We start from the raw sequence: 54,732 nt of genomic DNA on the forward strand, positions 1-54,732 counted from the left end.
CGGCAAGATCCCCGTCTACACCCACGACGAGGAAGGCCTCCAAGGCGTCGGCGTCGACCCGGACTTCAAGAACAACCGGGCGATCTACCTCTACTACGCCCCGCCGCTGGACACCCCCGCGGGCGACGCCCCGGAGACCGGCACCGCCGAGGACTTCAAGAAGTTCGACGGCGTCAACCGCCTCTCCCGCTTCACGCTGAACGCCAACGGCACCCTGAACCAGGCCAGCGAGAAGAAGGTCATCGACGTCGCGGCCTCCCGCGGCACCTGCTGCCACGTCGGCGGCGACATCGACTTCGACGCCGAGGGCAACCTCTATCTGTCGACCGGCGACGACACCAACCCCTTCGCCTCCGACGGCTACACGCCCATCGACGACCGGCCGAACCGCAACCCGGCCTTCGACGCCCGCCGCAGCTCCGGCAACACCAACGACCTGCGCGGCAAGATCCTGCGCATCAAGGTCGCCGAGGACGGCTCCTACACGATCCCCGAGGGCAACCTCTTCGCCCCGGGCACCGACAAGACCCGTCCCGAGATCTACGCGATGGGCTTCCGCAACCCGTTCCGGATGAGCGTCGACGACAAGACGGGCATCGTCTACGTCGGCGACTACGGCCCCGACGCCGGCGCCGCCGACCCCAAGCGCGGCCCGGCCGGACAGGTCGAGTTCGCCAAGGTGACCAAGGCGGCCAACTTCGGCTGGCCGTTCTGCACCGGGAACAACGACGCCTACGTCGACTACGACTTCGCCACCAAGGAGTCCGGCGAGAAGTTCGACTGCGCCGCCCCGAAGAACACCTCCCCGCACAACACGGGCCTGACGGACCTGCCGCCCGCGCAGGCCGCCTGGATCCCGTACGACGGCGGCTCCGTGCCGGAGTTCGGCACCGGCTCCGAGTCCCCGATGGCCGGCCCGGTCTACCGCTACGACCCCGACCTCGACTCCAGCGTGAAGTTCCCCGAGGCCTACGACGGCGACTTCTTCGCCGGTGAGTTCGGCCGGCGCTGGATCAAGCGGATCGAGCAGAACGAGGACGGCACGGTCGCGAAGATCAACGACTTCCCGTGGACCGGCACCCAGATCATGGACATGGAGTTCGGCCCCGACGGCGCCCTCTACGTCCTCGACTACGGTGTCTCCTGGTTCCAGGGCGACGAGAACTCCGCCCTCTACCGCATCGAGAACGCCGAGGACGGCTTCTCCCCGATCGCCGAGGTGAGCGCCGACAAGACGTCCGGAGCGGCCGGCCTGAAGGTCACCTTCACCGGCTCCGCCAAGGACGCCGACTCCACCGACCTCACCTACAGCTGGGACTTCGGCGACGGCACCAAGGGCGAGGGTCTCAACCCCACCCACCGGTACAAGAAGGTCGGCACCTACAGCGCCACCTTCACCGCCAAGGACCCCGAGGGCAACACCGGCAACGCCAGCGTCCGCATCGTGGTCGGCAACACCGAGCCCAAGGTGCGCATCGACGTCCCCGCCAACGGCACCCTCGCCGCCTTCGGCCAGCCCGTCCCGTTCAAGGTGACCGTCACCGACCCCGAGGAGACCGTCGACTGCTCCAAGGTCAAGGTCGCCTACAGCCTCGGCCACGACTCCCACGCCCACGAGCTCACCAGCGAGATGGGCTGCGAGGGCACCCTGAAGCCGCCGCCCGGTGACGGCGGCCACGACCCCAACGCCAACATCTACGGCGTCGTCGGCGCCAGCTACACCGACGGCGGCGCCAACGGCCAGGAGGAGCTGACCGGCACGGCCCGCACCGTCCTGCAGCCGCTGCACCGCCAGGGCGAGCACTTCACCACCCAGTCGGGCGTGTCCGTCATCGACAAGACCGGCGCCAACGGCGGCAAGACCGTCGGCGACATCAACGACGGCGACTGGATCTCCTTCACCCCCTACCGGTTCGACGGCCAGAAGAAGATGACCGTGCGGGCCTCCTCCGGCGGCGCGGGCGGCTTCGTCGAACTGCGCACCGGATCCCCCGAGGGGCCGCTGCACGGCTCGGCCCACATCCCGCCGACCGGCGGCTGGGAGACGTTCCAGAACGTCGACGTGCCGCTGCGGTCACTGCCGAAGAAGACCACCGACATCTACCTGGTCTTCAAGGGCGGCGAGGGCGCGCTGTTCGACGTGGACGACTTCGAGTTCTCCAAGGAGCCCTTCAAGGGCGGCAAGAAGGTCCTGGTCTTCTCCAAGACCGCCGGCTTCCGCCACGACTCCATCCCGGCCGGCATCGCCGCGCTGAAGGAACTCGGCGGCCCCGCCGGCATCACGGTCGACGCCACCGAGGAAGCCCGGCAGTTCACCACCACCAACCTCGCCAAGTACGACGCGGTCGCCTTCCTGTCCACCACCGGCGACGTGCTCAACGCCGAGCAGCAGAAGGCGTTCGAGAACTACGTGGCGGGCGGCGGCGGATACATGGGCATCCACGCGGCGGCCGACACCGAGTACGACTGGGAGTTCTACGGCGGCCTCGTCGGCGCCTACTTCCACTCGCACCCGGCCATCCAGAAGGCCACCGTCCGCGTCGAGGACCACGACCACCCGTCGACCGCGCACCTGGGCGACGCCTGGGAGCGCACCGACGAGTGGTACAACTACCGCACCAACCCGCGCGAGCAGGCCAAGGTCCTCGCCACCCTGGACGAGACCACCTACCAGGGCGGCACCATGAAGGGCGACCACCCGATCGCCTGGTGCCAGAGCTACGGCGGCGGCCGCTCCTTCTACACCGGCGGCGGCCACACCAAGGAGTCCTACGCCGACGAGGCCTTCCGCGCCCACCTGCTCGGCGGCCTGCAGTACGCCACCGGCCAGGTGAAGGCGGACTGCAAGCCGAGCAAGGACTACCGGAAGATCTTCAACGGCCAGACCCTGGACGGCTGGAAGCAGGCCGGCCCCGGCAAGTTCGTCGTCAAGGACGGCGTGATGGAGACCGAGGGCGGCATGGGCCTGCTCTGGTACCAGGCCAAGGAGCTGAAGTCGTACTCGCTCAAGCTCGACTGGAAGATGCAGGGCGACGACAACTCCGGGATCTTCGTGGGCTTCCCGGCCTCCGACGACCCCTGGTCCGCGGTGAACAAGGGTTACGAGATCCAGATCGACGCCACGGACGCGCCCGACCGCACCACCGGCTCCGTGTACTCCTTCAAGTCGGCCAACATCAAGGCCCGTGACCAGGTTCTGCGGCCGCCCGGCCAGTGGAACTCCTACGAGATCAAGGTCCAGGGCGAACGCCTCCAGGTGTTCCTCAACGGAGTCAAGATCAACGACTTCACCAACAAGGACCCCGAGCGGAGCCTGACCGACGGCTACATCGGCCTGCAGAACCACGGCGCCGACGACCAGGTCTCCTTCCGCAACATCCAGCTCAAGGAACTGCCCGTCCAGGGCCAGTGAACGGCGGCGGGCGGGGGACGCCGGACCCCCGCCCGCCGTCTCCCCCCCTCCCCCCGGGTTCGCGCACGACCAGGAGGCTGCCCATGTCCGCGTCCCTTCCCCGACCTCGTGTGGGGGTGTGGCTGATCGGAGCCCGAGGCTCCGTCGCCACCACCGTCGTCACGGGGTGCGCCGCCGTCACCGCGGGACTGCACCCGCCCACCGGCATGGTGACCGAGACCCCCGCCTTCACCGACAGCCGGCTTCCCGCCCTGTCCGACCTCGTCTTCGGCGGCCACGACACCCTCGACTGCCCCCTGCCCAAACGCGCCGAGACCCTGACCGCCGGCGGCGTCCTGCCCCCGGGCATCGCCACCGCCGTCGCCGCCGAGCTCGCCGCCGCCGACCGGGAGATCCGCCCCGGCGGCCCCACGCCCGGCGACACCCGCAGCGAGGCCGACCTGATCACGGCCTTTGCCGACGACATCCGCGACTTCACGCGCCGGCACGCCCTGGAGCGGACCGTGGTGGTGAACGTCGCCTCCACCGAACCCGCCTCCCAGGGCCCCGGCGCCCCCCTGCCCGCCAGCACCCTGTACGCCCTGGCGGCCCTGCGGGCGGGCTGCCCCTACGTCAACTTCACCCCCTCCGAGGGCCTGCACCACCCCGTCGCAGCCCGCGAGGCCGAGCACAGCGGACTGCCCCACGCCGGCCGCGACGGCAAGACCGGGCAGACCCTGCTGCGGGCCGTGCTGGGCCCCATGTTCGCCCAGCGGGCCCTGCACGTGCGGGCCTGGTCCGGCACGAACCTGCTCGGCGGCGGTGACGGCGCCGCCCTCGCCGACCCGGCCGCCGCGGCCGCGAAGAACGCCGGCAAGGAACGCGTCCTCGCCGACACCCTCGGCCAAGTCCCCGAGGGCGAGGTCCACATCGACGACGTCCCCGCCCTCGGCGACTGGAAGACCGCCTGGGACCACATCGCCTTCGGCGGCTTCCTCGGCACGCGCATGATCCTGCAGACCATCTGGCAGGGCTGCGACTCGGCGCTCGCCGCGCCCCTGGTGCTCGACCTCGCCCGCCTCACCGCCCGCGCCCACGAAGCCGGCCTGTCCGGCCCGCTCGGCGCCCTCGGGTTCTACTTCAAGGACCCGGTGGGGGACGGCCCCGCCGGCTTGTCCGAACAGTACGAGGAACTGGTGCGGTTCGGGCGGGAGTTGGGGAGGCCCGGGGGAGGGGGCGGCCGGGACACGGGATCGGGGGAGCGGGCCGAGACGCCGGGAGAAGCACAGTGACGTTGCGCGAAGGCCGTTGCGGGTGCACCCACGGCACATCGCCGGCCGGGGTCGGACCCGGAGCCGGTGCCGGTGCTGGAGCCGGACCGGGTGTCGGCGCCGGTGCCGGTGCCGGTGTCGGTGCCGGTGCCGGAGTGGGAGCCGGTGCCGGTGCTGGACCCGGTGCCGGAGCTGGGGTGGGAGCCGGAGTCGGCGCCGGTACCAGAGCCGGAGCCGGAGTGGGAGCCGGACTCGGTGCCGGAGCTGGAGTGGGAGCCGGGGTGAGCGGCGTGGGGGGTGATGAGGCGTCCTGTGCGTGTGCGGACGCCGTGTCCGTGGCCGGCGCGTCGGGCACCGAGCGGGGCCCGGCCCTCCGTGCCCGCACCGGCCGCCGCTCGCGCAGGCGCGCCTGGGCCGAACTCCTGCGTCTGCCCGCCCTGTTCAGCGTCCCCGGCGACGCCCTGGCCGGCACGGCCGCGGCCGGGGCGCGGCCCGGCGCCCGCACCTTGCTCGCCATCGGTTCCTCCCTCTGCCTCTACGAGGCCGGCATGGCCCTCAACGACTGGGCGGACCGCGACGTCGACGCCGTCGAACGCCCCCACCGCCCCCTGCCCTCCGGCCGCATCCGGCCGGCCGCCGCACTCACGGCCGCCTGCGCCTTCACCGCGGCCGGACTGGCCCTGGCCGCCCGTGCCGGACGGCCGGCCCTGACCGTGGCCGCACCCCTGGCCGCCACCGTCTGGGCGTACGACCTCGGCCTGAAGCACACCCCGGCCGGACCCGTCGCCATGGGGGCCGCCCGGGGCCTCGACCTGCTCCTGGGAGCCGCGGCCAGCACCGGCCGCCCAGGCCCGGCCCTGCCGTCCGCCGCTCTCCTCGGCACCCACACCGTCGCCGTGACGACCGTCTCCCGTCACGAGGCCCAGGGCGGCGCGCCTCTGGCCCCACTGGCGGCCCTCGCGACGACGGCCCTGCTGACCCGTCTGGTGACCCGGGTCCCGGCCGCGGGTACCGGACGCCACCCGTCCGCGGGACCGGCGACCGGCCGCCCGCCGGCAGACGCCCTCGGGGCGGCAGGCCCTCGCTCCGTCCGGGGTGCCGCCGGGCGTCCGTCCGCGGCGACCCTGCTCACCACGGCCGGCGCCGCCGCCTACGCCGCGGCCACCGCCCGCCCCTACGTCCACGCCGCCCTGAACCCGTCCCCTCCTCTCACCCAACGGGCCGTCGGCGCCGGCATCCGCGCCACGATCCCCCTCCAGGCCGCTCTCACCGCGCGCGCCCGGGGCACGGCCGGCGCGCTCCTCATCGCCGCCCTCGCCCCACTGGGAGCCAAGTTCGCGAAGAAGGTGAGCGTCACATGAGCTCACAGGGCCGTGTCCCCGACGCCCTCCCCGCCGTCTCCGCCCTTCGCTTCGGCTACGGGACCAACGGTCTCGCCGACCTCCGTCTCGACGACGCCCTCTCCCTCCTCGCCGACCTCGGCTACTCCGGCGTCGGACTGACCCTCGACCACATGCACCTCGACCCGCTCGCCCCCGACCTCGCCGCCCGGACCCGCCGCGTCGCGCAACGGCTGGACGCGCTGGGCCTGGGCGTCACCGTGGAGACCGGGGCCCGCTATGTGCTCGACCCGCGCCGCAAGCACGGCCCGTCCCTGCTCGACCCGGACCCCGACGACCGGGCCCGCCGCGTCGACCTCCTCCTCCGGGCCGTCCGCGTCGGGGCCGACCTCGGCGCCCACGCCGTGCACTGCTTCAGCGGCATCCTCCCGCAGGACACCGACTCCGGCACCGCCTGGAAACGCCTCACCGAGGCCCTCACTCCCGTCCTGGACGCCGCCGCCACCGCCGGCGTCCCGCTCGCCGTCGAACCCGAGCCCGGTCACCTCCTCGCCACCCTCGCCGACTTCCACCACCTGCGCCGCGCCCTCGGCGACCCCGAGCCGCTCGGCCTCACCCTGGACATCGGCCACTGCCAGTGCCTCGAACCCCTGCCTCCGGCCGACTGCGTCCGGGAGGCCGCTCCCTGGCTGCGGCACGTCCAGATCGAGGACATGCGGCGTGGCGTCCACGAACACCTCCCCTTCGGGGACGGGGAGATCGACTTCCCGCCGGTCCTGGCGGCCCTCGCAGCCACCGGCTACCAGGGACTGACCGTCGTCGAACTGCCCCGCCACTCCCACGCGGGCCCGCACTTCGCCGCGCACTCCCTGCCCTTCCTCCGCCACGCCGAGCGGGCCGCGGCCGCCGCCGCGCTGCCGTCCCCCGCTCCGGCCCTCCAGCAGGCCGCGCCACCCCACGGCGCTCCCTCCACCACCCCTGAAGGGAGCAGCACCCCATGACCCACCCCCATGTCACACCCACGGCGAGAACCGACAGCACCCCGAACGCCCCCGGCACCGAGGCCCACCCCGAGGTGTCCACCCCCGACCCAGCCACTTCCGGCTCACCCACCCCCGACCCAGCCACTCCCGACCCAGCCACTTCCCACTCGGCCACCCCCGGCTCAGACACTTCCGACTCGGCCACCCCCGGCTCAGACACTTCCGACTCGGCCACCCCCGACCCGGCACCCACCTCCCGCACGACTTCCACGCCGGACACCGCCCTCACCGGCCTTGCCGCCCTCTCCTCGCTCGCCGATCTCCGCCACCGGCTGACGGCCGACCTCGACCAGGCCGCCCGCACCTGGCTGGAGCACGCCCTGGACGAGGCCGCCGCCCACCCGGGCATCCACGGCCCCATCTCCGCGTGGGAGCTGCGTCTCGCCGAGGCCGGCCGCCGCTGCGGTGCCGCGCACGCCGACGCCGCACGCGTCCTCATCCTCCACGCGGCCCGGGCCGGCACCGACGCCCTGACCCGCGTGTACTTCCAGGGCACCGCCGACGAGCGCCGCGCCGTCCTGCACGCCCTGCCCCACCTCGTGTCCGGCCCCGCCGCCCTGCCGCTCGTCGAGGACGCCCTGCGCACCAACGACACCCGGCTCCTCGCCACCGCCGTGGGCCCGTACGCCGCCCGGCACCTGGACGCCCACTCCTGGCGGCACGCCGTGCTGAAGTGCCTGTTCACCGGCGTCCCCGTCGACCACGTGGCCGACCTGCCCCGGCGGGCCCGGGGCGACGGCGAACTCGCCCGCATGCTGGGCGACTACGCGGCCGAACGCACGGCCGCCGGCCGCCCCGTCCCCGAGGACCTGTACCGCGTCCTGGACCTGACCGAGTCCGCCACCCCTGCCCCGGGCCCGGACCACCCCCACGGCAAGGAGTCCTGATGCGCATCTTCGACCCCCACATCCACATGACCTCCCGGACCACCGACGACTACGAGGCCATGTACGCCGCCGGCGTCCGCGCCGTCGTCGAGCCGGCCTTCTGGCTCGGTCAGCCCCGGACCTCGCCGGCCTCCTTCCGCGACTACTTCGACGCCCTCCTCGGCTGGGAGCCCTTCCGCGCCGCCCAGTACGGCATCGCCCACCACTGCACGATCGCCCTCAACCCCAAGGAGGCGAACGACCCGCGCTGTGTGCCCGTCCTCGACGAACTGCCCCGTTACCTCGTCAAGGACAACGTCGTCGCCGTGGGGGAGATCGGCTACGACTCGATGACTCCCGCCGAGGACACCGCCCTCGCCGCGCAGTTGCAGCTCGCCGCCGACCACGGGCTGCCCGCCCTCGTGCACACCCCGCACCGCGACAAGCTCGCCGGGCTGCGCCGCACCCTCGACGTCGTCCGGGAGTCCGCCCTGCCTGCGGAACGGGTGCTGGTCGACCACCTCAACGAGACCACCGTCAAGGAAGCCAAGGACAGCGGCTGCTGGCTGGGCTTCTCCGTCTATCCGGACACCAAGATGGACGAGGAGCGGATGGTCGCGATCCTGCGCGCCTACGGCCCCGAGCAGGTCCTGGTCAACTCCGCCGCCGACTGGGGAAAGAGCGACCCGCTCAAGACCCGCAAGGTGGCCGACCTGATGCTCGCCGAGGGCTTCGACGAGGACACCGTCGACCGGGTGCTGTGGCGCAACCCGGTGGCCTTCTACGGACTCAGCGGCCGCCTGAACCTCGACGTCACCGGCACCGAGGCCACGCACGAGGGCAACTCGATCCTCCGCGGCGCCCCGAAGGACCCGCACGAGCCGGACCCCGGGGCCGCTGACCCGGCCCGCGTCCCCGCAGCGGAGGCGTGAGCCATGCGCTTCCGCCACCCCGACGGCACCACCGTCCACCTGGCCTATTGCACCAACGTCCACCCCGCCGAAACCCTCGACGGTGTGATCGCCCAGCTGCGCGACCACTGCGAGCCCGTCCGCCGCCGCCTCGGCCGCGACCGGCTCGGCATCGGGCTGTGGCTCGCCAAGGACGCCGCCCACGCCCTCGTCACCGACCCGTCGGCCCTGCGCGGACTGCGCACGGAGCTCGACCGGCGCGGCCTGGAGGTCGTCACCCTCAACGGCTTTCCCTATGAGGGCTTCGGCGCCGAAGAGGTCAAGTACCGGGTGTACAAGCCGGACTGGGCCGATCCCCAGCGCCTCGATCACACCACCGCCCTGGCCCGGGTCCTCGCCGGGCTCCTCCCCGACGACGTCACCGAGGGCACCATCTCCACCCTGCCCCTGGCCTGGCGCACCGCGTACGACGACCGGCGCGCCGAGACCGCCCGGGCAGCGCTGCGCACCCTCGCCGAGCGCCTGGACGCCATCGAGGAACTGACCGGCCGCTCCCTCCGCGTCGGTCTGGAGCCGGAACCCGGCTGCGTCGTCGAGACCACCCGCGACGCCATTGCCCCGCTCACCGCGATCGGCCGCGACCGCATCGGCATCTGCGTGGACACCTGCCACCTCGCCACCTCCTTCGAGGATCCGCACACCGCCCTGGACGCCCTCGCCGAAGCCCGCGTCCCCGTCGTCAAATCCCAGCTCTCGGCCGCCCTGCACGCCGAACACCCCCATCTGCCGGAGGTCCGCGAGGCGCTCGCCGCCTTCGCCGAACCCCGCTTCCTGCACCAGACCCGCACGGCCACCGCCGCCGGGCTGCGCGCCACCGACGATCTCGACGAGGCCCTCGCCGGGCACGCCCTGCCGGACGCCGCACCCTGGCGCGCCCACTTCCACGTCCCCCTGCACGCGGCCCCCGCCGCGCCCCTCACCTCCACCCTTCCGGTCCTGAAGACCGCACTGACCCGGCTCGTCGGCGGCCCGGCCCCGCTCACCCGCCACCTGGAGGTCGAGACCTACACCTGGCAGGCGCTCCCGCCCGAGCTGCGACCCAAGGGCCGTGCCCAGCTCGCCGAGGGCATCGCCGCCGAACTCACCCTCGCCCGCGACCTGCTGACCGACCTCGGCCTGAAGGAGCTGCCATGAGCACCCCCGAGCAGCCGGCCCCGGCCGGTGCGGAGCGCCCCACGCCGCTCCTCGTCCTCGACGTCGTCGGTCTCACCCCCCGTCTCCTCGATCACATGCCCCACCTCAAGGCGCTCGGCCGCTCCGGCTCCGTCGCCCCGCTGGGCACCGTCCTGCCCGCCGTCACCTGCGCCGCCCAGTCCACGTTCCTGACCGGCACCATGCCCTCCGAGCACGGCATCGTCGGCAACGGCTGGTACTTCCGCGAACTCGGTGACGTCCTGCTGTGGCGCCAGCACCACGGGCTCGTGGCCGGTGACAAGCTCTGGGACGCCGCCCGCCGCGCCCACCCCGGCTACACCGTCGCCAACATCTGCTGGTGGTACGCCATGGGCGCCGACACCGACATCACCGTCACCCCCCGCCCGGTCTACTACGCCGACGGCCGCAAGGAACCCGACTGCTACACCCGCCCGCCGGCGCTCCACGACGAACTCACCGAGGAACTCGGCACCTTCCCCCTGTTCCACTTCTGGGGCCCCGGAGCGGATCTCGTCTCCAGCCGGTGGATCATCGACGCGACCCGCCACGTCATCCGCACCCGCCACCCCGACCTGACGCTCTGCTACCTCCCTCACCTCGACTACGACCTGCAGCGCTTCGGTCCCGACGATCCCCGCTCCCTCAAGGCGGCCGCCGACCTGGACGCCGCCCTGGTCCCGCTCCTGGACGAGGCCCGCGCCGAGGGCCGCACGGTCGTCGCGCTGTCCGAGTACGGCATCACCCGCGTGAACCGGCCCGTGGACATCAACCGCGCCCTGCGCCGAGCCGGCCTGCTGGAAGTGCACACCCAGGACGGCATGGAGTACCTCGACCCGATGGCCTCCCGGGCCTTCGCGGTCGCCGACCACCAGATCGCCCATGTCTACGTGCGCCGCCCCGAGGACCTCGACGCCACGCGTGCCGCCCTGGACGGCCTGCCCGGCATCGAGCAACTCCTCGACGACGAGGGCAAGAAGGCCCACCACCTCGACCATCCGCGCGCGGGCGAACTCGTCGCCGTGGCGGAACCGGACGCCTGGTTCACGTACTACTACTGGCTCGACGACGCCCGTGCGCCCGACTTCGCGCAGCTCGTCGAGATCCACCGCAAACCCGGCTACGACCCGGTCGAGCTGTTCATGGATCCCCTCGACCCCTACGTCAAGGTCAAGGCGGCCACCGCGCTGGCGCGCAAGAAACTCGGCATGCGCTACCGCATGGCGGTCGTGCCCCTGGACCCCTCACCTATTCGCGGCAGCCACGGCCGCCTTCCGCAGAGCGACGACGACGGTCCGCTCCTCATCTGCTCCACCCCCCGCGCTGTCGGCGACCGCGTCGCGGCCACCGATGTGAAGTCACTGCTGCTCCGACTCGCCGGTCTGGGCTGAGGCCAAAGCCGTGGCCACCACCACAGGCGAAGTCCTTGGTCCCGACTGGTCACAAGTGAAGCACTCACCACTGACAACGCCCCGCGATCACGAGGAGTTCCCCGCATGAGCCGCTTCTCCCAGCCCGACCCCGAGCTGAGCCACCGCCTCAGCAGACGAGGCATGCTCGGCGTGGCCGCCGGTGCCACCGCCGCCGCCCTGCTCGGCGCGGCGGCCCCCGCCACCGCGGCCCCGGCGACCGCCACCACCGGTACCGCCGCCGCGGGCAAGGGCCGCGGCCGGCCCGTCCTGCCGCCCGGACGCCTCGGCATCCAGCTGTACAGCCTGCGCGACAAGGTCTCCACCCTCGGCTTCGGCCCCGTCTTCGCCGAACTGGAGCGCTACGGCTACGACGAGGTCGAGTTCGCCGGCTACACCCAGGGCTCGGCGGGCCCCATCACGCTCGCCCAGCTCAAGCGGCTGGCCCGCAGCCACGGCCTCAACCCGATCGGCAGCCACGTCGGCTACTACTCCGACGACCCGAACGCCTACACCTTCGCGCAGAACCTCACCAAGGTCCTCGACGACGCCCAGGCCCTCGGCCTGAAGCACATCGGCACCGCCGCCGGCCCGTTCCGCTACGGCTCGACCGTCGACGCCTGGAAGCGCGCCGCCGAGGACTTCAACACCTACGGGGCCGCGGCCAAGGCCCGGGGCATGAAGTTCTACCAGCACAACCACTCCGAGGAGTTCTCCTTCGCCACCGACAACCCGAAGGTCCGCCTCTACGACGTCCTGCTCAAGGAGACCGACCCGGACCTGGTCTATCTGGAGATGGACATCTACTGGGCGTACGTCGGCCAGTTCCGCTTCTCCAAGCGGCCCGACGGCACCCCCGCGCCGTTCGAGCCGCTCGACTACGTCCTGCGGCAGCCCGACCGCTACCCGCTGTTCCACGTCAAGGACGGCGAGAGCACCCCGTCGGACCCCTACGGCTACCGCATGACCGACGTCGGCGACGGCGACATCGACTACCAGCGGTTCATCTCCGCCGTGACCCGGCTGCGCGGCCACCGCCTGGCCCACCACTGGCAGGCCGAGCACGACAACCCGGCCGAGTCCTTCACCTTCGCCCGCCGCTCCAGCGCGCACCTGCACTCGCTGCGGGAGAAGTGCTGACGGCCGGCATCGCATGAGGAGGCCCCTCCCCGGCCGGGGAGGGGCCTCCTCACGTGGGGCGGGCTCAGCACACCGGCCGCGCCCGGCCCGGGACGGGCCCGCCGGTCCCGCCGAGGCGGTGGACGCGGCCGTGGAAGAAGGTCGTGCTGCGGAGGGGGACGGTGTGCGGCGGCGCGGCCGCGGACGAGGCCGCGAGCGGTTCTGCCGTCATGTCAGGTCGTGTCCTCGCCGAGCGGTTGCGGGTTCGGAGCGATGCGGCGCTTCTGCTTGTCGCGTCCCGGCGGGGTGAGGAACAGGGCCACGCAGCCGGCGAAGAGGGAGATGGAACCGGCCAGGATGAAGGCACCGGAGTGTCCCCAGGCGCCGACGACCACGGCACCCATGCCCGCTCCCAGACCGGAGACCAGCTTGGCGCTGTAGACCATGCCGTAGTTGGACGCGTTGTTGTTCTCACCGAAGTAGTCGGCGGTGAGCGCGGCGAACATCGGGAAGATGGCGCCGCCGCCGAAGCCGGAGATGGACGAGAAGACCAGGAACAGCGGCAGGTTCTCGGCGTTCGCCGACCAGAGGATGCCGTACTGGGACAGGCCCAGGATGACGCACACGACCAGCAGGCACCGCTTGCGGCCGTAGAGGTCGGAGAGCCAGCCGATGACACCGCGGCCGGTGCCGTTGACGATGGCCTTCAGGGACATGGCCGTGGCGACGATGCCGCCCGCGAAGCCGGCCTCCTCGCCGATCTCCACCTGGAAGGCGATGCCGAAGATGTTCACGCCGGAGGTGCACGCCAGGCAGAACCACATGAGGGCCACCCGGCCGGTCTTCCACGCCTCCTTGGGGGAGTACTGGCGCACCGCCGGCGGGTTCATGCGCATCGAGCGGGCCGCGCGCGGGTCCTTCGGCGGGTTGAGCGGGTCGATGTCGGCGGGCCACCAGTTCTTCGGCGGGTCCCTGAAGAAGTAGCCGGAGCAGGCCACGATCCCGGCCAGGAACACACCCACCGAGACCAGCACCCAGCGGAAGTTGGTGAGGTCCATGTAACCGTTGAAGAGGAAGACGAAGGGCACCGAGCCGTAGGCGAAGCCTCCGTTGACGAAGCCGGTCTTGCCGCCCTTGCGCTCCGGATACCACTTGCCGACCATGTTGACGCAGGTGGCGTACACCATGCCCGCGCCCATGCCGCTGAACATGCTGAACCCGATGTAGGCGAAGACGACGTGCGGTGCGAAGGCGAGGGACAGGTAGCCCATGAGGGTGCCCGCCGCGCCGCACATCATGGCCCAGCGGGCCGGGAGTTTTCCGCTCTCTCGCAGCTTGCCCGCGGGGAAGGCCACCGCGGCCTGGAAGAAGACCCAGACGGTCATCATCCAGAAGATGTGCATGCTGTTCCAGCTGTGCGCCGTGTGCAGGGTCTCCTCGGCGGACGCGAACGCGTACTCGGCGGAGGAGATGCCCATCATGCCGATCCAGGGCAGGATCACCATCCACTTGCGCTTGCGCCCCATGATGTCGATGTCGGTCTCACCGAGACGGTAGACGCGGCCGTTCGCGTCGGTGACCTCCCGGTAGGGAACCGTGGTGGGCAGATCGGTCGTTGTCATGTCGTGTCGCACCCCTTGCGTCGAAAGATCTGGCCAGCGCCCCCTGTCCCATGCCTTTCGTGCGCGTGCGGGTCCCGGGGCCGGCCGACGCGCACCGTCGGCCGGCCCCCCGCTGCCTCACCTCATGTACCGCCCCCCAGCAGCCCCGCCTCCCGCGCCCAGCGGTACTTCGCGCCGAGCACGGCCACCGGCTTCTCCGTCGTGTACGGGTACGCCACGACCCCCCGCTCGAAGAGGTACTGGCAGGCCTCCTCGACCTCCACGTCCCCCGCGAGCGAGGCCACCACGGGCTTCTCGATCCCACGCTCGCGGAATTCGGCCACCACGCGCGCGGTGAGCTCCGCGAAGACCATCGGGGGAGTGACGATCGTGTGCCAGTAGCCCAAAACCAGCGCGTGGATGCGCGGGTCCTCCAGCCCCAGCCGGATCGTCGCCTCGTACGTCGACGGCGGCTCGCCCCCGGTGATGTCCACGGGATTGCCGGCCGCACCGAAGGGCGGGATGAACCTCCGGAACGCCTCGTCGAGGTCGGGCGGGATCTCCATCAGCGACAGGCCGTTGTCCGTCACGGCGTCGGAGAGCAGCACACCGCTGCCGCCGGCGCCCGTGATGATCACGACGTTGTCGCCCCGGGGAGCGGGCAGCACGGGCAACGCGCGCGCGTACTCCAGCATGTCGTTCAGCCCGGGCGCCCGGATGACACCGGCCTGGCGGAGGATGTCGTCGTAGACCGCGTCGTCACCGGCCAGGGCACCGGTGTGCGAACCGGCCGCCTTCGCACCCGCCGCCGTACGGCCCGCCTTGAGGACGACCACCGGTTTCTTCGGCACGGTCGCGCGGGCGGCCTCCACGAAGGCGCGGCCGTCCTTGAGGTCCTCCAGGTGCATCGCGATGCACTCGGTGTGCGGGTCCTCGCCGAACCAGGTCAGCAGGTCGTCCTCGTCCAGGTCCGACTTGTTGCCGAGCCCCACGATCGCCGACACGCCCGTCTTGGTGGTGCGGGCGAACCCCAGGATGGCCATCCCGATGCCGCCCGACTGCGAGGTCAGCGCCACCCCGCCCTTGACGTCGTACGGCGTGCAGAACGTGGCGCACAGGTCCTGCCAGGTCGAGTAGTAGCCGTAGATGTTCGGCCCCAGCAGCCGTACCCCGTACCGCTCGGCGATGGCGACGATCTCCGCCTGGAGCTCGTGTTCGCCGGTCTCCGCGAACCCCGAGGGGATCAGCACGGCGTTCGGGATCTTCTTGCGTCCCACCTCTTCCAGGGCCGAGGCCACGAACTTGGCGGGGATCGCGAAGACCGCCACATCCACCTCACCGGGAACGTCGGTGACACTCTTGTACGCCTTGCGGCCCAGAATGTCATCGGCCTTGGGGTTCACCGGGTGGATGTCACCCGCGAAACCCCCGTCTACGAGGTTGCGCATCACCGAATTGCCGATCTTGCCCTGCTCGTTGGAGGCGCCGATGACGGCGACCGAGGCGGGCTGCATCAGCCGGCGCATCGAGGTGAGGATCTCGTCCCTGGAGTACTTCCGGCGCGGCGGGGGCTGCGACTCGGCGAGTATCACCCGGATGTCGGCCGCCACCGCCCCCTCCGCGGTGGCGATCACCGGGTTGAGGTCGACCTCCGCGATCTCCGGGAAGTCGGCGACGAGTTCGGAGACCCGGCGGATCTGTTCCGCCACGGCCCACCGGTCCACACCGGCCTGTCCGCGCACCCCGCGCAGGATCTCCGCGGAGCGGATCGAGTCCAGCATCGACAGCGCCTCGTCGGCGTCCACCGGGGCCAGCCGGAAGGTGACGTCCTTGAGGACCTCGACGAGCACCCCGCCGAGCCCGAAGGCGACCACCTTCCCGAACGTCGGGTCCGTGACCGCCCCGACGATGACCTCCTGCCCCCGGGGCAGCAGCTCCTGCACCTGCACACCCGAGATACGGGCCTTCGGGTCGTAGGCCCGGGCGTTGTCGACGATGGTGTGGAACGCGGCCCGCACGTCGGCGGCGCCCTCGACACCGACGATCACCCCGCCGGCATCGGTCTTGTGCAGGATGTCCGGCGAGACGATCTTCATCACGACGGGCCCGCCGAAGCGCGCCGCGAACGCCACGGCCTCGTCGACGTCGGTCGCCAGCTCCTCACCCGGTACGGCGATGCCGTACGCGTCGGCGAGCACCTTGCCCTCGGGCGCGGTCAGCGCGGTCCTGCCCTCCGCGCGCACGGAGTCGAGCAGGGAACGCACCCGCGCCCGGCGGTCCTCGGCCATCACGTCAGATCACCCCGTTCGACTTGAGCAGGCGCACTTCCTCGTCGCCGAGGCCGAGTTCACCGACGTAGACCTCTTCGTTGTGCTCGCCGAGCAGTGGGGAGCTGGTCACCTCGACGGGGGAGTCGGACAGCTTGAGCGGGCTGCCGACGGTCACGAACTCGCCCCGCTCGGGGTGGGGCACGGTGACGACCATCTCGTTGGCGGCCAGGGACCGGTCCTCGATGATCTCCCGCGTGGACAGGATCGGCCCGCACGGGATGTTGTGCGCGTTGAGCCGCTCCAGCACCTCCCACTTGGGCAGGGTCGAGGACCACTCCTCGATCAGCTGGAACATCTTGTTCAGCTTGGGCAGCCGCGCCTCGGGCGTCGCCCACTCGGGGTCGTCGGCCAGCTCGGGCCGGCCGATGAGCTCGCTGATCGGCCGCCAGCCGACGGGCTGGACGATGACGTACACGTAGTCGTTCGGCCCGCCCGGGGCGCACTTGACGGCCCAGCCGGGCTGGCCGCCGCCGGACGCGTTGCCGGACCTGGGAACCTCGTCGCCGAAGTCCTCGTTGGGATATTCAGCGAGCGGCCCGTGTGCCAGACGCTGCTGGTCCCGCAGCTTCACCCGGCACAGGTTGAGTACGGCGTGCTGCATGGCCACGTTGACCCGCTGCCCGCGACCGGTGCGCTCCCGTTGGTAGAGCGCGGCGAGGATGCCCGCCACGGCGTGCACACCCGTCCCCGAGTCCCCGATCTGGGCTCCCGTCGCCAGCGGCGGCCCGTCCTCGAAACCGGTGGTCGACATCGACCCGCCCATGGCCTGCGCGACGACCTCGTACGCCTTGAAGTTGGTGTACGGGCCCTCGCCGAACCCCTTGATGGAGGCATAGACGATACGCGGATTGATCTCCTGGATGCGGTCCCAGGTGAAGCCCATGCGGTCGACCGCGCCCGGCCCGAAGTTCTCGACCATCACGTCGGAACGCCGGATCAGTTCGGTCAGGATCTCCTTGCCGCGCTCGGTCTTGGTGTTGAGGGTGATGCTCCGCTTGTTGCAGTTGAGCATCGTGAAGTAGAGGGAGTCGACGTCCGGCAGATCACGCAGCTGCTTGCGCGTGATGTCGCCGGTCGGTGCCTCCAGCTTGACGACGTCCGCGCCGAGCCAGGCGAGCAGCTGGGTCGCCGAGGGCCCGGACTGGACGTGGGTCATGTCCAGGACGCGGATGCCGTCGAGAGCCCTGGTCGAGGTCTGGGTCATGCCAAGCGCTCCTCACTTGTACATGGTCTGGTTCATGGTTCCGGGGGCGTACGCGTCGGGGTCGACCCAGACGTTGATCAGGGACGGCTTGCCGGACTCGCGGGCACGCCGGAGGGCCGGGCCGATGTCGGCGGGGTCGCGGACCTCCTCGCCGTATCCGCCCAGCATCTGGGCGAACTTGTCGTAGTGGACGTCGCCGAGGGTGTTGCCGACCCGTTCGCGGTCCTTGCCGTACTTGGCGGCCTGGCCGTAGCGGATCTGGTTCATGGAGGAGTTGTTGCCGACGATGCCGACGAAGGGGAGGTCGTAGCGGACGAGCGTCTCGAAGTCCCAGCCGGTGAGGGAGAACGCGCCGTCGCCGAAGAGGGCCACCACTTCCTTGTCGGGCCGCGCCTGCTTGGCGGCGAGCACGAAGGGGACGCCGACGCCGAGCGTGCCCAGGGGACCCGGGTCCATCCAGTGTCCGGGCGACTTGGGCTGGACGACCTGGCCGGAGAAGGTGACGATGTCGCCGCCGTCGCCGATGTAGATCGAGTCCTCGGTGAGGAAGTCGTTGATCTCACTGACCAGCCGGTAGGGGTGGATGGGCGAGGCGTCCGACCGGAGGCTGGGCAGCCGCTTCTCCAGGGCGGTCTGCTCGGCGGCCCGCAGCTCGTCCAGCCACTCCTTGCGCTTGGACGCCCCGCCGTTGACACGCCCGGAGGCGGCCTCGGTCACCGACTTCAGCACGAGTCCGGCGTCGCCGACGATGCCGAGGTCGATGTCGCGGTTCTTGCCGACGGTGCGGTAGTCGAGGTCGATCTGCACCACCGTCGCGTCCGCCGACAGCCGCTTGCCGTAGCCCATGCGGAAGTCGAAGGGCGTGCCGACGATGACGATGACGTCGGCGTTGGAGAAGGCGTACCGGCGCGAGAGCTGGAAGTGGTGCGGATCGCCGGGAGGGAGGGTGCCGCGGCCCGCGCCGTTCATGTAGGCCGGGATGTTCAGTGTGCGCACCAGCTCGATGGCCGACTCGGTGCCGCGGGTCGTCCAGACCTGGCTGCCGAGCAGGATGGCCGGCTTCTCGGCGTGCACGAGCAGATCGGCGAGCCTCTCGATCGCCTCCGGGTCGCCGGCCGAGCGGGTCGAGGCGCGGTAGGCACCGGCCTGGGGCACGCGTGCCTTGTCGGCCGGCACCTTGGCGTCGAGCACGTCGCGGGGGATCTCCAGGAAGGAGGGGCCCGGCGCGCCGTGGAAGCACTCGCGGAACGCCATGGACACCATGTCCGCCGCGCGCGCCGTGTCGGGCACGGTCGCCGCGAACTTGGTGATGGGGTTCATCATGTCGACGTGCGGCAGGTCCTGCAGGGACCCCATCTTGTGCTGGGTCAGCGCGCCCTGACCACCGATCAGCAGCATCGGGGACTCCGCGCGGAAGGCGTTGGCGACCCCGGTGACGGCGTCGGTGGTCCCCGGACCCGCGGTGACCACCGCGCAGCCGGGCTTGCCGGTGATGCGCGCGTAACCGTCGGCGGCGTGGGCGGCGACCTGCTCGTGACGGACGTCGACGACCTCGATGCCCTCGTCGACGCAGCCGTCGTAGATGTCGATGATGTGGCCGCCGCACAGCGTGTAGATGCGGTCGACCCCCTCGGCCTTGAGCGCCTTGGCTACGAGATGACCACCGGAGATCACGTCCTGGGTGTCGTCGGGCATGGCGAAGTCCTGTCCCTTCGTAGGGGGTTGGAGCGGCTCGCGGTACATTGCATACAGTCGACGAATACTGTATGAAGCTTGTTATCCCGCATCCGGTGGGTGGTGTCCAGGGGGCGTGCGGCATTTTCGGGCGACCGGTGGTCGCTCCCCAGAAGACACAGCAGTCAGGAGCCGGAATGGACCTGTACGAACACCAGGCAAGGGAACTCTTCGAAGAACACGGCATCGTGGTGCCACGGGCCGAGGTCACCGACTCGCCCAAGGAGGCACGCGACATCGCGCGCAGGCTCGGCGGGCGCGTGGTGGTGAAGGCCCAGGTGAAGACCGGTGGACGGGGCAAGGCGGGCGGCGTGAGGCTCGCCGCCGATCCCGCGGCCGCCGAGCTCACCGCCCGTCAGATCCTCGGCATGGACATCAAGGGCCACACGGTCGGCACGGTGATGCTGGCCCAGCCCGTGGACATCGAGACCGAGTTCTACGTGTCCTACGTACTCGACCGCGCGGCGGGCCGGTTCCTCGCGATCGCCTCGGCGGAGGGCGGCATGGACATCGAGGAGGTCGCAGCCACCCGTCCCGAGGCCGTGGCCCGCGTGCCCGTCGACCCCGTCGAGGGCGTCACCTCCGCGAAGGCGGCCGAGATCGCCGAGGCGGCCGGGTTGCCGCCGCAGACCGTGGACGTCCTCGTCCGGCTCTGGGAGGTCCTGGTCCGCGAGGACGCCCTCCTGGTCGAGGTGAACCCGCTCGTGCGCACCCGGCAGGGGCAGATCCTCGCCCTGGACGGCAAGGTCACCCTCGACGACAACGCCCGCTTCCGGCAGGCCCGGTGGGGCGCCGACGACGTGGAGCACGGCGACTCGCTGGAGGCAGCGGCCGCCGCCAAGGGCCTCAACTACGTCAAGCTCGACGGCGAGGTCGGCATCATCGGCAACGGCGCGGGCCTCGTCATGTCCACCCTCGACGTGGTCGCGGGCTGCGGCGCCCGGCCCGCCAACTTCCTCGACATCGGCGGCGGCGCGAGCGCCCGGATCATGGCCGACGGGCTGTCGGTCGTCCTGTCCGACCCGGCCGTGAAGTCCGTCTTCGTCAACGTCTTCGGTGGGATCACCGCCTGCGACGCGGTCGCCGACGGCATCGTCCGGGCACTGGACACGGTCCGGCTGACCAAGCCGCTCGTCGTCCGCCTCGACGGCAACAACGCGGCCCGGGGCCGGGCCATCCTCGACGAGCACGCGCACCCGCTGGTCGAGCAGGTCACCACCATGGACGGCGCCGCCGCCCGTGCCGCCGAACTCGCCACCACGGCCTGAGGAGAGGGAACGCCATGGCCATCTACCTCACCAAGGAGAGCAAGGTCCTCGTCCAGGGCATGACCGGTGGCGAGGGCATGAAGCACACCCGGCGGATGCTCGCGGCCGGCACGAACGTCGTCGGCGGCGTCAACCCGCGCAAGGCCGGCCGCACCGTCGACTTCGACGACCGTGCGGTGCCCGTCTTCGGCTCCGTCGCCGACGGCATGCACGCGACCGGCGCGGACGTCACCGTCGTCTTCGTGCCGCCCGCCTTCGCCAAGGCCGCCGTGACCGAGGCCGCCGACGCCGGGATCGGGCTCGCGGTCGTCATCACCGAGGGCATCCCCGTGCACGACTCCGTCGCCTTCACCACGTACGCCCGGCAGCGGGGCACACGCGTCATCGGCCCCAACTGCCCGGGCCTGATCACGCCCGGCCAGTCCAACGCGGGCATCATCCCGGCCGACATCACCAAACCGGGACGCATCGGCCTGGTCTCCAAGTCGGGCACCCTGACCTACCAGCTCATGTACGAGCTGCGCGACATCGGCTTCTCGACCTGCGTCGGCATCGGCGGCGACCCCGTCGTCGGGACGACGCACATCGACTGCCTCGCCGCCTTCCAGGACGACCCCGACACCGAACTGATCGTCCTCATCGGTGAGATCGGCGGCGACGCGGAGGAGCGCGCGGCGGCGTACGTCCGCGAGCACGTCACCAAGCCCGTGGTCGGCTACATCGCCGGATTCACCGCGCCCGAGGGCAGGACCATGGGGCACGCGGGCGCGATCGTCTCTGGCTCCGCCGGCACGGCACAGGCGAAGAAGGAGGCGCTGGAAGCGGTCGGGGTGCGGGTGGGCAGCACACCGACCGAGACCGCGAAGCTGGTGCTCGCGCAACTCGAAGACCGACAGCGGGCCGTCTGACCCCGGGCCTGCGGCGGCCGTAGCCGTGGCGGGCCCGGCCCCGGGCGGTCGTCACCCAGCCGGGACCTGCGGCGGCCGTCGCCGTGTAGGGAGCCCCACGGGACCTGCGGCGGTTGTGGCCGTGCAAGGGCGCCGGGCGGTCGTCGTCGTGCGGGGACCCCCGGCGGTCGTCACCGAGCCGGGACCTGCGGCGGCCGTCGTCGGAGTCCGGGCCCGGGTGGTTGTCGGAGTCCGGGCCTGCGGTGGCCGTCCGCGTCCACATCCCCGTGGGTCGTTCGAACCACGTCCGGGGCGGGCCGTTCATGCCCGCCCTTCCGCCCCCGACCGTGCACCGAGAGCGGAGCAACCGCATGGCACCCACCCTCACCCTCAAATCCGGCACGTCCTGGTCCGACGCCTGGGAGCGCTGTCTCGTCGTCGCCCCCGAGGCCTTCCGTGACGACCGGGTCCTCAACCTCTGGGACGCCGGCTGGCAGCCCGACGGCCGGGTCCTGCCCGCCGTCAGCCCGGTCGACGGCAGTCCGATCGCCGGCCCGCCGCGCCTGGACGGGTTCACCGCCCACCGCGCCGTGCGCGCCGCCCTCGACCAGCACCGGGCCTGGCGGCACGTCCCGCTGGAGGAACGCCGGGCCCGCGTCACGGCCACCCTCGACGCCCTCGCCGAACACCGCACGCTGCTCGCGCTCCTGCTCGTCTGGGAGATCGGCAAGCCCTGGCGCCTCGCCCAGGCGGACGTCGACCGGGCGATCGACGGAGTCCGCTGGTACGTCGACGGCATCGAGCCGATGCTCGCCGGGCGGGCCCCGCTGGACGGGCCCGTGTCCAACATCGCCAGCTGGAACTACCCGATGAGCGTGCTCGTTCACGCAGTGCTGGTGCAGGCACTGGCGGGCAACGCGGTCATCGCCAAGACCCCGACCGACGGCGGCGTCGCCTGTCTCACCCTGGCCTGCGCGCTGGCCGCCCGCGAGGGGATTCCCGTGACCCTCGTCAGCGGCAGCGGAGGCGAGCTGTCCGAGGCGCTCGTACGGGCGCCCGAGATCGGCTGTGTCTCCTTCGTCGGCGGTCGCGACACCGGCGCCGCGGTGGCCACGACCCTCGCCGACCTCGGCAAACGACACGTACTCGAACAGGAGGGACTCAACACCTGGGGCATCTGGAACCACTCGGACTGGGACGCGCTCACCGCGGTGATCCCCAAGCTCTTCGACTACGGCAAGCAGCGCTGTACGGCGTACCCGCGCTTCGTCGTCCAACGGCAGCTGTTCGACGCGTTCCTGGCGGCGTACCTCCCGGCGGTGCGCGCGCTCAGGGTCGGGCATCCGCTCGCCGTGGAGGAGCCCGGCGATCCCTGCCCGGAGCTGGACTTCGGGCCGGTGATCAACGCGGCCAAGGCGAAGGAGCTGCAGGACCAGGTCGCCGAGGCGGTCGAGCGCGGGGCGGTGCCGCTGTACCGCGGCAGCCCGGACGACGCGCACTTCCTGCCCGGGCAGGACACCTCCGCCTACGTCCAGCCCGTCACGCTCCTCAACCCGCCGCGCTCCTCCCCGCTGCACCACGCGGAACCGTTCGGCCCGGTCGACACGATCGTCCTGGTCGACACGGAGGCGGAGCTGCTGGCCGCGATGAACGCCTCCAACGGGGCGTTGGTGGCCACGCTGTCCACGGACGACCGGGCCACCTACGAGCGGCTCGCCCCGCAGATCCGCGCGTTCAAGGTCGGTCACGGCAAGCCCCGCTCCCGCGGCGACCGCGACGAGCTGTTCGGCGGACTCGGGGCGTCCTGGAGGGGCGCGTTCGTGGGGGGCGAGCTCCTGGTGCGCGCGGTGACGCGGGGGCCGGCGGGGGAGAGGCTGCCGGGGAACTTCCCGGAATATCAACTGCTGCCGTGAGAGGGGGAGGGCGGCGTCCGGCGCGGATACCCGCGCGCACCCGTGACAGGGTCCGGCGCCGGACGCCGCCACGCATCCCTCCCCGCGCGTGCAGGCGCCGTCCCCCGGCCGACGCCCAGCCGGCGGGGCACCGTTCCTCGGCTGATGCCCAGCCGGGTCCGGGGTGTCGTCCCTCAGCCGATGCCCTGCCGGTCCGGGTGCAGGGCGAAGGCGCGGTCCGTCGGGTTCGGGGTCGTGTGGGCGATCTGCTGCCGGAGCAGTTCGCGGTGGCGCAGGAGCGGCTTCTGCCGGTCCCGCGGTGCGAGCAGGAGCAGGTCGTCCAGCCCGGCCAGCATGCGCCGCGTCACCTGCGGACTGCCCGCGGCGCAGGTCCGCACCTCCGTGAACCCGAGATCCACCAGCTCGTCCCACCCCGGCACGGGTTGCACCAGCCGCACCGCCCCGCGCCGGTCCCGGTGCAATGCGGCGTCCAGCGGATGCCGGCTCAGCGCCGCGAGGAACTGCACGATGCGGTCCAGCGCCTGGACGGCGGTGGTCGGATCGTTGATCGCGGACGACAGGGCGCGCAACGCGATGTCGGCCAACTGCCGCAGCCCGAAGCCGAGATCCTGGTGGTACGTCCGCTCCACCCCCACCGAGACGGTGCGGCGCAGTGCCGAGCGCGGTGGGGCGGCCCCGCCGTGGACCGCCAGCACGGGCGTGCCGGGCACCACGAAGTCCCCGATCCGCGGGATCAGCCGCAGCACGACCCCGTGCTTGCGCGCCACCCGCACCAGCCGCGCGATGTGCACGTCGCGCAGCACCCCGCCCCGGCCGTCGTGCGGCACCCACGCCGTCGCGGGGCCGAGGTCGGGCGCATCGCGTCCGCCCGTCGGCGCGGGCATCGACGCGGCGACCCGGAAGGACTCCGTAGCGATCCGCGCGATCACCTGGCTGATCCGCATCAGCCGCAGGGTCGCGTTCACGTACAGCACGAAGAGCAGCAGGCTCAGCGCGACCATGCACAGCGTGAGAACGGCCTGCACCAGCGGCAGCGACGTCACGGCACGGGGGTCGCCGGCGCTGTCGAAGGCGGTCAGCACCAGCAGCGTCAGCACGAACGTGGACAGGAACACCGCGAAGGTCGCCTTGGTGATCCGGCTGCGGACGAAGAGCCGCACCACACGCGGGGTGAACTGCCCGCTCGCCATCTGCACGGCCACCAGCGAGATGCTGAAGACCACACCGATGAAGGTCATCATCGCCGAGCCGACCGCGTTCACCACGGCCTTCGCGTCCTCCGCGAACCGCACGAGCTCGTCGAGCGTCTCGTAGTCCCGCTCCTCCTGCAGCGCTTCCACCACGGCCGTGTCGAGCGCCTGTGCCCCCAGCCACACCAGGAAGACGGCGACCATCGCCGCAGTGGGGGCGAACCAGAACGTGTCGCGCAGATGCTCCCTGAGCGGTGACAGGGCGCGCGGACGACGCCGCGCGCCAGGGCTCTGCGTCACCATCCAGTCACTCATGGTGTGACCCTAGAGGCAGGGGGCCGCCAGGTCCCGGACCCCCGCCCGGTGGACGGAAACGCAGGTGAAAGGCACTCCGAAAGCTTGGTATTGTTGTGCCTGTCGCCGCGGGGAACACCCCTGGCAAGGCGGCGGACACCGGTCCGGGTGGCGGAATGGCAGACGCGCTAGCTTGAGGTGCTAGTGCCCTTTATCGGGCGTGGGGGTTCAAGTCCCCCCTCGGACACCGGCAGAATCGGGCGCCGACCAGTTCATGGTCGGCGCCCTTTCTCATGCTGTCCGACGGACACCCCGTGCCCGATCCATCACGCACGGTCAAGGGTCACGCCGCCCCGGCGCCCCGGGGCTTCCACCGGCGGAGCGCCCCTCAGCCCCGGTACCCCCGCAGCTTGCGATACAGCGTCGCCCTGCCTATCCCCAGTGCCGCCGCCGCGCGGGCCTTGTTGCCGCCGTGGCGGCGCAACGCCTCCAGGATCGTCGCGCGTTCGGCCCGTTCCATCGGACTGAGGGGCCGCGCGGCCGGGCCTTCGCGGACGGGGTCCGGCAGTTCCGTCCGGCGGACCGGGCCGGACATCCGCCGGTGCTCCGCCAGAGCCCGGACGACGTGGGCGAGTTCGGTGACGTTGCCGGGCCATGGGTACTGCTCCAGCGCCCGCAGGGCGTCCAGGGTCCAGGTCAGCGGAGGCCGGCCCGGAGCCGGTCGCGGGGACAGGACCGGCAGCAGCTCCCGTATGTCCTCGGCGCGTTCCCGCAGGGGAGGCAGGGTCACCGTCCGCGCCGACAGCATGTCCAGCAGGCGCTGCAGGCACGGGCCGGCCGGGGCACCGGGCGTGTAGGTGACCAGGAGCGGGGTGTCCGGGCGCGTGTCGAGCAGGGAGTTCAGCGCGGCCACGCCGGGCTGTGCGAGGCGCTCGGCGTGACGGAGCAATAGCGGCCTGCCCGGCTGCCGTGCGCGCAGCGCGTGTTCGAGTCCGGTGTCCTGCGCGGCGTCGGCGTCCTGGACCGGGCCCGGTCCCAGCAGCTCGCGGGCCAGCGCGGACTTGCCCGTGCCCCGTTCCCCGGCCAGCAGCAGCGGCTCCCGGGAGCGCGCCAGCTCCACCGCGCGCCCCACGGCGTGCCGCCAGGGCAGCGAGGAGCCGGTCAGGGCGACCGCCGCGGACGGTGGACCCGGCACCTCACGCGCCCGATCGCCGAGTGGTTCCAGGACCGCCACGATCCCGACGACGGTGCCGTCCAGGCGCAGCGGGGTGACGTGCGCGGTGCAACCCGCCCCCTCAGGCAACGGCAACGGCGACGGCAATGGCAACGGCGACGGCAATGGCGACGGCCCCGTGCCCGACACCGTCGTCTGCCCGGACGGCCCCTCGGCTTCCTCCGCCCGGCCCGGAGGCTCGGCGCGTCGCGCGTCCAGGGCCGTACGCTCCAGCGTGTCGAGCACCTCGGGCGTCAGCAGCCCCCGCGCCGCCTCGTTGATCAGCCGGCTGTGGCCGTCGAGGGCGGCCACAGCCCGGTCCCTGCCCCGTGAGGCCCGCAGGTACGCGTCCAGCAGCGCCTGCTCGGCACGGCCCGAGCGGGCCCGCAGTTCCGTCTCGATCGCCGCGGCGGCGGCCTCCGCGAGGGCGGCCCGGGGATGCGGCCCACGCGGGGCGCACAGGCGTGTGGCCACCGTCAGGGTGCCGAGGGCCTGACCGCTGTCCGGGGAGAGCACCGGGACGCTGACGGCGGACACGTCCTGCCACCGGTCCAGGAAGTGCTCGGGGCCGTGCACCTCGGCCCGGCGGCGGGTGTGCAGCGCCAGGGCCGCGCTGTTGTGGCCGACCTCCTGCTCCGCCAGTACGGGGCACGGTGCGACACCGGGCAGCCGTCCCGCCGTCCACAGCACGCGCAGCCGCTCGTCGGTCAGCACGAGCAGGGCGTCCGCGTCCAGGGCGGCGACGATCCGGTCCAGCACCGGCCGGGCGGCGGTGAGCAGCGCCGACTCCGCGGGGCCTTCCGCACTCCACGTCGTCGGCTCGCCCAGGTCGTGCGGCACACCGAAGAACCGGGCCCGCCGCCACGCCGCGACGACCTCCTCCGGTACGCCCCCGGGCAGCGGATCCCCCGACAGGAAGCGCTCGCGGGCGAGCCGCAGCGAGAGCCGGGCGGTGGTGGGGGAAGGATCTGTGGTGGTCACGGCACGGCCCACCGTAGCGTGTTCGGTTGAAGGAGCAACAACCACGTGGCCCTCACGCCCTTTCACGGACCCGAGTCGTTCCTCAACCGGACCCGGCGGGGTGTCTCGTAATGAGACACCCGCGCTCCCTCGAACCCCTCCAGGATCGTGACCGCCCGATGTCCCCCGACCCGCCCGCAGGAGCACCCCGTGTCCACCGTCGTCGAGACCGACGTCCTCATCGTGGGCAGCGGCCCGGCCGGTGCCTCGGCCGCGCTCGCCCTGAGCACCTACGGCGTGCCCAACATCGTCGTCACCCGTTACGCGCACCTCGCGGACACCCCCCGCGCGCACATCACCAACCAGCGCACGATGGAGGTGCTGCGCGACCTCGGAGTGGAGCAGGAGGTCGTCGCCCGGGCCACCCCGCAGCACCTGATGGGCAACACGACGTTCTGCACCAGCCTGGCCGGCGAGGAGCTGGGCCGGGTGCGCTCCTGGGGCAACGACCCGCTGGCGCGGGCCGCGCACGAGCTCGCCAGCCCCACCCGCATGTGCGACATGCCGCAGCACCTCATGGAGCCGGTCCTCGTCGACGCGGCCGTCGCCCGCGGCACCCGGCTGCGCTTCGAGACCGAGTACCTCTCCCACACGCAGGACGCCGACGGCGTCACGGCCACCGTCCGCGACCGGCTGCGCGGGGACACCTACGAGATCCGCGCCCGGTACCTGATCGGCGCCGACGGCGGACGGTCGAAGGTCGCCGAGGACGCCGGCCTGCCGATGGGCGGCCGGATGGGCGTGGCCGGCAGCATCAACATCGTCTTCGAGGCGGACCTGACCCGGTACACCGCCCACCGCCCCTCCACCCTCTACTGGGTGCTCGCCCCCGGCGCCACGGTCGGCGGCATCGGCGCGGGACTGGTGCGCTGCGTACGGCCCTGGAACGAGTGGCTGATCGTCTGGGGCTACGACGTCACCGCGGGCGCCCCGGACCTGACCACCGAGTACGCCGAGTCGATCGTCCGCAAGCTCGTCGGCGACGACGACATCCCCGTGACCATCACCTCGTCCTCGTCGTGGACCGTCAACGAGAGGTACGCCGAGACGTACGCGAACGGCCGCGTCTTCTGCGCGGGGGACGCCGTGCACCGCCACCCGCCGTCCAACGGCCTCGGCTCCAACACCTCGATCCAGGACGCCCACAACCTCGCCTGGAAGCTCAAGCTCGTCCTGGACGGCACCGCCCACCCCCGGCTGCTCGACTCCTACACCGCCGAACGCGCCCCGGTCGGGCGGCAGGTCGTCACCCGCGCCAACCGGTCCATCCGCGAGACCGCCCCCGTCTTCGAGGCCCTCGACGGGCTCGCCCCGCAGACCCCCGAACAACTCTGGGCCAACATCGCCGCCCGCAAGGACGCCACCGAGGCCGCCGAGCAGCAGCGCGCCGCGCTGCGGGAGGCCATCGCCTTCAAGGTGTACGAGTTCGACGCGCACGGCGTGGACCTCAACCAGCGCTACACCTCCGGCGCGATCGTCCCGGACGGCACACCCGACCCCGGCTTCGTCCGCGACCCCGAGCTGTACCACCAGCCCTCCTCCCGACCCGGCGCCCGGCTCCCGCACGCCTGGATCACCTCCGGCTCGCGCACGCTCTCCACCCTCGACACGGTCGGCCGGGGCCGCTTCACGCTGCTGACCGGCATCGGGGGACAGGCCTGGCTCCGGGCGGCCGAGCAGCAGGACGTCGACATCGCCACGGTGGTGATCGGACCGGGGCAGGAGTACGAGGACCCGTACGGCGACTGGGCGAGGCTGCGGGAGGTCCCGGACGCCGGCGCGCTCCTCGTCCGGCCGGACGGCTTCGTCGCCTTCCGGCACCCGGACGCCGCCCGCACGAACGCCCGGGACCTGCTCACGGACGCGCTGCGGCGCATCCTCGGACACGCCTGAGCACGCGCCATGATGGAAGAGACGCACGTCGACGACGAGGAGCCGGCATGACCACGGACGCGACCGGGACAGGGGTCACCGAGCAGGCCGTGGCCAGTCTACGGGCGACCCCCGACCCGCGGCTGCGGGAGCTGCTCACCGCTCTCGTACGGCATCTGCACGACTTCGCCCGCGAGACCCGGCTCACCCAGGGCGAGTGGGAGCGGGCGATCGCCTTCCTGACCGCGACCGGGCAGACCTGCACCGACACGCGGCAGGAGTTCATCCTGCTGTCGGACGTCCTGGGCCTGTCCATGCTGGTGGAGACCGTGCACGGCGATCGCGCCCCCGGAGCCACCGAGTCGACCGTGCTCGGGCCGTTCCACCTGACCGAGTCGCCGGTGCGGGAACTCGGCGACGACATCGACCTGGTGGGCGGCGGCGAGCCGTGCGTGGTCAGCGGCCGGGTGCGCTCCGCGGACGGCACCCCGCTGCCCGGTGCCGTCGTCGACGTCTGGCAGGCCGACGACCAGGGCTACTACGACGTCCAGCAGCCGGGCGTCCAGCCCGCCGGCAACGGACGCGGACTGTTCACCGCCGACGCCGAGGGCCGCTTCTGGTTCCGCACCTGCGTACCGGCGCCGTACCCGATCCCCACCGACGGGCCGGTCGGCGAGTTGCTGCGCGCGACCGGACGGCACCCCTACCGCCCCGCGCACATCCACTTCATCGCCTCCGCCGCAGGACACGCGCCGGTCACCACGCACATCTTCGTGGCCGGCGGCGACTACCTGGACTCCGACGCGGTGTTCGCCGTCAAGGAGAGCCTCGTCCAGGACTTCGCCGAGACCGACGACCCGTCCCTGGCACGGGAGTTCGGCGTGCCGAACCCCTTCCGGCACGCCCGCTTCGACCTCGTCCTGGAGCCCGCCCCATGACGTTCCAGGACGAGTTCACGTACGAGACCCGGCCCGTGCGGGTCGTGTTCCGGCCCGGCGCGGCCGTCACCGCCACCCCGGAGGAGGCCGCCGGTCTCGGGCTCCGGCGGCTGCTCGTGGTGTGCGGCAGGCGTGGCGAGGCCGTCGCCCGGACCGTCGCCGACGCGCTCGGCGACCGCTGCGCCGGGGTGCACGCCGAGGCGCGGATGCACGTGCCCGTCGAGGACGCCGACCGGGCCGTCGCGGCCGTACGGGCAGCGGGCGCGGACGGCTGCGTCGCCGTCGGCGGCGGCTCCGCCATCGGGCTCGGCAAGGCGATCGCCCTGCGCACCGGGCTGCCGCTGATCGCGGTCCCGTCGACCTACTCCGGTTCGGAGATGACCCCGGTCTGGGGCCTGACGGAGCACGGCGCCAAGCGCACCGGCCGCGACCCGGCCGTCCAGCCCCGCAGCGTCGTCTACGACCCGCGGCTCACGCTCTCCCTGCCCGTACCGCTGACCGTCACCAGCGGCGTCAACGCGCTCGCGCACGCCGTCGAGGCGCTGTACGCCCCCGACGTCTCACCGCTCGTCTCCGCCATGGCCGAGGAGGGCGTGCGGGAGATGACCGGTGCGCTGCCCCGGCTGGCCGCCGACCCGCGGGACCTCGACGCGCGCAGCCGGGCACTGTACGCGGCCTGGCTGTGCGGGGCCTGCCTCGGCGCGACCACCATGGGGCTGCACCACAAGCTGTGCCACGTGCTCGGCGGCAGCTTCGGACTGCCCCACGCCGAGACGCACACGGTCGTCCTCCCGTACGCCCTCGCCTACAACGCCCCGGCGGCCCCACGGGCGTTGACCGTGCTGCGCCGGGCGCTCGGCGCCGAAAACGTGCCACGGGCCCTGTGGGAGCTGGCCGGACGCCTCGGCGCGCCCCGCTCCCTGGCCGAACTCGGCCTGACGGAAGGCGATCTGACCCCGGCGGCACGACGAGTGGCGGGCGAACCGTACGCCAACCCGCGCGAGGTGACGGCGGACGGCGCCCGCGGTGTGCTGCTCGCGGCCTACGAGGGAGCCCCGCCCGGCCCGGTCCCGGCGCTGTCGCCGTAGCCGCCTTCACCTTCACCCTCACCTTCGCGTTTGCGGTGCGGTCGCGGACAGAAGGTGACCGCAAGTCTTCCTAGGGTCGGGGCATGACCCAGACGCAGAGGATCCTTGTCACCGGCGCCACCGGAACCGTCGGCCGCCAGGTCGTCACCGAACTGCTCGCGCGGGGGCACCGCGTACGGGCCCTCACCCGTGACGCCGCGAAGGCCGCCTTCCCGGACGGAGTGGAGGTCGTGGAGGGCGACCTGACCGAGCCGGACGGCCTCGCCCCGGCCCTGGCGGGCGTGACCGGGCTGCACCTGATCACGTTCGGCGGGGCCGCGTTCACCCCGCTGCGGACCGGTCCGCGGGTCCTGGAACTCGCCCGCGCGGCCGGTGTCCGCCGCGTCACCGTGCTGCACGGCGGCGGGCCCACCCCGCTGGAGGACGCCGTGCGGGCCGACGACGCCCTGGACTGGACGGTGCTCATGCCGGTCGAGTTCATGGCGAACGCCCTGGAGTGGGCGGACGGGATCACGGCATCGGGCGAGGTGCGCGAGCCGTTCGTCTCCCGGCTCAGCGCCATGGTCCACGAGGGCGACATCGGCGCCGTCGCCGCGGTCGCGCTGACCGAGGAGGGCCACGCCGGCCAGGAGTACGTGATCACCGGCCCCGAGGTGCTCACCGTCGACGACAAGGTGCGCACCCTCGCCGCCGCCGTCGGCCGGGAGATCACCCTGGTCGAGCTGACCGAGGAGGAGGCGGTGGCGCAGTGGCGGGCCGCGCACCTGCCGGAGGACGTGATCGGCTTCCTGCTGGAGGCGTACGGCAACACGCCCGAGGTGGGCCGCACCGTCTCCGGCACTGTCGAGAAGGTCACCGGCCGCCCGGCGCGCACCTTCGCGCAGTGGGCCGCCGAGCACGCCGGCGTCTTCCGGTGACGGCCGTGAGTGTCTCGTATTGAGACACCCGCGGGCCGCCCCGGCACATCAAGATCGACAGGGGGGGGTGTGACCGCAGCCAGGTGCGGCCGTCGGCGTGCGCTGCATCGCCGCCGGGCGGCCGCACACCCGAAGAAAGGTGAACCACATGGCCCTCGCACTGCTCCGGCGCCGGTGGCTCAAAGGCACCTCCGCCGCAGCGGCGGGCCTCGCCGTCCCCCTCCCGACCGGTGCCGGTGCCGTCGCCCGCGAGGTCGTCGACCCGATGGGCGCGCCCCTGGCGGGCGCGGACGTCACCGTCACCGCCCTGGACACCCACCGCGTGGCCGCCCGGGGCACGACCGACCCGTACGGCTACTTCCTCGCGGCCCTGCCGCCCGCCCGGTACAGCCTGCTGATCTCCGCGGAGGGCCTGCGACCGCACCGCGAGACGATCGAGATCGCCCCCGACGCCTCGACGCCCGCCGAGCGGGTCTGGCTGCAGCCGGCCGAGGCCCTCCAGCTGCCGACGCCCGGCACGTGGCTCTTCGACCCGCCGCACACCGCGATCCGCTTCATCGCCAAGCACGTCGGGATGGCCCATGTGCACGGCCGGTTCGAGCGTTTCGACGGCGGGATCCAGGTCTCCCAGGACATGGCCGACTCACGGGTGCGGGTCCGTATCGACGCCGCCAGCATCACCACGGGCAACACCACGCGCGACAACCACCTGCGCTCCGCCGACTTCCTGGACGTCGAACGGTTCCCGTACATCGACTTCACGAGCACGCGCTTCGCCTACCGCGGCGGCAGCAAGTGGTCCCTGCTGGGCACCCTCACGATGCACGGCGTCAGCCGCTCGGTGTCGCTGGACACGACCTACCTGGGCACGGTGAACGGCGGCTACGGGCAGGAACTGCGCTGCGCGGCCCTCGCCACGGCGGAACTGCACCGCGAGGACTACACCCTGAACTGGCGCTCCATGCTGGCCCGCGGCATCGCCGTGGTCGGCCCGACCGTACAACTGGAACTGGACGTCCAGGCGATGTACCGCACCCACGACACCCCGACCCCGCCGGAGTAGGTGTCCCGGCTGCGCGTTTCCTGAAGGGGCGGGAGCGGTCGCCTGACGAGGCGGCCGCTCGCGGGCCATGGGAACCTGGCTGGTCAGGACGCCTCATTCCTGGCCAAATCGCGACCTTGTCGACAAGTCGCCATCGCACGACCCTTTCAAGGTCACCAGTGACCGCAAGGGGGGAAGCGTGCCATTCGGCAGTGGAGACCGAGCTCAGCTTCAGCAGGTCATCGAGCAGCTCGGGAAGCTCGCCACCGACCTCGCCGCCGTCAAGCAGCAGGTCGCGGACCAGCAACACACCATCGACCAGATCCGCCGGGACACCACCGCCGCCATGACCGGCGGCCTCACCGAGATGCGGGCAATCGCCCGTGACGCCCTGACCCGCACCGACGAAGTCACCAGTGGGCCCCTCGCCGGCATCGGCGGCGAACTCGTCGCCCTCCGTGGAGCCATCAACCGACTGGACAGCCGACTGCAGGCCAGGGCCGCAGGCCCGCAGGAGACCCCGGCGGACCCGCCGAGCCCGGAGCCCGAGGTCGAGAAGCCCCAGGCGACGCCCGATCCGGAACCGTCCGCACTCGCGCCTCAGCCGATCCGCGAACCCGGCAGCATCCCCGAGCCCGACGAAGAAACCCTGCAGGCAGCAGCCGGTATCTCCGCCGCCACCCTCCACGCCCACCGCGACACGTGGGAGTTCCTCGTCAAGCACGCGGGCACGGACCGGCACTTCCACCTCCCGGCCGGCGTCCACGACACCGAAGGCACGATCCTGGCCAAGGTTTCCGGCCCCAGCCTCGTCGCCGCCCTGACCAGCCTCCACGACGTCAGCCACACCGCCGCCGACCCGGGCACTCGCGCCATCGCCGCCCACCTCCACGAGCGACTCACCGAGACCGTGCAGGAGATCCTCACCCGTCCCCACCGCGGTGACGGAGCCGACCCGGTCCGCATCGTCATCGACGACCGAGCCGCCCCGGACGCCGGGGGAGACAGCGTGCAGTGACAGCACGGAGCCCTCGATCGCCGCAGCGGACGGGGGCTCCGGCCCTGCGCTCCTGCGCGCGACATGCCGAGCGGGGACGGACACGGGCGGGGCACCGAGCCCGGCCCCTCCTCCGCCGGCAGCGTGCACCTCTGCGGCGTGCTTGTGGAATCCTCAAGCGATGGCGGAACCGAACAGGGACGACGGCCACGCCTTCCGGCGCGAAGTCGAACGGGTCGTCAACGAGGTGGCGCAAGGGCTGCGCACGTCGGACGCCGGCGTGGGGTGGTTCTGCGACCTGGCCCCGACGCGCCGACAGGAGGTGCTGCGGGAAGTCGCCGGCTACGCGATGCAGGCGCATGTCACCGCCGCGGACGGGCGTGCGGGGGTGGCGAGGTCGGGGGTGAAGCCCACCGCCAATCCCGCGGTGATGATCTGCATGGACCCGCCCCGCTACGGGTTCGCGGGCCTCCCCGCCGCCGAACACGTCGCGGCGTTCCGCGTCCTCGTCTCCGCATTCGCCGTCGCCGACGCCCGCCGCCGCACGACGCACTGCCAAGGCGCCTGCGGACATCCGTGGCACCACCTGGAGTCGTTCGCCGGCTCGCCTGCGCCCGGTCCTGACCATGTCCAAGGTCAGGAGACGTACCCGGAGTCACGGGATGCATCCGAGAGGGCCGGCTCGGGCGGCGACGGCGCCCCGGCCCCGCCGGAATAATCCCTGGCACCGGCCCCTCGCGGCTCCCTACACTCACGCACGTACCCGCGCCGCCCACGACCCGGGCGGTGCGCCGGCGCGACGAACGAAGGGAGACGGCCGTGCGTGATCACACCGCTGCCGCCGTCGCCCTCCCGCGCTACGAGGTGATCCTCGTGTCTTCGTCCCTCCGGTGCCCGCTGCGCGGCGGCATCGGCTGACCGGGACGAACTCCGGGCACCCAGCGCCTGCTTGACGTTGAGTCGGGTCCGCGCGTCTGCCTGCCCCTCTCGCCGCCCCGGAATCGCGCTGCCCTTTTCCCGACCGCATCGAAAGGCCCCGGGCCGTGCGCACCATCCACCACCCGCTCGCCGCCGTCCGCAACCTCGGCATCCTCGCCCATGTCGACGCCGGCAAGACCACCGTCACCGAACGGATCCTGTTCGCCACCGGAACCACGCACAAGCGTGGCGAGGTCCACGACGGCACGACCGTCACGGACTACGACCCGCAGGAGCGCGACCGGGGCATCACCATCTTCGCCGCGGCCGTGAGCTGCGCGTGGGACGGTCATCGGATCAACCTCATCGACACCCCCGGACACGTCGACTTCGCCGACGAGGTGGAGCGGGCGCTGCGCGTGCTCGACGGCGCCGTCGCCGTGTTCGACGCGGTGGCCGGGGTGGAGCCGCAGAGCGAATCGGTGTGGCGGCAGGCGGACCGGCACCGCGTGCCGAGGATCGCGTTCGTCAACAAGATGGACCGGGCCGGCGCCGACCTCGACGCGGCCGTCGCGTCGATCCGCGAGCGGCTGCACCCGGCTCCGCTGCCCGTCCAGCTTCCTGTCGGCACCGAGGACGCCTTCACCGGCGTCGTCGACCTCGTCCGCATGCGGGCGCTGCTGTGGAGCGACGGCGGCACGCCGGACGAGCTGCCGGTACCGGACGGCCTGCGGGACGAGGCCCTCGCCCGCCGCCGGGCCCTGGAGGAGGCGGTGGCGGAGCTGCACCCGGGCGCCCTGGAGGAGTTCTGCGCCACGGGCGGGCTCGCGGAGCGGACTCTCACCGCCGCCCTCCGGGACCTGACCCGGAGCGGGGACGGCGTGGTCGTGCTGTGCGGTTCCGCGTACCGCAACCGGGGGATCGAGCCGCTGCTCGACGCCGTCGTGGCATGGCTGCCGTCACCGCTGGACGTGGAGCCGGTGCGCGGCACCCACGCCGGTGCCGAGCAGCGGCGGCCGGCCGATCCGGCGGCGCCACCGGTCGCCCTCGCGTTCAAGGTGCAGGCCACCGCCACCGGACGGCTGACGTATCTGCGGATCTACGCGGGGACGATCGGGAAGGGGGACACGCTGTGGGACGCGACCGCGGGCCGCACCGAGCGGATCGGCCGGATCCTGCGCGTGCAGGCCGACCGGCACGCACCGCTGGAGCGTGCCGTCGCCGGGGACATCGTCGCCGTCGTCGGACTGAAGTCCGCCCGCGCCGGCTCGACCCTGTGCGCCCCGGACGCGCCCGTGCTGCTGGAACCGCCCGGGGTGCCCGAACCCGTGGTGTCGGTCGCCGTCGAGGCCCGCAGGGCCGGCGACACCGAGCGGCTGGCGTCGGGGCTGGCGCGGCTGGCCGAGGAGGACCCCTCGCTGGTCACGCGCACCGACCCGGAGACCGGGCAGACCCTGCTGTCCGGCATGGGGGAACTGCACCTGGAGGTGGCGGTGGAGAAGCTCCGGCGGGACCTCGGCCTGGAGATCACCGTCGGCCGTCCCCGGGTCAGTCACCGCGAGACCGTCGGCCGGGGTGTGTCCGGGCTGGTGTACCGGCACGTCAAACAGGACGGCGGGGCGGGGCAGTTCGCCCACGTCGTGCTCGACGTGGAGCCGTTCGACGGTGGCTTCGCGTTCCGCTCGGCCGTGGTCGGCGGGCGCGTGCCGCAGGAGTACGTGCGGGCGGTCGAGGCAGGCTGCCGGGACGCACTCGCCGAGGGGCCGCTCGGCGGGCACCCGGTGACCGGGCTGCGCGTCACGCTCACGGACGGGGCGACCCATGTGAGGGACTCCTCGGACACGGCGTTCCGGACGGCGGGACGGCTCGGACTGCGTGAGGCCCTGCGCGGCTGCGCGATGGTCCTGCTGGAGCCGGTCGCCGAGGTCACCGTCACCGTGCCCGAGGACGCGGTCGGCGGTGTGCTCGGTGACCTCGCCGCCCGGCGCGCCCGGGCGACCGGCTCGGTCACCCGGGCGGGGGCCGCCGTCGTCACCGCGACCGTGCCGCTGGCCGAACTGTTCGGCTGGGCGACCCGGTTGCGCAGCCGCACCCAGGGCCGTGGCACGTTCACGACCCGCCCGGCCGGGTACGCGCCGGCACCGGCCGCCACCGTGGCGCGGTAGGTCCCCGGCCGGCCCCTTCCCTCCCGGCGGAGGGAAGGGGCCGGCCCGTCCTTCGGGTACGCGGGCGCCGGCCCTCCCTGCGGTTGCCGCCCCGCTCCCACAGGTGCCCCTCAGGCCCCTACGGGTAGGACACGATCGTCGACGGCACGGTCGACGTGCCCGACGTGGGTGCCCCCGTGTCGTTGATGACGCACTCGTACTGCCCGTTGCCGCCCAGGGAGACCACGAGCAGGTCGTGGAAGCGCACCCCGGGCCGGTTCGGCGCGGCGAAGCCGTGGTGCTGCACGATGGTCGGGTCGACGTTGTAGTAGCAGTAGCTGCCCAGGCCCCAGCCCTCGTGGCTGGTCACGTTGTCGCCGACCCGGTAGGCCGCGTACCCCTTGATCGAACCGTTCTGGATCGCGGCCTGGTTCGGTGCGTCGTACGCCTTCTCGTTCTGGAAGAAGATCGTGCGGCCGCGCTCGCCGAACCACTGCACGTCGTACTTGTTGAAGTGCTCCACGAACAGGCCGGTCGCCAGGACGTCGTGGCCGTTGACGACGACGCCGTAGTCGGCCCGGTTGGTCTCCCAGCCGACGCCGTCGCCGTGGTCGGCGCGCCACACCCATGTGTGGTCGACGATGGTGTGGCGGCTGTTGACGACCATGCTGGTGGTGGCCTTGCCGGGGCCCGCCCCGCCGATGCGGATGAACACGTCCTGCACGGTGGTCGGGTTGGCCGAGTGGTCCCGGGAGGAGCCGGCCGGGCCGATCTCCAGCAGGGTCGGGGAGTTGACCGGCCCGGCGTCGATGAGGAACCCGGCCAGCCGGACCCCGTCGACGTCGGCGACCCGCAGCGCCGTGACGCCGTTGTCGGGGATGAGCGTGGCGTACCCGAGGCCCAGGACCACGGTGTCGGCCCGGTCCACCCGGATGGGCCGGTCCAGGTAGTAGATCCCCGGCGTCAGCAGCAGGTGCAGTCCCTCGGACAGGGCCTGGTTGAGCGTGGCCGCCGAGACGCCCGGCTTGGCGACGTAGAAGCGGGTCAGTGGCAGGGAGGTGCCGCGCGGGGTGCCGCTGCCCCAGGTGACGCCCCGGGCGTTGGTCCGCTTCTCCGGCAGGAAGACCCGGTACTCGTTGCCGCTGAGGTACAGGAACGGCTTCTCGCGGGAGACCGGCGTGGTGTTCAGCGTGGTGTACGGCGGGTTAGGGAAGCCCTGCGCGGGAGCGCCCTCGACACCGGAGAACACCATGTTCCACACGCCGTTGAGCCAGCCGCCGATCGCGCTGTCCCGGGTGTACCACTGCTGCTGCGAGTACGGCTGCACCTGGCCGTCGATCCGGCTGTCGGCGATGTAGCCGCCGCTGGACCAGCCGTAGCCGGTCGGGGCGAGGTTGAGGTTGCCGCGGACGTGCATCCGGCGGAACGGGGCCGCCTGGGAGACCGCCCAGCGGTTGGTGCCGTTGACCGGGACCACGGCCAGGTTCTCCGCCGAACGCCAGAAGTTCTGCGTGGCGTTGCCGTTGAACCAGCCCGCGTCGACCGTGATGTCGCCGTTGATGGTGGTGTCGTCGGGGGAGAGGCCGAGACCGGAGATGGAGGTGTAGAAGCCGATCTGCGCGTTGAGGCCGTGGTAGGTGCCGGGCTTGAACAGCAGCTGGTAGCGGCCGGTGCCGAACTGGGCCGACTCCTGCTGCCGGAAGATCTCGTCCAGTCTGCCCTGGATGTTCGGCGTGGAGGGGTCGAAGACGACGACGTTGGGGCCGAGGTCGCCGCCGCCGGGCAGGGCCCGGGGCTTCTTGCGGGCGGGCTGCCTGCCGCCGGCCGGAGCGGCCGCGGCCGTGCCGGGCAGGCCGGCGAGGACGGTGGCCGCCGCGGCGGCGCCGAGGACGGCTCGGCGGCCGGGGGAGGGCAGGCCGGACGAAGGGGAGTCAGTGGGCATGGGGCGGCTCTCCTGGTTCAGGAAGTGAACGGTGTGGGGTGCGGGGAGCGCTCTCTCGCCGCTGAATGGTTCATCCGTGGAACAGATGCGTCAAGAGGTACGGCGAGAGTTCGCAGAGTCGGTCCAACCCCTTGACGGACCTGCTTTCCAGGGATTAACTCACGTCCTAAATTAAGCCATGACGACTCCCTCCCGGTGAGGGAGCACGGTCTGGGGGGACGTACTCCCGTACTCCCGGAAGGGACACGAGCAGCATGCGCAGTACCCGAGCCGCGGCCGCAGGCGCCGTCACACTGTCACTCGTCCTCGCGGCCACGGCCTGCGGAGGCGGCTCCGCCACGGGCGGCGGGTCGAACGACTCGCCCAAGACGCTGACGTACTGGGCGTCCAACCAGGGCGCCAGCATCGAGATCGACAAGAAGGTCCTCCAGCCCGAACTCGACAAGTTCGAGAAGCAGACCGGGATCAAGGTGAAACTGGAGGTCGTCCCCTGGTCGGACCTGCTCAACCGGATCCTCACCGCCACCACCTCCGGACAGGGCCCGGACGTGCTGAACATCGGCAACACCTGGAGCGCCTCGCTCCAGGCCACCGGCGCCCTGCTGCCCTGGGACGCGAAGAACTTCGACAAGATCGGCGGCCGGGACCGCTTCGTCGAGTCGGCGCTCGGCTCCACCGGCGCCCAGGGCGAGGCCCCGGCCGCGGTGCCCCTGTACTCGATGGCGTACGCGCTCTACTACAACAAGAAGATGTTCGCCGAGGCGGGCGTCTCCAAGCCGCCGGCCACCTGGGACGAGCTGGTCGCCGCCGGGAAGAAGCTCTCCAAGGACGGCAAGTGGGGCCTGGGGGCGGAGGGGTCGAACCCGTCCGAGAACATCCACCACGCCTACGTCTTCGCCAAGCAGCACGGCGCCGACTTCTTCACCGCCGACGGCAAGCCCGACTTCACCAGCGACGGGGCGGTCACCGCGGTCAAGCAGTACGTCGACCTGATGGCCAAGGACAAGGTCATCGCGCCCGGCAACGCCGAGTACGCGCAGAACCAGTCCGTCAGCGACTTCGCCAAGGGCAAGACCGCGATGCTGCTGTGGCAGTCCGCGTCCGCCAACCTCAAGTCCCAGGGCATGAGCGAGGACGACTACGGCATCGCGCCCGTGCCCGTCCAGTCCGGCACCCCCGGCACCGGCAAGCAGGTCAACTCGATGGTCGCGGGCATCAACCTCGCCGTCTTCAAGAACACCGACAACCTCGACGGCGCCACCAAGTTCGTGAAGTTCATGACCGGCGACGACGAGCAGAAGATCCTCAACAAGGCCTACAGCTCCATCCCGCCGGTCAGGACCGCCCAGTCGGACGCCGCGTTCGCCACCCCGGCCAACGCCGTCCTGAAGGACACCCTCGCCAAGAGCGCCGTCGCGCTGCCGCAGGTCGCCGACGAGTCGCAGTTCGAGACGGCCGTCGGCACGGCGATCAAGGACCTGTTCGCCGACGCGGCCGCCGGACGCGCGGTCACCACCGCCTCGGTGAAGGCGGCCCTGGAGAAGGCCCAGCAGCAGATGCCGGCGGCCTGAACGACATGACCACCACGGTTGAAGCCGGCACGCCGCCGGTCCGCAAGAGCCCGTCCGGTGCGGCGCGCGGCCCCCGCCGCCGCACCGGACGGATCCACCGCGTCGGCCTGCCCTACCTGCTGCTCCTGCCCGCGCTGCTGCTCGAACTCCTCGTCCACCTGGTGCCGATGGTGATCGGCGTCGTGATGAGCTTCAAGGAGCTCACGCAGTTCTACATCCGGGACTGGGGCGCCGCCCCCTGGTCCGCCCTGGACAACTACAAGGTGTCGGTGGACTTCGACGCCCCCGTCGGCGAGGCGCTGCTGCACTCCTTCCTCGTCACCGTCGCCTTCACGCTGCTGTCGGTGGGCCTGTGCTGGCTCATCGGCACGGCCGCGGCCGTCTTCATGCAGGACACCTTCCGGGGCCGCGGTCTGCTGCGGGCGCTGTTCCTCGTGCCGTACGCCCTTCCGGTCTACGCGGCCGTCATCACCTGGGTGTTCATGTTCCAGCACGACAACGGCCTGGTGAACCACGTCCTGCACGACCAGCTCGGCCTCACCGACAAGCCGTCCTTCTGGCTGATCGGAGACAACAGCTTCTTCGCGCTGCTGACCGTGTCGGTCTGGAAGGGCTGGCCGTTCGCCTTCCTCATCGTCATGGCCGGGCTGCAGAACATCCCGCGCGAGCTGTACGAGGCGGCGGCGCTGGACGGCGCCGGGGTCTGGCAGCAGATCCGGCGCATCACCCTGCCGTCGCTGCGCCCGGTCAACCAGGTGCTGGTCCTGGTGCTGTTCCTGTGGACGTTCAACGACTTCAACACGCCCTACGTCCTGTTCGGCAGGACCGCACCCGCGGCGGCCGACCTCATCTCGGTGCACATCTACCAGGCGTCCTTCGTCACCTGGAACTTCGGCACGGGCTCGGCGATGTCGGTGCTCCTGCTGCTGTTCCTGCTGCTGGTGACCGGCGTGTACCTGGTGCTGACCTCGCGCGGACGGAGGGCCGCCTCATGAGTTCGCCCCTGGCCCCGCCCCGGTCCTTCCTGTGGTCCCGGCGGATCTTCCTGACGCTGCTGACGGGCTTCGTGCTGCTGCCGGTCTACGTCATGGTCTCCAGCTCGCTCAAGCCGCTCGCGGACGTCACCGGCAAGTTCCGCTGGCTGCCGACCGAGCTGACGATCCGCCCGTACATCGACATCTGGTCGACGGTCCCGCTGGCGCGCTACTTCGTCAACTCCCTGATCGTGGCGGGCGCGGCGACGGTCTGCTCGGTGGTGATCGCGGTGTTCGCGGCGTACGCGGTGAGCCGCTACGACTTCCGCGGCAAGCGCGTGTTCACGGTGACCGTGCTCTCCACCCAGATGTTCCCCGGCATCCTGTTCCTGCTGCCGCTGTTCCTCATCTACGTCAACATCGGCAACGCCACCGGCATCGCCCTGTTCGGCTCGCGCGGCGGTCTGATCCTGACCTACCTGACCTTCTCGCTGCCGTTCTCCATCTGGATGCTGATCGGCTACTTCGACTCGGTGCCGCGCGATCTGGACGAGGCGGCGCTGGTCGACGGCTGCGGCCCGCTCGGCGCGCTCTTCCGGGTCGTGGTCCCGGCGGCCGTACCCGGCATCGTCGCGGTCGCCGTCTACGCCTTCATGACCGCCTGGGGCGAAGTCCTGTTCGCCTCGGTGATGACCAACGACACCACCCGCACCCTCGCCGTCGGCCTGCAGGGCTACTCGACCCTCAACGACGTGTACTGGAACCAGATCATGGCCGCCTCGCTGGTCGTCAGCGTCCCCGTCGTCGCGGGCTTCCTGCTGCTCCAGCGCTATCTCGTCGCCGGCCTGACGGCAGGAGCCGTCAAGTGACCGACCCGTACGTTCCCGAGAGGACTTCCGTGACCATCGACTATGCCGCCCTCCCCGACGACTTCCTGTGGGGCACGGCCACTTCGGCGTACCAGATCGAGGGCGCCGTGGCGGAGGACGGCCGTGCGCCGTCGATCTGGGACACCTTCTCGCACACCCCGGGCAAGACCGCCGGCGGCGACCACGGCGACGTCGCCTGCGACCACTACCACCGCTGGCGCGAGGACATCGCCCTGATGCGGCAACTGGGCGTGAACGCCTACCGCCTGTCGATCGCCTGGCCGCGCGTCGTCCCGGGCGGCGACGGCCCCGTCAACCCCAAGGGGCTGGCCTTCTACGACGAGCTGATCGACGGCCTGCTGGAGGCCGGCATCACCCCGTCCGTCACCCTGTACCACTGGGACCTGCCGCAGGCGCTGCAGGACCGCGGCGGCTGGCCGGAGCGCGACACCGCCCTGGCGTTCGCGGACTACGCCTCGGTGGTGGCCGAGCGGCTCGGCGACCGCGTCAGCCACTGGGCCACCCTCAACGAGCCGCTGTGCTCGGCGTGGATCGGCCACCTCGAAGGCAAGATGGCCCCCGGCTGGACGGACCTGACCGCCGCCGTCCGCGCCTCCTACCACCTGCTGCTGGGGCACGGCCTCGCGGCCCGGGCGATCCGGGCGGCGGTTCCGGACGCCCAGGTGGGCATCGTCAACAACCTCTCCACCATCCACGCGGCCTCCGACCGCCCCGAGGACCTCGCGGCGGCCCGCCGCATGGACGGCCACACCAACCGCTGGTGGCTCGACCCGGTGCACGGCCGGGGCTTCCCGGAGGACATGCGCGAGGTCTACGGCGTCGAACTCCCCGAACAGGCCGGGGACTCGGCGGCCATCGCCGCCCCCCTCGACTGGCTGGGCCTGAACTACTACTTCCCGCAGACGGTGGCCGACGACCCCGAAGGTCCCGCCCCGTACGCCCGGGCCGTCCGCCGGGAGGGCGTCCCGCGCACCGGCATGGACTGGGAAATCGACGCGAGCGGCATCGAGGACCTGCTGCTCCGCCTCACGCGGGAGTACGGCGCGCGCCGGCTGTACGTCACGGAGAACGGCTCGGCCTTCCCCGACGTCGTCCGCCCCGACGGCACCGTCGACGACCCCGAGCGCCAGGACTACCTGCTGCGGCACCTCGCGGCCTGCGCCTCCGCCGCCCGCCAGGGCGCCCCGCTGGCCGGCTACTTCGCCTGGTCCCTGCTGGACAACTTCGAGTGGGCATACGGCTACGAGAAGCGGTTCGGGCTCGTCCACGTGGACTACGCGACGCAGAAGCGGACGATCAAGGGGACGGGGCATCGGTACGCCGAGGTGGTGCGGGGGCACCGAGAGCGACGGAGGAGGGCCGCGTGAGACGCCGATGACGTGATCGCGGTCGAACACGAGCCTTCTGGCCTGGCGTGACGGCAGGTGCATGCGGTGCCCGTGCCCATCAGACGGCCCTCCCACGGACGCTCCGAGGAGCTCCGGGGAGGGCCGTTGCGCTGGGTGATCAGGCCCACACTTGCATTTGTAATGCTCATGCACTTTAAATGTCGAGGCTCAATGAAGATCGTATGAGAAAAACGGGGGTGCGGGCATGTCGTGGCGCGAGGCGGTCGGAGGGGACCGGCGAAGAACATGGCGGTGGGCAACCCGACTTACGACCGGCATCACATCGATGGCTCTGCTCGCGTCACTGCCGGCGCTCGCGGCAAGCGCCACGGCGGCGCCGTCGGACGCGCCTGCCGCCGTCGCCTCCTCGCAGACCACGCACCGCACGGCCGCTGAGCGTGCTGCGGCGCTCGGCGAGCGGGTCGAGGTCACCGGTGAGCGCACCGAGTACGCGACCACCGTGGCCAACCCCGACGGCACCTACACACTCGTGCAGTCGGCCGTGCCGCAGCGGGTGAAGGGCGACGACGGTTCCTGGAAGCCGGTGGACGCCACCCTGGAGCGGCGCGCCGACGGCAGTGTCGGACCCAAGTCCGCGGTGGTGGACTTGTCCTTCTCCGGTGGCGGCGACGGCGCCGGCTTGATCCGCCTCGGCGACGAGGGCGGCGCTCTGCGCCTGGACTGGCCGGGCAAACTGCCGGAGCCCCGGCTGGACGGGGCGAAGGCCGTCTACCCCGAGGTCCTCGACGGTGTGGATCTCGAACTCACAGCCACGGCGGAGGGGTACCGTGAGGTGCTTGTGGTCAAGTCCGCCGAGGCGGCCCAAGACCCGGCGCTCGAGCAGATCGAACTGACCGTCTCCGCCACCGACCTGGAAGTCGTGCCGGGCGCGGGCGGCGGACTGCGCGCCATCGACGCCGACGGCAACACGGTCTTCAAGGGCCCGGCCGGCCAGATGTGGGACTCCGCGAGTCAGGTCGGTCCGTCCGCCGAGAACGGCATGGGCACTCAGCTCGTCCGGTCCGCGGCGGCCGACGGACCCGCCGAGGGCGAGGTGCCGGACCCGGTGGAGGAGGGCACCCAGCCGCGCGCCGGTGACGCCAGCGCCGTCATGCCGGTGCAGGTGGACACCGACAGGATCGCCGTGGAGCCCGATCTGTCCCTGCTTCGCGGCAAGGACACCGTCTACCCCGTCTACATCGACCCCTCGGTCGGTCTCGATGTCTCCGAGCGGACCGTGCTGTCCTCCGACGGAGACAAGTTCTGGCAGTTCAACGGCGACTACGGTGTCGGACGTTGCAGCGTCTCGGGTCCGTACTACTGCGGCAGCAACTACACCAACCGCATGTACTTCGAGTTCAAGCCGTCGCAGCTGTCCGGCAAGTACGTCCTCGACGCGACCTTCCGTGCCTACGAGACCTGGTCGTTCACCTGTGACCCCAAGTGGGTGGACCTGGAGCGCACCGACAACATCTCCGAGGGCACCCGCTGGCCCGGCCCCTCCCAACTGGACCAGATGGGTGACCGGCACATCTCGGCGGGCCGCGGCAGCCAGTGCAGCCCCGACCAGCCCGACCAGTGGGTCGAGTTCAACGACAACCCGGACGAGACCGACGAGAACCTCAGCTCCACCGTGCGCAAGTTCGCGGACGGCAAGATCTCCCGGCTCACCTTCATGCTGCGGGCCAAGGACGAGTCCGACCCCGAGGCCTGGAAGCGGTTCGACGACAACGCCGAGCTGAAGGTCAACTACGCCTTCAAGCCGGGCGTACCGACCGATGTCGGTGTGATCCCGGGCGACGGGACCACGGCGTACTGCAAGAAGTCTTCCTCCGACCCGCTCGTCGTCACCCGCGTCGATCCGATGGTGCAGGCCCGGGTGCAGACCAAGGTTGAGCACAACCTGGGCTCCGAAGAGGGCTCCCTCCAGGCCGAGTTCGTCGTCGAGCGCGGTGACGACGCCGCCTGGCACCAGGTGTGGTCCGGTTACCGGCCCGACTCCGGCTGGGACCCGGACGGCACGCTGGAGAAGCTGCGCACCTCGAACCGGGCGGACGGCGGTCTGTACCGGATGCGCGCGCGGACCCAGTCCCACTGGACGTACGGCACGAAGTCCGGTGACCTGTTCTCCTCCTACTCCTCCTGGTGCTACTTCAAGATCGACTCGACGGCCCCCAAGGCCCCGACGATCACGACCGGCAGCCCGTACACCCAGTGCACCACCAACCTGTGCGACGGCAAGGGCGGCCCGGGCGTGCCCGGAAGCTTCAGCTTCAAGCCGAACGCCGCCGACAGGGACATCACCGGCTACCGTTGGCGCCTGCTGCCCAGCGCCGCCAACACGACCAGGACGGTCAGCGGCTCCTCGGTCACCGTGAGCGACGTCACTCCGTCGCTGGCGGGCACACAGACGCTGTCGGTGGAGGCGAAGGACGTACGCAACCGCTGGGGCACACCCGCCGAGTTCAGTTTCAAGGTCGCTCCGGCATCCGGGCCCGTGGGCACCTGGCACTTCGACGACGGTGCACCGGACTCCGGGGTGACCGTGGCGAAGGACACCGCGACGGAGGGAACGCGGCACGACGCCACGCTTCACGACAACGCCGGGTGGTCGACGCTGGCCCGCCGGGGTGACGACGACTACTCGATGTGGATGGACAGCAGTTCGTCGACCGCGAAGTACCACGCCGCGACCGCTTCTCCCGCGGTGAACAGCAAGGACTCGTTCACCATCTCGGCCTGGGCGTACCTGACCGATGCCACCTCCAACCACGTGGTGATGGCGGCCCCGGGCACGAACGCCTCGGCGTTCACGCTGTACTACTCGGCGTCGTACAAGAAGTGGGTGTTCAATCGCACTGCCTCGGACGTCGAGGACAGCGCGGTCTATCTGCGGTCCCTCGGTGACGCCACCAACCCGCCGTTGAAGGTGTGGACACACCTGGCGGGCGTCTTCGACACCAAAAAGGACACCGACAAGGCCAACGACACCATCCAGCTGTTCGTCAACGGCCGTCCGCAGGGCAAGCCCGTCCTGCTCAACTCGGTGTCGACCGCGTACACGCCGTGGGTCTCCACCGGAGGTCTGCAGTTCGGCCGCTCCCTGGCCGGCGGGGTGTACGGCGAGCACTTCCAGGGCCGACTGGACGAGTTCAACGTCTGGCAGCGGGTACTGACCCCGGACGAGATCGCCGAGCAGGCGCAGCTGCTGGAGAACGGCGTGCCCGCCAACGAACTCGTCGCGCACTGGGACGCCGGCTCCTCCACCGGCACCGAGGTCAAGGAGCTTTCGTCCTACCCCGCCGGGGGCCTGAAGCTCTCCGCGTCGGGCGCTGTTCTGGACGCCGAGAACAACGCCCTGGTGCTCGACGGCACCGCCGGCTACGCCTCGGTGACCGGCCCGGTCACCGACGAGACCGGCTCGTTCACCGCTTCGGCCCGGGTCCGGCTGGACTCCGAGAAGCTGGCGGCCAAGCCGGTCGGCTACCAGGGCATGGTGGCCGGACAGCAGGCGAGCGCCGGTGAGTCCTCCTGGGCGCTGTGGGTGGTCAAGCCCGCCGACGGCGTCTACCAATGGAAGTTCACGCGGACCGCGCTCGGCGCCGACGGCAAGGTCACCCAGAGTGCCGAGGTCCCCGGCGGTGACGTCGCCGAGACCGACACCTGGGTGCAGGTCACGGGTGTCTTTGACGCCCATCAGGCCTGGGAGTGGACCGACCCGGCCGACCCGTCGAAGACGGAGACCCGGCACGGCGCACTTCACCTGTTCGTCGGTGAGTTCGACCAGCCTTCCGAGAGCGACTCCGGGTTCACCGTCCCGCAGTACGGCTCCGGCGCCCTCGCTGCCGGCCGCGGCAGCCGGGCCGGCAGCACCGGGTACCACCTGCCCGGATCCCTTGAGGACCTCCGGGTGTGGACCGGCGCGATGACCGCCGACCAGGTTCGCTCCCAGATCCTCGGCGGCTGAGCCGCCTTCCGGTCGGCCCGGAGCGCGGCATTCCGCCCCGGGCCGGCCGACCCGGACATCCGGCGTGCCTGCGCGCGCTCTTCCACAGCCTCCTCCCCTCACACCCAGACAAGGGACTTCATGCGACACCGACCACCGGTTTGGCCTGCCCGGGCCGGAGCATCCCGGTCACCGCTGCTGCGGCGAGTCAGTCTGCTCGTCGGCTTCGCGCTGCTGCCGGGCCTGCTCGCCCCCGCGGCCGCGATCGCCGACGAACCGGATCCGCTGGGCAAGCCCGAATTGACCGCCGCGCGGGCGGCCAAGGTCAGGCCCTTCACCGCCAAGCAGGACCCGAAGACCGCCGCAGCCGTGCGCGCAGCGGCCCGTGCGGATCAGAGTGCGGCCGCCCGCGCCCGCAAGGACCAGGCCAGAACCACCGCCTGGCCGGACGGCGGCTCGGCGCGGCTCACCCTGCCGGCGTCCGGCAACGCGAAGGCCGAGCCGGGCGAGCTGCCCGTCACCCTGAGCGCGCCGGGCAAGAAGAAGGCCGACCGCGCCCGGTCGGTGACCGTGAACGTTCTGGACCAGAAGACCTCACGGGCCATGGGCGTCAAGGGCGTGGTCCTGAAGGTGACCGGCCCGAAGGACGGCGGCCGGGCCCGACTGGGCATCGACTACTCCGCGTTCGCCTCGGCGTACGGCGGAGACTGGGCCGGCCGACTCCACTTCGTGCGGATGTCCGACTGCGCCCCCGAGTCCGCCGGGCCCGCGAAGCCGAAGTCCGCGAAGCCGAAGTCCGCGAAGCCCAAGTCCGCGAAGTGCCGCACCGCGACACCGGTCGACTCCACCAACAGCCGCGGCGTTGAGGAGCTGACCACCGACCTGTCCTTCACGCCGGCCGCTGCCGGCGGTGCGCGGACCATGATGCTGGCGGTCACCGCCGGGACCGCGTCGGCCGACGGTGACTACAAGGCGACCCCGCTGTCGGCCTCCTCCACCTGGGAGGCCGGAGGCAGCTCCGGCACCTTCACCTGGAGCTATCCGCTGAAGGCGCCTCAGCCGGCCGCCGGACAGACACCGCAACTGGCGATCGGCTACGACTCCGGCAGCGTGGACGGCCGTACCTCCACCACCAACAACCAGGGCACCCAGGTCGGTGAAGGCTTCGACATCACCTCCTCGTACATTGAACGTAAGTACGGTTCCTGTACCGATGACGGGCACAGCGACAAGTACGACCTGTGCTGGAAGTACGACAACGCCTCATTGGTGCTGAACGGCAAGGCCACCGAACTCGTCAAGGACGACACCACCGGCGAGTGGCGACTGAAGAACGACGACGCCTCCAAGGTCACCCGGTCCACAGGGGCGGAGAACGGCGACGACAACGGCGAGCACTGGACCGTCGTCACCGGTGACGGCACCAAGTTCGTCTTCGGCCTGAACAAGCTCGACGGTGCGGCCTCAGACGTACGCACCAAGTCGGTGTGGACCGTTCCGGTCTTCGGCGACGACGAAGGCGAACCCGGCTACGCGGACGGCACCTCGTTCTCCGGCCGGGACAGGAAGCAGGCCTGGCGCTGGAACCTCGACTACGTCGAGGACACCCACGGCAACGCCAGCAGCTACTGGTACGAGGACGAGACCAACAACTACGACAAGCTCGCCGACGACGACACCGGCACCTCCTACATCCGTGGCGGCTACCTCGAGGAGATCCGCTACGGACAGCGCGCAGGCGCTTTGTTCAGTGCCACCCCGGCAGCCTCGCACAAGATCGTCTTCAGCCACGCCGAACGCTGTCTCGCCTCCGGGACCGGCTGCGACGCGCTGACCGAGAGCACCAGGGACAACTGGCCGGACGTGCCCTTCGACCGTATCTGCAAGGACGGCGAGAAGTGCCCGTACCTGGACAGTCCGACCTTCTTCACCCGCAAGCGGATCACCGCCGTCAGCACCTACGCCTGGGACGCGGCGGCCTCCACCCCGGGGTTCGCTCCCGTGGACAACTGGGAGCTCAAGCACCTCTACCTGGACCCGGGCGACACCGGTGACGCGACCGACCAGTCGCTGTGGCTGGACGAGATCAAGCACACCGGCAAGCACGGCAGTGACCTCGTCCTGGACCCGGTGAAGTTCTCCCACGTGTTCCTGCCGAACCGGGTGGACAGCCCGAGTGACGACATCCTGTCCTTCGAGCGGCCCCGGCTGAAGCAGGTCGTGTCCGAAACGGGTGCGCAGACCATCGTCGACTACCTGGCAGCCGACTGCGCGGCCGGGCAGACCATGCCCGAGGTGGACGAGAACACCAAGCGCTGCTTCCCGGTGTACTGGTCGCCCTACGGCCAGGAGGAGCCGATCCTCGACTGGTTCCAGAAGTACCCCGTCAGCTCCGTGCGCACCACCGATCCGCTGGGCGGTTCGGAAGCCGTCCAGCACACCTATCAGTACTCCGGTGGCGGTGCCTGGCACTACAACGAGGACCCACTGACCCCGGTCAAGGAGCGCACCTGGTCCGAGTGGCGCGGTTTCGGCAAGGTCACCCACCTCACCGGACCCTCGGGCGCCACCCAGACCAAGACCGTCACCGTGTTCCTGCGGGGTATGAACGGTGACCGCGTCCTCGGCGCCGACGGCAAGACACCGGACCCGGACGCGCGCAGGACGGTGAAGGTCGCCGGAATCAAGGCAGCCGAGATCACCGACTCCGAGCAGTACGCCGGCCTCACCCGGGAGACCGTCTCCTACGACGGCGACATCGAGGTGTCCGGCACGGTCAACGACCCCTGGTCCAAGCGGACCGCAACCCAGCACAAGTCGTACGCCGACACCGAGGCGTACTACGTCCGCGTCGGCGCCTCGCACGCCCGCACCCACATCACCAGCAAACTCACGCCGTTCGACCGGGTGCGCACCACGAAGACTACGTACGACGACTACGGCATGCCCACCGCCGTGGAGGACCTCGGCGACGACTCCGTCTCCGGTGACGAGAAGTGCACCCGCACCTGGTACGCCCGTAACGAGACCACCGGCCTGACGTCGCTTGTGTCCAGGACCCGGATCGTCGGCAAGGCTTGCTCCGTCGCCGACGCCGACCTGGACCTGCCCGCGGACCACAACCGCGCAGGGGACGTCGTGTCCGACTCCGCGACCGCGTACGACACCCTGACCTGGTCGGCGAGCCAGACGCCCACCAAGGGTGACGCCCGGTGGACCGGCCGCGCCAAGGGCTACGGAACCGACAGCCAGCCCGTGTGGCAGCAGACCGCCGTCACCGAGTACGACACGCTCGGCCGGCCGACTCTTGTGAAGAACCCGGACAACGCCACAACGTCCACCACGGAGTACGTGCCGTCGGGCGCGGGTCCGCTGACCCGGACGACGGTCGGCAACGCCAAGGCCCACAAGACCGTCACGGTCAAGGACTTCGCCACCGGCGCCGACCTGAAGGTCACTGACGCCAACGGCAAGGTCACCGAGACCGAGTACGACAGTCTCGGCCGGGTGACGAGTGTGTGGCTGCCCAACCGCTCCCGCGCGCTCGGCAAGACCGCGAACTACGTCTACGCCTACAGCGTCAAGTCCACCTCCCTGCCGTGGGTGTCCAGCGCCTCCCTCAAGGGGGACGGTTCCGGATACAACACCACTTACGAGATCTACGACTCGCTGCTGCGCACCCGCCAGGTGCAGGCTCCGACGTCGGCCGGCGGGCGGATCATCGCCCAGACCCTGTACGACGGCCGTGGCCTGCCCGTGACCGCACAGGCCGACATCTGGGACAACAAGGCCGCGCCCTCGGGCACCATCGCGCAGGTCGACGGCGGCCAGGCACCCCGGCAGACCGACAGCACCTATGACGGCACCGGACGGGTCACCAAAGCCGTCACCAAGAGCTACGGCGCCGCCGAGTGGTCGGTCACCACGACCTACCGCGGCGACACCGTCCTCACCAGCGCCCCGGCCGGTGGCAACGCCACAGCGGTGATCACCAACGCCCTCGGCCAGACCGTCGAACGGCGCGAGTTCGCGGGCACCGAGCCCACCGGCACCGCCTACATGACCACCCGCTACACGTTCGATGCCGCCGACCGGCAGAAGAGCATCACCGCGCACGACCAGTCCGTCTGGACGTACGAGTACGACCTCTTCGGCCGTCAGGCGGCCGTCACCGACCCCGACAAGGGCAGGACGGTCACCGAGCACAACCAGCTCGACCAGGCCGTCAAGTCCACCGACAGCCGGGGCAAGGCGCTGCTGTTCGAGTACGACATCCTGGGTCGCAAGACGGGCATGTGGCAGACGTCCAAGACCGACGCCAACAAGCTGGCGGCCTGGTCGTTCGACACCCTCGCCAAGGGCCAGCAGGACACGGCCGTACGGTACGAGGGAGGAGTCGCCGGCAAGGCGTACACCCAGAAGGTCACCTCCTATGACGCCATGTACAAGGCCACCGGCAACCAGCTGATCCTGCCCCTGGACGACGAACTGGTTAAGTCCGGGGTACCGGACAAGCTGTCCTTCTCCACCGGATACAACCTGGACGGCAGCGTCAAGCAGGCGGCGGCTCCCGCCGTGGCCGGACTGCCGGCGGAGACCGTGTCGTACACCTACGACGGGCTGGGCCAGGTGCAGACCGCCAAGGGCACCACGGGCTACCTCCAGGGAGCGGCCTACTCACCCGTCGGCGACCTGCGTCAGCTGACTCTGGCCACCGACCCGACCACCGCCAAGAAGGTGTACGTCAACTACGACTACGAGGCCGGCACGCGCCGACTCACCCGGTCGTACGTCACCGACGACGTCCACGGCTACATGCTCCAGGAGCTCAAGTACACCCAGGACGACGCCGGCAACATCACATCCGTCTTCGACGGCACCACCCTCGGCGGAACCGGCAAGGAGGACTACCAGTGCTTCGCCTACGACGGCTATCGCCGCCTGAGCGAGGCCTGGACGCCGAAGACCGCCGACTGCGCGGCGTCGGGCCACACCACCACCAACCTGGGCGGGGCCGCGCCGTACTGGACGAGCTACGACTACAACGACTCCGGGCTGCGCTCCAAGCAGACCGAGCACAGCCCTTCGGGCACCGTCACCACGGAGTACAAGTACGGCACGGCCAAGGGCCAGCCGCACGCACTGTCCTCCACGGTGACCGGAACGAAGACCGAGTCGTACACGTACGACGCCACCGGCAACACCGAGACCAGGCCGGGCACGCAGGCCACCCAGACGCTCACCTGGAACGCCGAGGGCAGGCTCGCCGCCGCCGGTGAACCCGCCGCCGGAGGCAAACCGGCCACCGGCACCGGCTACGTCTACGACGCGAGCGGGGAACTGCTCATCAAGCGGCCCACCACCACCGACGGTGAGACGGTGCTCTACCTCGGTGTGACCGAGGTGCGGCTCAAGGTCGGCGGCAACGGCGCCACCAAGGCGCTCTCCGGCGCCCGCACGTACAAGGCGGGCGACGCCGTCATCGGCGTGCGGACCTCCACCGCGGGCCAGACCGGAACGAAGCTGACGTTCCTCGCCGGTGACCACCACGGCACCTCGAGCCTGGCGATCGCCTCGGACACGCTGGCCTTCACCAAGCGGTACACCAGGCCTTTCGGAGGCACGCGCGGCACGACGTCCGGTAGCTGGCCCGATGACAAGGGCTTCCTCGGCAAGCCCGAGGACAAAACGACCGGGCTCACCCAGCTCGGTGCCCGCCAGTACGACCCGGGCCTCGGCCGGTTCCTCAGCGTCGACCCGCTGCTCGAACCGAACAGGCCGCAGACCCTGAACGGCTACGCCTACGCCGGGAACAACCCGGTGACCAGCGCCGATCCCACCGGTATGTCGGACGGTCTCGGCGGAATCCTGGGCATCATCGGCGCTGTCGTCGGCGGCGCCATCGGAGGCATCATCGGCGCGGTCGGCGCCGTGCTCGACACCGTCCTCGGCGGGGGCGGCGGTGGCACCGGCAACGGCGGTGGTGGCGGTACGGCCTCCACCTCGTCCGGCGGCTGGACGGGCCAGTCCATCACTCAGTGGACGCCCGGCGCCACGTACAACTACATCACCAAGTCCTGGGACCTTCCGTTCAACCCGCCCTCCCAGACCCAGGACGAGTGGCTCGCGTCGATCCGCGACTGGGGGATCGTCAGCGACCCCAAGGCGGCCAACCGCTGGGAGACATCGCGCTCCCTGTTCTTCGGCTGGCTGTGGGGCGGTGGCTATCCGCTGCGGGAGCACCAGGACTTCCGGGGAGGGGACGCGTTCACGTCGATCCTGGCGGTCGACCCGACCGTTTCCGAGATGCGGGCGACGCTGGTGGGACAGGCCCGCGACAAGGGCATGCGAGCGCCGTTCGCCAAGGAAGTCGCGAACATGGACTACAAGGACGTGGGCCCCGAGCCCGGCAGCCCCTGGTACAAGTTCAATTCCCTGCGCGGAGCCGCCAACGACGTCCTCGGTGTGCTGACCAATGGGGGTCTGGGGACGGAGAACCAGGCCGACGCGTTCCTCGGAAGCTACAACGGCGAAGCTCAGATCAAGTCGATCAACAAGAAGGAGCGGAGCGTCACCCTGAGTTTCAAGGTGACGAACAAGTCCGACTGGCGGTCCGCGACCCATGTCATTCCCCGGTCGTGGAACCCCGCTTTCGAGGACACCTTCGGCGCGGCCGTGGTCGAGGACTTCTCCTGGGAGGAGAAGTGGCCGCTCAACGAGTGCGTGAACTATTCCGAGTGGCTCGGATAGCCGGGACACGCACCTGATCCCCGCTGGGGGGCGGGGGCCCGGCCCCCGGCGCCCGGCCCCCCCCCCCCCCCCCCGCCCCCCCCCCGTATGGTTTATGCGGGCGGAAGCCCCCCGGGGGGGCCCCCCCCCGGGGCGGCGC

General features: G+C 71.4%; 35 protein-coding genes and 1 tRNA gene (1 of these 36 running past the window's edge). 28 read left to right on the top strand and 8 right to left on the bottom strand.

Annotation, left to right across the window (positions count from 1 at the left end):
- The 10 genes from ACIGAQ_RS03180 to ACIGAQ_RS03225 form a co-directional block, all read left to right on the top strand.
- A protein-coding gene (locus ACIGAQ_RS03180; protein WP_399778746.1) for a ThuA domain-containing protein crosses the window boundary here: on the top strand, positions 1–3,412 show its 3' portion. Its footprint begins 311 nt before the window's first position; only the last 3,412 of its 3,723 coding nucleotides appear in the window; the start codon falls outside the window, past its left edge; the stop codon is at positions 3,410–3,412.
- A gap of 83 nt (positions 3,413–3,495) precedes the next feature.
- Positions 3,496–4,683, top strand: a complete 1,188-nt coding sequence (locus tag ACIGAQ_RS03185) for an inositol-3-phosphate synthase (protein WP_399778748.1) — start codon at positions 3,496–3,498, stop codon at positions 4,681–4,683.
- Positions 4,684–4,749: 66 nt separating this feature from the next.
- A complete protein-coding gene (locus tag ACIGAQ_RS03190) occupies positions 4,750–4,947 on the top strand; it encodes a hypothetical protein (RefSeq protein ID WP_399778750.1) in 198 nt (65 codons plus the stop codon).
- 50 nt (positions 4,948–4,997) lie between these two features.
- On the top strand, positions 4,998–6,023 hold the full coding sequence (locus tag ACIGAQ_RS03195; RefSeq protein ID WP_399778752.1) for an SCO3242 family prenyltransferase: 1,026 nt from the start codon (positions 4,998–5,000) through the stop codon (positions 6,021–6,023).
- Entirely contained in the window at positions 6,020–7,003 is a 984-nt protein-coding gene (locus ACIGAQ_RS03200; protein ID WP_399778754.1) for a sugar phosphate isomerase/epimerase family protein, read from the top strand. The genes ACIGAQ_RS03195 and ACIGAQ_RS03200 overlap by 4 nt, the downstream gene beginning before the upstream one ends.
- A 74-nt stretch (positions 7,004–7,077) precedes the next feature.
- Positions 7,078–7,932, top strand: coding sequence for an EboA domain-containing protein (locus ACIGAQ_RS03205; protein ID WP_399780653.1), 855 nt, complete (start codon positions 7,078–7,080; stop codon positions 7,930–7,932).
- A complete protein-coding gene (locus tag ACIGAQ_RS03210; RefSeq protein ID WP_399778756.1) occupies positions 7,932–8,843 on the top strand; it encodes a TatD family hydrolase in 912 nt (303 codons plus the stop codon). Before ACIGAQ_RS03205 ends, ACIGAQ_RS03210 begins: the two co-directional genes overlap by 1 nt.
- 3 nt (positions 8,844–8,846) lie before the next feature.
- Complete coding sequence (eboE, locus tag ACIGAQ_RS03215) at positions 8,847–10,016, top strand: metabolite traffic protein EboE (RefSeq protein ID WP_399778758.1); 1,170 nt, start codon at positions 8,847–8,849, stop codon at positions 10,014–10,016.
- Complete coding sequence (locus ACIGAQ_RS03220) at positions 10,013–11,425, top strand: nucleotide pyrophosphatase/phosphodiesterase family protein (protein ID WP_399778760.1); 1,413 nt, start codon at positions 10,013–10,015, stop codon at positions 11,423–11,425. The genes eboE and ACIGAQ_RS03220 overlap by 4 nt, the downstream gene beginning before the upstream one ends.
- 105 nt (positions 11,426–11,530) lie before the next feature.
- A complete protein-coding gene (locus tag ACIGAQ_RS03225; RefSeq protein ID WP_311681022.1) occupies positions 11,531–12,583 on the top strand; it encodes a sugar phosphate isomerase/epimerase in 1,053 nt (350 codons plus the stop codon).
- Between the two features lie 64 nt (positions 12,584–12,647).
- On the opposite strand, the gene ACIGAQ_RS03230 is transcribed toward ACIGAQ_RS03225, so the two are convergent.
- The 5 genes from ACIGAQ_RS03230 to ACIGAQ_RS03250 form a co-directional block, all read right to left on the bottom strand.
- The gene (locus ACIGAQ_RS03230) at positions 12,648–12,794 is read right to left on the bottom strand and encodes a hypothetical protein (protein WP_399778762.1); all 147 of its coding nucleotides are present in this window, start codon (positions 12,792–12,794) and stop codon (positions 12,648–12,650) included.
- A 1-nt stretch (position 12,795) separates the two neighbouring features.
- Positions 12,796–14,184, bottom strand: a complete 1,389-nt coding sequence (locus ACIGAQ_RS03235; RefSeq protein ID WP_311681024.1) for an OFA family MFS transporter — start codon at positions 14,182–14,184, stop codon at positions 12,796–12,798.
- A gap of 122 nt (positions 14,185–14,306) precedes the next feature.
- A complete protein-coding gene (locus ACIGAQ_RS03240; RefSeq protein WP_399778764.1) occupies positions 14,307–16,451 on the bottom strand; it encodes an acetate--CoA ligase family protein in 2,145 nt (714 codons plus the stop codon).
- A gap of 4 nt (positions 16,452–16,455) precedes the next feature.
- Positions 16,456–17,697 carry a formyl-CoA transferase gene (gene frc, locus ACIGAQ_RS03245; protein WP_311681026.1) on the bottom strand — a complete coding sequence of 414 codons (1,242 nt, stop codon included), beginning with the start codon at positions 17,695–17,697 and terminating at the stop codon, positions 16,456–16,458.
- 12 nt (positions 17,698–17,709) lie between these two features.
- Complete coding sequence (locus tag ACIGAQ_RS03250; protein WP_311681027.1) at positions 17,710–19,392, bottom strand: thiamine pyrophosphate-binding protein; 1,683 nt, start codon at positions 19,390–19,392, stop codon at positions 17,710–17,712.
- Positions 19,393–19,568: 176 nt separating this feature from the next.
- Here ACIGAQ_RS03250 and sucC point away from each other — a divergent pair, with 176 nt between their 5' ends.
- The 3 genes from sucC to ACIGAQ_RS03265 all read left to right on the top strand — a co-directional run bounded on the left by sucC (position 19,569) and on the right by ACIGAQ_RS03265 (position 23,499).
- The gene (gene sucC / locus ACIGAQ_RS03255) at positions 19,569–20,699 is read left to right on the top strand and encodes an ADP-forming succinate--CoA ligase subunit beta (protein ID WP_311681029.1); all 1,131 of its coding nucleotides are present in this window, start codon (positions 19,569–19,571) and stop codon (positions 20,697–20,699) included.
- A 14-nt stretch (positions 20,700–20,713) separates the two neighbouring features.
- Entirely contained in the window at positions 20,714–21,607 is an 894-nt protein-coding gene (sucD, locus tag ACIGAQ_RS03260; protein WP_311681030.1) for a succinate--CoA ligase subunit alpha, read from the top strand.
- Positions 21,608–21,957: 350 nt separating this feature from the next.
- Positions 21,958–23,499: an aldehyde dehydrogenase family protein gene (locus ACIGAQ_RS03265; RefSeq protein WP_399778767.1), complete on the top strand. Its 1,542-nt coding sequence runs from the start codon at positions 21,958–21,960 to the stop codon at positions 23,497–23,499.
- Positions 23,500–23,672: 173 nt separating this feature from the next.
- On the opposite strand, the gene ACIGAQ_RS03270 is transcribed toward ACIGAQ_RS03265, so the two are convergent.
- Positions 23,673–25,004 (bottom strand): DUF2254 domain-containing protein, encoded by a 1,332-nt coding sequence (locus ACIGAQ_RS03270; RefSeq protein WP_362279215.1) that lies wholly within the window; start codon positions 25,002–25,004, stop codon positions 23,673–23,675.
- 141 nt (positions 25,005–25,145) lie between these two features.
- Here ACIGAQ_RS03270 and ACIGAQ_RS03275 point away from each other — a divergent pair.
- Positions 25,146–25,230, top strand: a tRNA-Leu gene (locus tag ACIGAQ_RS03275).
- Positions 25,231–25,371: 141 nt separating this feature from the next.
- On the opposite strand, the gene ACIGAQ_RS03280 is transcribed toward ACIGAQ_RS03275, so the two are convergent.
- Positions 25,372–27,177, bottom strand: a complete 1,806-nt coding sequence (locus ACIGAQ_RS03280) for a sigma-54-dependent Fis family transcriptional regulator (RefSeq protein ID WP_399778769.1) — start codon at positions 27,175–27,177, stop codon at positions 25,372–25,374.
- Between the two features lie 189 nt (positions 27,178–27,366).
- Between ACIGAQ_RS03280 and ACIGAQ_RS03285 the strand changes: the two genes are divergently transcribed.
- The 8 genes from ACIGAQ_RS03285 (at position 27,367) to fusA (ending at position 37,153) form a co-directional block, all read left to right on the top strand.
- The gene (locus tag ACIGAQ_RS03285; RefSeq protein WP_399778771.1) at positions 27,367–29,109 is read left to right on the top strand and encodes an FAD-dependent oxidoreductase; all 1,743 of its coding nucleotides are present in this window, start codon (positions 27,367–27,369) and stop codon (positions 29,107–29,109) included.
- A gap of 47 nt (positions 29,110–29,156) precedes the next feature.
- A complete protein-coding gene (locus ACIGAQ_RS03290) occupies positions 29,157–30,026 on the top strand; it encodes an intradiol ring-cleavage dioxygenase (RefSeq protein WP_399778773.1) in 870 nt (289 codons plus the stop codon).
- Entirely contained in the window at positions 30,023–31,114 is a 1,092-nt protein-coding gene (locus tag ACIGAQ_RS03295; RefSeq protein WP_399778775.1) for a maleylacetate reductase, read from the top strand. The genes ACIGAQ_RS03290 and ACIGAQ_RS03295 overlap by 4 nt, the downstream gene beginning before the upstream one ends.
- A gap of 83 nt (positions 31,115–31,197) precedes the next feature.
- Positions 31,198–32,031, top strand: a complete 834-nt coding sequence (locus ACIGAQ_RS03300; protein ID WP_399778777.1) for an NAD(P)H-binding protein — start codon at positions 31,198–31,200, stop codon at positions 32,029–32,031.
- Between the two features lie 148 nt (positions 32,032–32,179).
- Positions 32,180–33,094, top strand: a complete 915-nt coding sequence (locus ACIGAQ_RS03305) for a YceI family protein (RefSeq protein ID WP_362279209.1) — start codon at positions 32,180–32,182, stop codon at positions 33,092–33,094.
- A gap of 178 nt (positions 33,095–33,272) precedes the next feature.
- Entirely contained in the window at positions 33,273–34,091 is an 819-nt protein-coding gene (locus tag ACIGAQ_RS03310; protein WP_399778779.1) for a hypothetical protein, read from the top strand.
- A 160-nt stretch (positions 34,092–34,251) separates the two neighbouring features.
- A complete protein-coding gene (locus ACIGAQ_RS03315) occupies positions 34,252–34,788 on the top strand; it encodes a DUF5958 family protein (protein WP_362279207.1) in 537 nt (178 codons plus the stop codon).
- A gap of 325 nt (positions 34,789–35,113) precedes the next feature.
- Positions 35,114–37,153: an elongation factor G gene (gene fusA, locus ACIGAQ_RS03320; RefSeq protein ID WP_399778781.1), complete on the top strand. Its 2,040-nt coding sequence runs from the start codon at positions 35,114–35,116 to the stop codon at positions 37,151–37,153.
- Positions 37,154–37,271: 118 nt separating this feature from the next.
- Here the strand turns inward: fusA and ACIGAQ_RS03325 are convergent, their stop codons facing one another.
- Positions 37,272–39,074 (bottom strand): coagulation factor 5/8 type domain-containing protein, encoded by a 1,803-nt coding sequence (locus ACIGAQ_RS03325; protein ID WP_399778783.1) that lies wholly within the window; start codon positions 39,072–39,074, stop codon positions 37,272–37,274.
- Positions 39,075–39,328: 254 nt separating this feature from the next.
- Between ACIGAQ_RS03325 and ACIGAQ_RS03330 the strand changes: the two genes are divergently transcribed.
- The 6 genes from ACIGAQ_RS03330 to ACIGAQ_RS03355 all read left to right on the top strand — a co-directional run bounded on the left by ACIGAQ_RS03330 (position 39,329) and on the right by ACIGAQ_RS03355 (position 54,593).
- A complete protein-coding gene (locus tag ACIGAQ_RS03330) occupies positions 39,329–40,645 on the top strand; it encodes an ABC transporter substrate-binding protein (protein ID WP_399778785.1) in 1,317 nt (438 codons plus the stop codon).
- Between the two features lie 5 nt (positions 40,646–40,650).
- Positions 40,651–41,640 (top strand): sugar ABC transporter permease, encoded by a 990-nt coding sequence (locus ACIGAQ_RS03335; protein ID WP_311681046.1) that lies wholly within the window; start codon positions 40,651–40,653, stop codon positions 41,638–41,640.
- Between the two features lie 8 nt (positions 41,641–41,648).
- Positions 41,649–42,488, top strand: a complete 840-nt coding sequence (locus tag ACIGAQ_RS03340; protein ID WP_311681186.1) for a carbohydrate ABC transporter permease — start codon at positions 41,649–41,651, stop codon at positions 42,486–42,488.
- A gap of 29 nt (positions 42,489–42,517) precedes the next feature.
- On the top strand, positions 42,518–43,876 hold the full coding sequence (locus ACIGAQ_RS03345) for a GH1 family beta-glucosidase (RefSeq protein ID WP_399778787.1): 1,359 nt from the start codon (positions 42,518–42,520) through the stop codon (positions 43,874–43,876).
- A gap of 307 nt (positions 43,877–44,183) precedes the next feature.
- Positions 44,184–47,864 carry a LamG domain-containing protein gene (locus ACIGAQ_RS03350; protein ID WP_399778789.1) on the top strand — a complete coding sequence of 1,227 codons (3,681 nt, stop codon included), beginning with the start codon at positions 44,184–44,186 and terminating at the stop codon, positions 47,862–47,864.
- A 120-nt stretch (positions 47,865–47,984) separates the two neighbouring features.
- Positions 47,985–54,593 (top strand): RHS repeat domain-containing protein, encoded by a 6,609-nt coding sequence (locus tag ACIGAQ_RS03355; RefSeq protein ID WP_399778791.1) that lies wholly within the window; start codon positions 47,985–47,987, stop codon positions 54,591–54,593.
- Positions 54,594–54,732 lie beyond the last annotated feature (139 nt).

Source organism: Streptomyces sp. NPDC085932, from assembly GCF_044540525.1.
Taxonomy (GTDB): Bacteria; Actinomycetota; Actinomycetes; order Streptomycetales; family Streptomycetaceae; genus Streptomyces; species Streptomyces levis.

Bases quoted from the DNA above. Each gene is read 5' to 3' on its own strand.
- ACIGAQ_RS03185 (WP_399778748.1), top strand. From the start codon at position 3,496: ATGTCCGCGTCCCTTCCCCGACCTCGTGTGGGGGTGTGGCTGATCGGA.
- ACIGAQ_RS03200 (WP_399778754.1), top strand. From the start codon at position 6,020: ATGAGCTCACAGGGCCGTGTCCCCGACGCCCTCCCCGCCGTCTCCGCC.
- ACIGAQ_RS03210 (WP_399778756.1), top strand. From the start codon at position 7,932: ATGCGCATCTTCGACCCCCACATCCACATGACCTCCCGGACCACCGAC.
- eboE (WP_399778758.1), top strand. From the start codon at position 8,847: ATGCGCTTCCGCCACCCCGACGGCACCACCGTCCACCTGGCCTATTGC.
- ACIGAQ_RS03220 (WP_399778760.1), top strand. From the start codon at position 10,013: ATGAGCACCCCCGAGCAGCCGGCCCCGGCCGGTGCGGAGCGCCCCACG.
- ACIGAQ_RS03225 (WP_311681022.1), top strand. From the start codon at position 11,531: ATGAGCCGCTTCTCCCAGCCCGACCCCGAGCTGAGCCACCGCCTCAGC.
- ACIGAQ_RS03230 (WP_399778762.1), bottom strand. From the start codon at position 12,794: ATGACGGCAGAACCGCTCGCGGCCTCGTCCGCGGCCGCGCCGCCGCAC.
- ACIGAQ_RS03235 (WP_311681024.1), bottom strand. From the start codon at position 14,184: ATGACAACGACCGATCTGCCCACCACGGTTCCCTACCGGGAGGTCACC.
- ACIGAQ_RS03240 (WP_399778764.1), bottom strand. From the start codon at position 16,451: ATGGCCGAGGACCGCCGGGCGCGGGTGCGTTCCCTGCTCGACTCCGTG.
- frc (WP_311681026.1), bottom strand. From the start codon at position 17,697: ATGACCCAGACCTCGACCAGGGCTCTCGACGGCATCCGCGTCCTGGAC.
- ACIGAQ_RS03250 (WP_311681027.1), bottom strand. From the start codon at position 19,392: ATGCCCGACGACACCCAGGACGTGATCTCCGGTGGTCATCTCGTAGCC.
- sucC (WP_311681029.1), top strand. From the start codon at position 19,569: ATGGACCTGTACGAACACCAGGCAAGGGAACTCTTCGAAGAACACGGC.
- sucD (WP_311681030.1), top strand. From the start codon at position 20,714: ATGGCCATCTACCTCACCAAGGAGAGCAAGGTCCTCGTCCAGGGCATG.
- ACIGAQ_RS03265 (WP_399778767.1), top strand. From the start codon at position 21,958: ATGGCACCCACCCTCACCCTCAAATCCGGCACGTCCTGGTCCGACGCC.
- ACIGAQ_RS03270 (WP_362279215.1), bottom strand. From the start codon at position 25,004: ATGAGTGACTGGATGGTGACGCAGAGCCCTGGCGCGCGGCGTCGTCCG.
- ACIGAQ_RS03290 (WP_399778773.1), top strand. From the start codon at position 29,157: ATGACCACGGACGCGACCGGGACAGGGGTCACCGAGCAGGCCGTGGCC.
- ACIGAQ_RS03295 (WP_399778775.1), top strand. From the start codon at position 30,023: ATGACGTTCCAGGACGAGTTCACGTACGAGACCCGGCCCGTGCGGGTC.
- ACIGAQ_RS03300 (WP_399778777.1), top strand. From the start codon at position 31,198: ATGACCCAGACGCAGAGGATCCTTGTCACCGGCGCCACCGGAACCGTC.
- ACIGAQ_RS03305 (WP_362279209.1), top strand. From the start codon at position 32,180: ATGGCCCTCGCACTGCTCCGGCGCCGGTGGCTCAAAGGCACCTCCGCC.
- ACIGAQ_RS03315 (WP_362279207.1), top strand. From the start codon at position 34,252: ATGGCGGAACCGAACAGGGACGACGGCCACGCCTTCCGGCGCGAAGTC.
- ACIGAQ_RS03325 (WP_399778783.1), bottom strand. From the start codon at position 39,074: ATGCCCACTGACTCCCCTTCGTCCGGCCTGCCCTCCCCCGGCCGCCGA.
- ACIGAQ_RS03330 (WP_399778785.1), top strand. From the start codon at position 39,329: ATGCGCAGTACCCGAGCCGCGGCCGCAGGCGCCGTCACACTGTCACTC.
- ACIGAQ_RS03335 (WP_311681046.1), top strand. From the start codon at position 40,651: ATGACCACCACGGTTGAAGCCGGCACGCCGCCGGTCCGCAAGAGCCCG.
- ACIGAQ_RS03350 (WP_399778789.1), top strand. From the start codon at position 44,184: ATGGCTCTGCTCGCGTCACTGCCGGCGCTCGCGGCAAGCGCCACGGCG.
- ACIGAQ_RS03355 (WP_399778791.1), top strand. From the start codon at position 47,985: ATGCGACACCGACCACCGGTTTGGCCTGCCCGGGCCGGAGCATCCCGG.